Here is a 49,613-nt window from a genome sequence, read left to right as displayed (position 1 = left end):
ATGGCTTTTTTAGGCGACAACGCAGCTTTTTATTGAAAGATAAACAGACCCTAAATACGGATTAATGGTTTCAGCTTGTGATTATATATATTTAAAATAATGGGTTAAAAATTAAACGAATTTATATGTAGTGCGCAATATGATTAGATTAATTCTAAAAATAAGGCGTTAAATTTAAAAAAACACGATCTAAAACAAGAAAAATGCAAATTTTTATTTTTTTATAGATTTCTATTTGCTTTCTTTAACCTGTTTTGGGTATATTGTGACTAGAATTTAAATTTACGGAGAGCAAATATGACACAAGAGCAAGAATACTCAACGATGCGTAGTAATATTAACATGCTTGGGCATTTCTTAGGTGAAACTATTAGTGAAGCACAAGGTAGCGATATTTTGGAATTAATCGAAAAAATTCGCTTACTTTCTCGCGATTCTCGTGGAGGAAATGATCAAGCGCGCAATGAGCTACTATCACTTCTTTCAAATATTTCGACAGAAAATATTATCCCCGTTGCTCGTGCATTTAACCAATTTTTGAACTTAACCAATGTCGCTGAACAGTATCAAACGATCTCTCGTCATCATCAAGATAAAACAGCGGAAGAGCGGTCAATTAAATCACTGTTTAAACGCTTAAAAGCAAAAAATGTATCTCGCGATGAAATTATCAAAACTATCAATAAGCTATTGATTGAGCTTGTTTTAACGGCTCACCCAACAGAAGTGACTCGCCGTTCTCTTGTTCATAAACAAGTGGAAATTAATAAATGTTTAAGCAAATTAGAACACAGTGATTTAACAGAAGACGAACGTCATAACATTGAACGCCGTTTATTACAATTAATTGCACAAGCTTGGCATACTAATGAAATTCGTACCCAACGCCCAACACCATTTGAAGAAGCAAAATGGGGCTTTGCGATGATTGAGAATAGCCTATGGGAAGCGGTTCCGGCTTTCTTACGCCGTTTAAATGATAACGCTGTTGAGCATTTGGGTTATGAGTTACCAATTGATTTATCACCGGTTCGCTTTTCCTCTTGGATGGGCGGCGACCGTGATGGTAACCCATTTGTTACCGCAAAAGTGACCACGCAAGTTTTGCAACTTGCTCGTTGGAAAGCGGCAGATCTTTTCTTAAGCGATATTCAAGCGTTGGTTGATGAGCTTTCTATTTCTGCTTGTACCGACGAATTTAGAAGTAAATACGGCGATCGTGCAGAGCCTTACCGTCAAGTGATGAAAGGATTGCGTACAAAACTGAAAAATACCCTTGATTATTACGATGATTTACTTGCCGGTCGTTTGCCAAAATACACGGCTGCAGAGATTATTACGCAAGATAATGACCTATGGGAACCACTTTACGATACTTATCAATCGCTAATTGCTTGCGGTATGCGCATTATTGCAAATGGCTTATTGCTGGATACTTTACGCCGTATTCGTTGCTTTGGTGTCGCTTTCTCTCGCCTGGATATTCGCCAAGAAAGTACGCGCCATTCTGACGCTATTGGTGAAATCACTCGTTACATTGGATTAGGCGATTACACCAACTGGACAGAAGATGATAAACAAGCTTTCTTAATTCGTGAATTAAGTTCTCGCCGTCCACTTCTTCCGCGTGATTGGACACCTTCTCCGGAAACTCAAGAAGTGTTAGATACTTGTCGTGTTATTGCACAACAGCCTGAAGGCACTTTCTCTTGCTATATTATTTCTATGGCACGAACAGCTTCAGATGTATTAGGTGTTCATTTGTTATTAAAAGAAGCCGGCGTGCCTTATCATTTACCTGTTGTGCCATTGTTTGAAACCCTTGATGACTTAGATGCTTCTGAAGAAGTGATGACACAGTTATTTAATGTCGGTTGGTATCGTGGTGTGATCAACAATAAACAAATGGTGATGATTGGCTATTCAGATAGTGCGAAAGACGCCGGTATGATGGCGGCATCTTGGGCGCAATATCGTGGTCAAGATAATCTTGTCAAACTCTGTGAAAAATTAGGTATCGAATTAACCTTATTCCACGGTCGTGGCGGTACAGTGGGTCGTGGTGGTGCACCTGCGCATGCAGCTTTATTATCTCAACCACCACGTTCATTGAAAAATGGCTTACGTGTTACTGAGCAAGGTGAAATGATCCGTTTCAAATTAGGCTTACCGGCCGTTGCAATGGAAACCCTGGATCTTTATGCGAGCGCAATTTTAGAAGCAAACTTGTTGCCACCACCGGAACCAAAAGCAAGCTGGCGAGCAGTAATGGATGAACTTTCCACTTCATCATGTAAAATTTATCGCGATGTGGTGCGTGGTGATAAAGATTTTGTGCCCTATTTCCGTAGTGCAACACCAGAGCAAGAATTATCAAAATTACCATTAGGCTCACGTCCGGCTAAACGTAATCCAAATGGGGGGGTAGAAAGCTTACGTGCCATTCCGTGGATCTTCGCTTGGATGCAAAACCGTTTGATGTTACCGGCTTGGTTGGGAGCAGGGGCTTCTTTACGTCAAGCAATGGAGAGTAATCCTGAAAATAAAGCCATTATTGAAGAAATGTGTCAAGCCTGGCCATTTTTCAACACACGTATCGGTATGCTTGAAATGGTATTTAGTAAAACCGATGCCTGGTTATCAGAACATTACGATCAACGCTTAGTGAAACAAGAGCTTTGGTATTTAGGTAAATCCCTACGTGAGCAGTTAGCCGAAGATATTAAAACAGTGCTGTCACTTTCAGGTCAAGGTCAACAATTAATGTCTGATTTACCATGGGTGGCGCAATCTATTGCATTACGTAATGTCTATACTGACCCACTTAACTTACTACAAGTCGAGTTGCTCAGCCGTTTACGTCAAGATCCTGAGAACCCAAATCCTGATGTAGAACAAGCATTAATGATTACGATTGCCGGTGTGGCAGCAGGTATGCGTAATACCGGCTAGTTTGATTTAGCTTAGTAAAAAGCCCAAGATATTATTGATTCTATCTTGGGCTTTTATTATAGCTAGGGTTTTTCTTATTGAAGATATGTTCTCCAAATCTCTCCAATAAATGACCGCACTTGTGCAAATTCTTCACTGGTCGTAATTGATGGCTGACCAAGTAAGTTTAAATGATGAATACGGTTACGTAGTGAGGTATAGCACTCTTTTAATTGCTCCGCCGTTTTTTGGGGGATAATTTGATGTTCAGCCATAATATCAAAAATCCGCACATTATCTGACCAATGGGCTAAATCAGGATTCTGAGGCGCGTTAGCAAGGACAAGATATTGCGCGATAAATTCAATATCCGTAATTCCACCACGATCGGTTTTGATATTAAATTGATGTTCATTGTGATTGGCTAAATGTTCATACATTTTTTCACGCATTTCACGCACATCAATTTTGAGTTGAGTGAGATCCCGTGGTGTAGCGAGTACAAGTTGACGAATCGTTTCGTATTGTTGACGCAATTCTGTTGAGCCATACACTGCACGGCTACGGACTAATGCCTGTTTTTCCCATGTCCAGGCTTCATTAAGTTGATAATCTTGAAAGGCAGAGAGTGAACTACAAAGTACACCGGCATCACCAGAAGGACGTAACCGCATATCGACCTCATAAAGTATGCCGGCACTCGTGTTCATGCTAAAAATACTCACAATTTTTTGTGTCAAACGAAGGTAGAATTGGTGACTATCGATCTGTTTTTTACCGCCCACTGTCCAACTGTCTTTGCGATCGTATAAACAAACTAAATCCAAATCAGATTTATAACCTAATTCAATGCCGCCTAATTTCCCATACCCGATCACCAAAAAGCCTTTTTCGTTAGGCTGTAGATGTTCAGGCGTACCAAAACGAGCAGTGACTTGTTGCCACGCTAAATTGACTACTGCGCCAATAATAGCCTCCGCCAAGTACGTCAAATGATCGCTCACTTTCATAACAGGCAACACTCCCATAATATCCGCTGCGGCAACACGTAATAAAATGGTTTGCTTAAATTGACGCAAGGCATTGATATATTGCTCTTCATCCTCCTCAGGTAAGCGTAATAAATACTGGTGCAACTCATCGGCATATTGGGTAAAAGGTGGCGGATTAAGCAAGGTTTGACTATAAATTAACTCATCAAGCAAAATCGGATGACGTGCTACTTGCTCAGCGATCATTTGCGAACGCGCGCAAAGCTCAATGAGCTGGGTCAGCGCCTGAGTATTTTCTTGCAACAGCTCTAAATAGGTCGTGCGTGAAAGAATTTTCTCAATGATATTTAACATTCGCGGCAAAAGGACGCGATATTCTTGATGTTCAAAGACTTGAGCAAATAAATTCGGCATTAACAAGCTTAACACTTCGCGACCTCGAATACCGATTGGGCGGCGTGCAAGACTCGCGCGAAATTGCACTAAAGTATTGTCAATTTCATCAATGACTTCATCAGCGATACCCTTTTTACTTAATACGCTCAGTAAATCATCATGGTTAAAATCTGTCTCTAAAAAATCCGACCATTCATTTTCAATGTCATTTTTTTCCTTTTCGTTATCTTCACCGATTAATACATTAAAAACAGACCGCACTTTTTGGTGATGCATCTGCAAAATCGCGTAAAATTCATCCCAATTTTGAATGGGCGGTTGAATTTTTACAGGTTTTTGATCGGCATCCCATTGGGTATATTCAGACATTGCCGCCACAATGCGTTGACGATTAAGATCCTCTGTGGGTAATTGCTGGGTTTGTTTGTCATCAATGGCTTGCAATATATTTTCTACGCGGCGCAAAAAGAGATAAGCATTTTGTAAATCTTGACGTTGTTCAGGTGTTAATAATTGTAAGCGTTCAATTTCAGGCAATAAATTCAGCAATTCATGCTGTTGTAAGTGAATTTCTCGACCACCACGCATGAGTTGAAACACTTGCACAATAAATTCAATTTCACGAATTCCACCGGCGCCAAGTTTGATATTATCCACTAAACCACGGCGACGAACCTCACGCTCGATTTTATTTTTCATGTCCCGTAAGGATTGAATCACACTAAAATCAATATAACGACGATAAACAAAAGGGCGGAGTAGTTGGCGCAAGGTGTTCACATTCGGATCTTCTGCTTTTGCGCCTAAAATACGCCCCTTTATCATGGCATAGCGTTCCCAATCACGTCCTTGCTCTTGATAATAGGTTTCCATCGCAGAAAAACTGAGGGCAAGTGCGCCGCTATCTCCAAAGGGACGCAAACGCATATCTGTGCGATAAACAAAACCATCAGGGGTGAATTGGTCTAAGGCATTGATTAGACGTTGACCAAGGCGTGTAAAGAATTTCTGATTATCTACACTGCGGCGAGCACCAACAGTTTCACCATGATTTGGATAAGTAAAAATCAAATCAATATCAGAGGAAAAATTAAGTTCAAAACCACCCAATTTCCCCATACCAAGAATATAAAGCTGCTGAGCATTGCCTTTGGCATCCATAGGGGTTCCCATTTCTTGACAGGCTTGTTGATAAAGCCAATCGCGTGCACCTATAATTAAACTCTCTGCCAGTTGTGACAGCCGAATAAAAATCTCTTCCACTGTACCTAAATTGAGTGTTTGGCACATACTCAATTTCGCCATTTCGCGATTACGGAATTGACGTAAAACGCGGTTAAGTTGTTCTTCAGTTTCTATTTTTTCGAGTAACTGAGTGAGTCGTTCATCGTAGTGATGACAATCATGAAGTTGCGGTATATCTTGCCAGCATTGCGCTAAAAACTGTGGTTGTTTTTTAAAAACTTCTACCACAAAGTCAGACATCGCAATACATTGTAAAAGTGTTGGACTATTTGGGTGGGTATGTTGGAAATTAAAAGCAAATTGCGCAGGAAATTGTTCGCAAAGTAAATCTGCCAGTTGATTTAAGGTCCCTTCAAATGGGGTGGTGGAAAGTAACATTTTACGTCCTTGGAAGAGAAAAATTGGTGTACCTATGATACAAAAAAGTGCGGTGAAATTCGACTGGAGTTTTTGTTTTGTGATGTATATTCCAAAATGAAGTAAGCTGGCTTGCAGCGTTCATTTACAAGTGCATAATCTCTTCATATAATAACGAATAGTCAAATTAGATAATGAAAATTGAATTTGATAATACTAAAAATTTACTGATGAAGGTATTCGTGTGATAAGTTTTCGGAAAGCCAATAAAAGGGAGATTAAAACTTATGAATTACAGCAATGATGAAGAATTCAATATTGCTGAGCGTCCTTTAACTCAGCAAGAACTCAATAAATTTCAACCGATTGAAAAGGTATTGCCTGCAGATAAGCTTTCCATTTTGTTAACTCATCAAGCTGAAATGGAAAAAAAGGGTGTTATTAAGCCACATTATAAATCCACGAAACAAACTGTAACACTTCATTTACCCTTAGATGTTGTTGAAAAATTTAAATCTACAGGAAAAAATTGGCAAGCTAAAATGAACGAAGTATTGCGGCAATATTCCGTGAATTTATAGCGTCTGTTCATCTTACTCATTTAAAGTAATAAAGACAGGTATAAGGCCTGTCTCAGACCGTTGATAACCCTATACGAGCCGTATAGGGTTACTTAATCTGAGCCGCTCTGCGGCTCTTTTTTCAGCCCCAGCGGGGCTGGGCTTAATGAACCTAGCACGGCTCGTGCTAGGTTATTGCTCAAATATAACCTTTGTCAGCAATCTGAGACAGGCATAAGGCCTGTCTTCACTATTTTGTTGCCGCTTTCATTTTACGTACAAATTCCGCTAATTCAGCTAAGCACCGCGTATGGTTGTCGAGATTGCCTTCGATAATTTTTACCGTTGCTGAGCCTGAAATCGCACCGCTTGCGCCTAGCATAAGGGCTTCTTTGACTTGCTCCGGTTTAGCAATACCAAAACCTTGCAAAATGGGTGCGCTGTGATGGGTTTTCAGCTGTTCAACAAGGGTATCCAAGTTGGCTGCATGAGATTGATTTTCCGCACTAGTGACGCCGGCACGCGATACCAAATAAGTATAGCCTTCCGTTTTTTCAGCTACGCCTGCAATAGTTTGAGCATCCGCATTCGGTGGGCAGATAAACACAGGTTGGATACCGTGTTTTTGTGCAGCTTGTACATACTGTTCACAAGCCAGTAGTGGAATATCTGCCACTAACACGGCATCAACCCCAACTTCAGCACAGCGTTGATAGAAACCATCAAGGGTTTGCGCATAAATTAAATTGGCACAAAGTAACAAGCTGATAGGAATTTCAGGGTATTTTGACCGCACTTTAGCCAGTAACTGAAAACTTTCTTCTGTGCTACAATTTGCAGCAAGTGCGCGATTATTTGCCGCTTGAATAACCGGTCCATCTAATAGGGGATCGGAAAAGGGAAAACCTAATTCAAGGGCATCAGCACCATTGTCCACAAGGGTGCAAATAATTTCAAAACTGCGGTCAAAATCCGGATCGCAAAGTGTCACAAATGGCACAAATGCGCCTTCATTTTTTGCTTTTAAGTGCGCAAAAGTTTGTTCAAAACGACTCATTAGATGTTCCCCTTCTCCGTTAAAATTTTATCCACTGTGAAAATATCTTTATCTCCACGCCCTGATAAATTGACGACCAATAATTGTTCTTTGTTTGGATTTTCTTTAATCATTTTTAAGGCTTGAGCCAATGCGTGAGAACTCTCAAGGGCTGGAATAATGCCTTCGTGTTTCGCTAAGGCTTGGAAAGCCTCAAGGGCTTCATCATCGGTAATACTCGGATATTCTGCGCGTCCAATAGAATTTAAGTAGGCATGTTGTGGCCCTACAGATGGGAAGTCAAGACCGGCGGAAATACTGTAAGATTCCTCGATTTGACCATCTTTTGTTTGCATAATGGGCGATAACATTCCGAAATAAATGCCGGGATTACCATGTCCTAGCGGTGCACCATGTTCACCTGATTCAATCCCTTTACCTGCAGGCTCCACACCAATGAGACGCACGGATTTTTCGTCAATAAAATCCGCAAACATGCCAATAGCATTAGAGCCACCGCCGACTGCGGCGATTACGGCATCAGGTAAACGCCCTTCTTTTTCTAAAATTTGGCGTTTTGTTTCAATACCAATCATTTTTTGGAATTCGCGCACAATAGTTGGGAACGGATGGGGACCGGCTGCTGTCCCGAGTAGATAATGGGTGGTTTCGTAGTTTGCAGACCAATCACGCATAGCCTCACAACAGGCATCTTTTAAGGAACAAGAACCTTTTTCCACAGGAATAACTTCTGCGCCCATTAAACGCATACGGAAGACATTCGGTGATTGGCGTTCAACGTCTTTTGCCCCCATATAAACGCGACAAGGCATATCCAACATCGCACAAGCGAGTGCCGTTGCTACCCCATGTTGTCCGGCACCTGTTTCAGCAATGATGCGCGTTTTACCCATGCGTTTTGCGAGCAAAATCTGACCTAGAACTTGATTAGTTTTATGGGCACCGCCATGGAGGAGATCTTCGCGTTTTAGGTAAAGCTTAGTTTTAGTGCCTTTGGTTAAATTACGACAAAGGGTTAAGGCGGTTGGGCGACCGGCATAATTCTTTAATAGATCCGCAAATTCTGCTTGGAAAGTGGGATCTTGTTGTGCTTCCACAAAGGCTTTTTCCAGTTGTTTTAGCACAGGAACGAGAATTTCGGGGACGTACATGCCACCGAATTCTCCGAAATAGGGGTTGAGGATAGTATCTGTCATTTTTATATCTCTTTGTTAGGGTGGCATTCACTGGGTTGATTGACGCGTGAGCCACTGTTGCTAGATTATTTTCTGTAGGGGCAAAACATCTTTCGCCCCTAAAACATCGTAAATATTCAGGGCAAAAAATATTTTGCCCCTACAGCCATTATTTTGCTGTTCTAGGAATAATGATAAATGCTGTCAAAAACTGCGGTGAGTTTTTCGGGGTTTTTTATGCCTTTTCCGCTTTCCACGCCTGAGTTAAGATCGACGCCTAAGCAACGTTGCTGTAAGGCAAGTTCGATATTATCAGGGCTGATGCCGCCTGCAAGCATTATTTTATCTTTTAAATCAGCAGGGATTTTTGACCAATCGAAGGTTTTACCTGTACCACCTTGTTGCTTTCCGATTCTGCTGTCTAAAATATAACGGTTAATTTCAGGATGTTGCGGAATTTCTACCGCACTTTCTTGTGTATCAATATCAACTGAAACGGCTTTCCATATTTGGATTTGTTCAGGTAATTTTGCGCGAAGTGCGGTGATAAACTCAGCAGTTTCTGCACCGTGTAACTGAACCGCAAAAAGGTTAAGTTGAGCTGCGATTTTCGTAATAAATTCAATCTGTTGATTTTGGAATACACCCACAAAGCGAAGTGGAGCAGTTGTCACTAATTCTTGTGCTTGGCGTAATGACACTTGACGCGGTGAGCCTTCTGCAAAAATTAATCCACCGTAAAGCGCACCATTTTCGTAAACTGTTTGTACATCTTGTCTTCGGGTTAATCCACAGACTTTATTTTCCCCAAAAATTACTGCACGCACGGCATTATTTAGATCGGCGTTCCCCATGAGACTCGATCCGATTAAAAAGCCGTGGGAAACAGATTTTAATGAGAGTATTTGTTGGTGCGTATAAATACCCGATTCGCTGATAATGCGCACATCTGCAGGAATTTGATCCGCATATTTATGCACCAGATCTTTTACACGATTCAAATCTACGGTTAAATCATGCAGATTACGGTTATTCACACCGATAATTTGGGCTTTTAACGCAAGAGCGCGTTCAAACTCTGCTTCATTACTGGTTTCAGTTAACACTCCCATGCCTAATTGGTGTGCAAGTGCGGCTAGTTTTAAATAAGTTTCATCATCCACCACAGATAACATCAATAAAATAGCATCCGCTTGGTGATAACGAGCCAAGTAAATCTGATATTCATCAATCATAAAATCTTTGCAAAGTACCGGTTGGGTTACAAGATCACGGACGATTTTGATGTAATCAAAATTTCCTTGGAAATATTTTTCATCTGTCAGTACGGAAATTGCTGAGGCGTAATTTTTATAGATCGCTGCAATTTCTGCTAGGTTAAATTCATCGCGAATTAAGCCTTTTGATGGCGAGGCTTTTTTACATTCCAAAATATAAGCAGGGTGTTGATGAGTACCTTGTCCTAAAGCTGCATAAAAACTGCGGTCAGATTTTGTGATGTTTTGCTGAAAGTCGGCAAGGGGAAATTCTGTTTTTTTGTTTTTCACCCATTCGATTTTGTCAGCGACAATTTTTTGTAATATTGTTGGGGTGTGTAGTTTCATGTTTTTTCTTAATTCTTATTCGGTTATTAGGTTATTAATAAAAATCGTATTTCGCCGATGGCGACTTACTTTTTCTTTGCTCGTGCAAAGCAAAAGTAAGCAAAAAGAAAGCACGCCCCGACTTCGCTGCTTTTCCTCGCTTATTTGAAATTTTTTTAACGCAAAATTCCAGAACTCGCTTCGCTCAAACATACTGAATTTTGCTAAAAATTTCAAAACGCTCGGGCAGCTCAGACGGGGATTTTTAATATTTCGTCAGTGCTTCGAGTGTGTTGTATGCTTTGCCTGTGGCGAGGTGTTCTAATACTTCTTGGGCGTTTTCTCGAATATTCTCGTAGCCGAATAACTTCATCAATAGTGCCGTGTTCATCGCAACCGCCTGGTTGTGTTCTGCTTTGCCTTGACCTTTTAATAGTGCGGTTAAGATTTGGGCATTTTCTAAGGGTTCACCGCCACGTAGGCTTTCCAGTGGTCTAGGTTCAAAGCCGAAATCTTTTGGTGACAGATCATAGTATTCAATTTGACCGTCACGTAGTTCTGCAACTTGGGTTTTGCCGTGAATGGCGACTTCGTCTAAACCGCAACCGTGAACGATGATACTGTGTTCATGGTTTAAACGTGCGTTGGTTTCGGCGTAAGGTTTTAATAGCTCAGGAGTGTAAACGCCCAATAATTGACGCTTAGGATCCGCAGGGTTAATTAAAGGGCCTAGGATATTAAAGATTGTCCGTGTTTTTAGGGCTTGGCGCACAGGAACGGCATATTTAAATCCCGTGTGATATTTTTGGGCAAAGATAAAGGCTAAACCGATTTCATCTAAGGCTTTTCGCGCATTTTCTGTGTTCATGTTGATGTTCACGCCTAAGGCGGTAAGCAAATCACTGGCCCCTGTTTTGCTAGAAACACTGCGATTACCGTGTTTCGCTATTTTTAATCCCATACTGGCGCCGACAATGGCAGAGGCAGTGGAAATATTAATGGTGTTGGCACCATCGCCCCCCGTTCCCACAATGTCTGCAATAGGGTAGTCAGGGGTGGGGAATGGCTCAGCTGCGTTTAAAAGTGCGGTCACTGCGCCTGTAATTTCTTCAATGGTTTCACCACGTAGTTTTAAGGCAATCAGTGTGCCGGCGAGTTGTTCGGGTAAGATTTCGCCTTTTACGATAGCCGTGAAAAGAGTTTGAGATTGGGATTGAGTAAGAACTTTTTTATCAAAAAGTGCGGTTAAAATATTGTCGATTTGCATAATGGCTTCCTAATTTCTTATTATTGTTTGTAGGGGCAAAATATTTTTTGCCCTGAAAATTCATGATATTTTGGGGAAAGGGCGAAAAATGTTTCGCCCCTACAACCGCAATGATCACTTACCTATTCAACAACCAATTTATGGATTGTTCTAGCAATTTTGAACCTTGCACGGTGAGGATGCTTTCCGGGTGGAATTGGAATGCACAGATTGGCAAGGTTTTATGACGGATTGCCATGATAATTTTGTGGTATTCTGCGTTTACGATAAATTCTTCAGGTAAATCTTTTCCCATTAAAGAATGATAACGTGCAACGGGCATTGGGTTCTGAATATCTTGGAACATAGCTTGGTTATCATGCGTGATTTTTGACACTTTACCATGCAGCACTTCACCGGCATGAACGACTTTGCCGCCAAAACTTTCGATTAACGCTTGATGACCTAAACAAATTCCTAGAATAGGCACCGCACTTTTTACGCGTTCAATGAGTGCGAGCATATTGCCGGCTTCAGCAGGCGTGCCGGGGCCGGGGGAGAGCGCAAGGATATGGTTTGGTTGTTTGCAAAGATTTTCCAAAAAATCCACATCACAATCATTGCGGTAAATTTTTACTTCATGCCCAAGGCTACGAAACTGATCCACTAAGTTATACGTGAAAGAGTCGAAATTATCTAAAAATACGATGGTTGCCATTTTTTCACCTTATTTTGAATTGTTTATTTGCATAATGGCGTTGAGTACGGCGCGTGCTTTGTGACGTGTTTCGTCTGCTTCCATTTGCGGATCGGAATCTAATACTTCGCCACAGCCTGCTTGCACATAGGCAATGCCGTTTTGTACAAAGGCAGAGCGGATGACGATACAGGTATCAAAATTACCGTCTGAAGATAAATAACCGACTGCGCCGCCGTAGCTGTGTCGTTTTTGTTGTTCAAATTGGTAAATCAGTTGCATGGCTTTGATTTTTGGTGCACCGGTGAGCGTGCCCATATTCATACAGGCTTGATAAGCGTGTAGCGCGTCTAATTCAGGACGAAGTTTGCCCACCACACGAGAAACTAGGTGCATAATGTGAGAATACCGATCCACTTGCATCAAGTCTTTTACTTGGCGCGTGCCGCTGTCACAAACGCGAGCAATGTCATTGCGCGCTAAATCCACTAACATTAAATGCTCTGCCAATTCTTTTTGATCCAAGCGTAACTCTAACTCTAAGCGCGCATCTAATTCAGGATCGATTTGACCATTGGCATCAAAACCGCGCGGACGAGAGCCGGCAATAGGGTAGATTTCTAATTGACGGGTTTGCGTGCTGAATTTCAATGCACTTTCTGGGGACGCACCGAATAGGGTGAAATCCTCGTCTTGCATATAAAACATATAGGGACTTGGGTTATTTTGTTTGAGTTGGCGATAGGTCGCCAGAGAATTCGGGCAAGGAATACTAAAGCGGCGTGACGGCACAATTTGGAACACATCGCCCCGATAAATATGCTGTTTAAGTGCGGTGATAATTTGTTTGAATTTATCGTCATCCAAATTAGGAACAACTTCAGTGCCGGCGCGTTGGATTGGCGGCAACGGTTTGAGATTTTTTAAATCTTCTGCAATTTTCGCCGCACTTTGTTGTAAATTGTCCGCTTCTTTACTGCTAAAACAGAAAGTTTGTAAGGTCGCTTGTTGAGTTTGGTGATTTAACCGTAGCAAATTTTCCGCTAAATAAAAAACATAATCCGGGCAAGTTAAGCCATCGTCTTTGAGTTCAATATTTGCCATGGGGATAAAATTTGCCACTAAATCATAAGCAAATAAACCCCCTAGGAAAATGGGCGTTTGACTATGAGCATACAGATTATTCACTTGGCGTAAACCGTCAAAAATGGTTAAGGCTTGTAATTTGCTGTCTTCATCTAAGTTTTGATCAGGCGAGGAAAATGTGACAGCCAATTCATTGTCTTTAGGTTGTTGCACTTGGCAAGATAATCCCCACAAATTTCCTACTAAATGCTTTAATACCGTACAACCGTTTTCCGTTAATGCTTTAAATGTGACGCGGTTACCTAAGCAGGTGATTTTTAACGCGGCATTAATCAGTAGTAAACTGTTTAAACTATTTTTACTACTAATCTCAGCACTTTCTAATAACAGACTATTTGAATGTTGACGGCAAAGCGTGTGAAATACTTTGGTTAAATCATCATGGTAATCTACAGATTGGTTAAAAACTTGAATGTAGGGCTGAAACATAAGGACCTCTTGTTTCAAATGAATTTTGTACTATTTAACTAGTACATAAAAAGTTTGTCAAGTGGAAATACAAAATAAATTTCTCACTTTGGATTTATTTAATGCGTCGATAGCATAAAAACGGTATTATTCGCTTTCGTTTTATCGTTAACAAGGAACAATTATGTGGTCTGAAATTTTAGTCGGATATGGTATTTTTATTTTAGAAATTCTCACGATTTTATTCGTGATTGCAGGTATTGTGGTGGTGATCTTTGCTTTAAAACAGAAAAAGCATGGGCCACAAGGTGAACTGGAAATCACGAACTTGTCAGAAGAATTTGAAGAAAATCGTAAAAAGTTACAAGATTTTCATTTAACGGAAGATGAGTTAAAAGAGCAGGAAAAGCAAGCTAAAAAAGCGGAAAAAGCTAAGGCGAAAGAAGAAAAGGCGCGCCGTAAAAAAGAGGGTGAGCTTACCAAAGAAGTAAAACCAACCTTGTATGTATTGGATTTTAAAGGCGATATTCAAGCCTCTGCAACAGGCTCTTTGCGCGAGGAGATTACGGCTATCTTGGCTGTGGCAAAGCCTGAGCAAGATGAAGTGTTGTTACGTTTAGAAAGCCCTGGCGGTGTTGTACATGGATATGGTTTTGCTGCATCACAACTTGCTCGCTTAAAACAAAAAGGGATTAAGCTTACTGTCGCGGTAGATAAAGTCGCAGCAAGCGGTGGCTATATGATGGCTTGTGTGGCAGATAAAATTGTTTCTGCACCTTTTGCGATCATTGGCTCAGTGGGCGTGGTGGCACAAGTGCCGAATATTCATCGGTTATTGAAAAAACATGATGTAGATGTGGATGTGATGACAGCTGGCGAGTTTAAACGTACTGTGACGATGCTGGGCGAGAACACGGAAAAGGGGAAACAAAAATTCCAGCAAGAATTAGAAGAAACCCATCAATTATTTAAAGCATTTGTTTCTGAAAATAGACCGCACTTAGATGTGAATCGTATTGCAACGGGGGAGCATTGGTTTGGTACACAAGCTTTAGCATTGAATTTAGTGGATGAAATTAATACCAGCGATGATTTAATTTTACAAGCCATGGAAACTAAATCAGTGGTAAGCGTGCATTACAAACAAAAAAAATCACTGATGCAAAAATTGGGAAAACAAGCGGAAGAAAGTGCGGATAATATTTTGTTTAAATGGATGCAAGGTGTTTCGAAAAATTATTTGTAAAGAAAACTTGAATTCTCTTTACAAAATCTTGACAAAAATCTAGCTTAGAATACGTGCTTTTTCATTTACTTTTTGGTTCGTTGGTATTAATATAGCGTGCTGAATGAAATCTGAGTTTCAGTATTTAAGGGACTAGATTTTATCTAGTGATTAAATTAAATAATTCTAATAGGGAACAACAATGAAATTATCACATTTAGCCTTTACTGCAGCAGCGGCATTTACATTAGCAGCTTGTGGTAACATTAGCAATGTCACAGATGAAGGTACACCTGCAGGAGCAACACCTGAAGAAGCGGTTAAAAATTTAGTATGGCCGGAAATTAAAAGCAATACCCATAACCATGATGGTACACAATACGGTACATGGCCAAACTGGGATAACGTTCGTATGATCGAACGCGGTATGGCGAAAGACCAAATTCGTCATTTAATCGGCGATCCACAAGCAGCAGAAGGTTTATACTTCGTTCGTGAGTGGGACTATACTTTCAACTACCGCGAAAATGGCGAACATAAAATCTGTCAATACAAAGTATTGTTTGACAAAAAAATGCAAGCACAAAGCTTCTTTTGGTATCCAAATGGTTGTAATGGTAATGCAGCTTATAGCTTGAGTGGTGACTTCTTATTTGATTTTGATAAATCAACATTAACGCCGAAAGGCCAACAAGTTGTTGATAATATTGCAGCAGAATTAAAACGCGTGAACTCTAAATCTGTTAAAGTGTCAGGTTTCACAGACCGTTTAGGTTCAGAAGAATACAACTTAAAATTATCACAACGTCGTGCGGATACAGTAAAAGCACGTTTTATTGAGCAAGGTTTAACTGCTGAGATTATCGCCGTAGGTTATGGTAAAGCACAACAAGTTAAAGCTTGTGACGGTATTCCGCATGGTCAAGAGCTAAAAGACTGTTTACGTCCGAACCGTCGTGTAGAAATCAATGCATCAGGCTCATTAGTGCGCGATGAAAAAGAAGTTAAAGTAGGCGGCCCAACAGGTCCAACACCACTTTACCGAAAATAATTGAGTTTATCTCAGTCAAAAGGGCTTCATTGAAGCCCTTTTCTTTTATCTACTAGTAACATTGTATCAAAAATACAAGTTTAAATTTCATCATTTAAAATCAATTGGATTAATTTACGTGTTAATGCAACATAATGCTCTTTAAATCGATGACTAAAATTTAATAAATAATAGAGCTGATAAATGGGTTTACGTTGAATATAACCCTTGTCTAATGGAAAAGTGCGGCAATAACTTTCATAGAATTCCATTGGGAATGGTTCAAATAACTCAGTGAAAGCCAGATCGCATTCTCTGTCTCCCCAATAAACAGCCGGATCATAGGTTGCGATTTTACCATTGACGGAACCGCAATTTTCAATCCAAAGATTACCATGCAATAGGGAAGGTTGCGGTTTGTGTTTGAGCAATCGCCCTGCACATTTTTCTACAATAGTTTTGATGTTACCAAAATCAATGCCTTTCTCTTTGCAAATTTCTAATTGCCAACCGATGCGCTGATCGGAAAAGAATTTTGCCCAATTATCACGCCATTCATTCGGTTGATAAACAGGGCCCAACCAAGTATCAATGTCCAAACCATAACGTTCAGGTCCTTGAATTTGATGTAATTGTGCCAGTTTTATTCCAAATGCTGAAAATTCTTCATTTGTTGGTTTTTGAAGTGCAAGATATTCCAACAATAAAAAACTATGGCTAGAAGAGCAACCTACACCGTACACTCTAGGCACAAAGAGCGTATTGGTTTTGGCAATTAACGCCAATTGATCCGCTTCTGCACGAAACATCGAGCGATAAGATTTTTCATTGGTTTTCGCAAAGACAGGTTGCACACCATCATCAATCACCCAAGCTTCATGCATTTCACCGGTATGCACTTTTTCTTTGGATTTAATGTTGTAATAAGCGCCGAATTGATCAGCCAATACTTGAGAAACTGATTTCCACATAATCGCCTCCTGAAATTACATGCAATGAAATTTTTTTCCATAATAAAAGAAAATTTTTCAATAATCTGTGACGTAGTTCAAACTTTTAATGAAAAAATAGGAATACAAGGTGTTTAGGCGCAAGAACTGCTAGAAAATATAAAAAACTATGCTAGAATCAATTTCAACTATCAATGGTTTGTTGTTTGAACCATGCAAAAAGTGCAGTAGGATGTTGCACTTTTTTCTCCAATTAGGTCATTTATAAAATATGACATGGATTTTGTTTAATTTAGTTGTTTAGGATGTACAATGAGCAGTAGAGAAGTCTTAGAGCAAGCCGCCCAACGCGTAGGCATTGCGCCCTCCCATTATGATATTGATGGTCATCTTATTTATGCAAGCGATGAAAGCTTAGCCTATTTTACTGGGCTATTACAGCCGCCAAGCTTAGAGAATAAAGATGGCATATTTGATGACGTGATAGTGATCAAAGAAAGCGAACCGATTTCTTATTTCCCAAATTCGCTTCATTCCGTGTCAAATGAGACACAAAGCGCGGTCTTTTCAGCGCAACTTTTCGATGAAAACGGACAGTCCTTGTCTGAGCAAACAGTTTCTTTTGATAAACCTTTTTCTTTTCCTTCTTTGCCTTTCGGCTATTACACCTTGCATTTTTCATCTGCTAATTTAGCTTATCGCGTTCGTTTGTTGGTTCGTCCACAAACCGCCTATCAGCCACCATTATTCAATGAGAAAAAAGCTTGGGGATTAAATGTACAACTTTATTCTGTCCGTTCTCAGAAAAACTGGGGTATGGGGGATTTTGCCGATTTAAGAACCTTAATTGAACAAGGTGTGCGTTATGGTGCGGATTTTGTGGGCGTTAACCCGTTACATTTACATTACGGAACCGCGCCACAATATGCCAGCCCATACAGTTCAGCCTCTCGCCGTTGGCTCAATTACTTATATATTGCGGTAGAGCAATTACCTGAATTTAGCCTTTGTAAAAGTGTTCAAAATTGGTTTAACCAAGATGAGATTCAAAAAGAAGTTGCGCATTTACGTGCCGGCGATCTTGTGGATTATCCTGCGGTAAATCGTCTCAAAAACACCGCACTTGAACAACTTTTCGCTTATTTCCAACGTGCGAAGTCAGCACAAATTGTAGAACGCCGTAAGGAATTTGCGGATTTTGTGAAGAAAGAAGGTGAAGCCTTACAACAATTGGGCTTATTCTGCGTATTGGATCAAGAAGCACACACACAATCGCCTGATGAAAATAAAGTGGGTTGGTTAGGTTGGTGTGAAGAGTGGCAAAGCATGACGGCTAAAACGCGCCAAGCCATGATCAAAAAATACCAAAGCAAAATTAGTTTCTATGCTTGGTTGCAATGGGTTGCACAAACGCAATTAGCCGAATTGCAACAATTATGCCGCGATTCGGGGATGAAATTAGGGATTTACGGTGATTTAGCGGTAAGTAGCTCACGTGGTAGTGCCGATGTTTGGACAGATCCAGAATTATTCTGTCTCAAAGCTTCAGTGGGCGCGCCACCTGATCCATTAGGCCCTGTCGGACAAAACTGGAATATTCCGCCTTACAATCCGTCTGTCTTAAAAGCGCGCGGCTTCCAACCATTTATTGATTTACTTCGCGCTAATATGCAATTTTTCGGCGTATTACGCATTGACCACATCATGGGATTATTCCGTTTATGGTTAATTCCAGAAGGCAAAACCGCCGCTGATGGTGTTTATGTGCATTACCCATTTGACGCATTAATGAGTATTCTTGCCATTGAAAGTCAACGCAATCAATGCTTAGTGGTCGGCGAAGATTTGGGCACGGTGCCGGATGAAGTGCGGTGGAAATTAGACGAGTTTTCTGTTTTCTCTTACTTTGTGTTGTATTTTGAACAAAAACATCATCAATTCCCACAAGGTAAAGACTTCCCGCGCAAAGCCTTTGCCACCATTGGAACGCATGATGTGCCGTCCCTACAAAGTTTCTGGCATTGTCGTGACTTAGAACTATTTGGTGCTTTAGGCGTATTACAAGGTGATGCGTTGAAAGCAAAATATGATCAACGCGTGATTGATAAACAGGCATTATTAAATACCTTGCACCGCGATCATTATTTGCCACCGGATTATTGGGGTGATGCCCTTTCTATGGCGATGCATGGGCATCTAAACTGGGTATTACATCAATATTTGGCAAACAGCAACAGCAGTTTAATTGGTGTTCAGTTAGAAAATTTATTAAGCCAAGAAGTGTCTTTCAACTTACCGGGCACTTCGCAGGAATACCCAAATTGGCAACATAAATTAGCCTGGGATTTAGATGAAATGTTCAAAAATGATCATATTCAAGCATTCTTGAACCACATTAACCATGCAAGAAAATAATAAGGATTGATTATGAGCAAATACGTTTCTCAAGGAACTATCAACGCCTTTTTTGATGGTCAACATGCAGATCCTTTTTCTGTTCTCGGGATGCATGAAACCGAAAACGGCATTGAAATTCGAGCATTACTTCCTGATGCTTCAACGGTTGTGGTATTAGACAAAGAAACACAAAGTGCGGTCTGTCAATTAGAAAAAATTGATGAGCGTGGTTTTTTTGCCGCGGTAGTACCACAAATCCGCAGTTTTTTTGCTTACCAATTGCAAGTTTTCTGGGGAAATGAATCGCAAATCATTGAAGATCCTTACCGTTTTCACCCCATGATCAGTGACTTGGATAATTGGTTGTTAGCGGAAGGTTCGCATTTACGTCCTTATGAAGTGCTAGGCGCACATTTTATGGAGTGTGACGGTGTATCGGGCGTGAATTTCCGTCTTTGGGCACCGAATGCGAAACGCGTTTCTGTTGTGGGCGACTTTAACTATTGGGATGGTCGCCGTCATCCAATGCGTTTTCATGCGAGCAGTGGCGTATGGGAATTATTTTTGCCCAAAGTTTCCCTTGGGCAATTATATAAATTTGAATTAATCGATTGTTATGGTCAACTGCGTTTAAAAGCAGACCCTTATGCGTTTAGCTCTCAATTGCGCCCGGATACGGCATCGCAAGTGAGTGCCTTGCCTGAGACCGTGCCAATGACAGAACAACGCCGTAAGGCAAATCGCAGTGATCAACCGATTTCTATTTATGAAGTGCATTTGGGATCGTGGCGCCGTAACTTAGCCAATAATTTCTGGTTAAATTATGACGAAATTGCCGATGAGTTGATTCCTTACGTGAAAGAAATGGGCTTTACTCATATTGAATTTTTACCGCTTTCCGAATTCCCATTTGATGGCTCTTGGGGTTATCAACCTATTGGCTTGTATTCCCCAACCAGTCGTTTTGGTTCACCGGAAGCCTTTAAACGCTTAGTGGAACGCGCTCATGCGGAAGGCATTAACGTGATTTTAGACTGGGTTCCCGGTCATTTCCCAAGCGATACCCACGGTTTAGTCGCCTTTGACGGCACAGCGTTGTATGAACACGCGGATCCGCGCGAAGGCTATCATCAAGACTGGAATACCTTGATTTATAACTATGGACGTCACGAAGTGAAAAACTTCTTGGCAAGCAACGCGCTTTACTGGTTAGAGCATTTTGGTGTGGACGGTATTCGTGTGGATGCGGTGGCATCAATGATTTATCGTGATTACAGCCGCGCAGACGGTCAATGGATTCCAAATCAATACGGCGGACGTGAAAATTTAGAAGCCATCGATTTCCTTAAACAAACGAACCACATTATCCAACAGGAAATCCCAGGGGCGATTTCTATTGCGGAAGAATCCACCTCTTTTGCCGGCGTAACCCATGATTTAAACAACAACGGATTGGGCTTTAATTTCAAATGGAATATGGGCTGGATGAATGACACCCTGTCTTATATGAAAAAAGATCCTATTTATCGCCAATATCATCACAACCAAATGACTTTTGGCATGATGTACCAATATAGCGAAAATTTCGTCTTGCCACTTTCTCATGATGAAGTGGTACATGGTAAATGTTCGTTGTTAGACAAAATGCCGGGCGACACATGGCAAAAATTCGCTAACTTGCGTGCTTATTACGGCTATATGTGGGGACACCCGGGTAAGAAATTGCTATTTATGGGGAACGAATTTGCCCAAGGTCGCGAATGGAATTACCAAGAAAGCCTAGACTGGTTCTTATTGGATGAAGGCATTGGCGGTGGTTGGCATAAAGGCGTGCAGAATTTTGTGAAAGATTTGAACCGCACTTATCGCGAAAATGCCCCATTATTTGAATTAGATAATGATCCACAAGGCTTTGAATGGTTAGTGGTGGACGATTATCAAAACTCGGTATTTGTCTTTGAACGCCGTAGCCGTAAAGGTGAGCGCATTGTTGTAGTAAGCAACTTTACCCCGGTTCCCCATTATGACTATCGTATTGGTGTGAATGTAGCGGGCGAATATACCGAAATTCTCAATTCCGACACCGCACTTTATCAAGGCTCAGATCTTGGTAATAAAGCCGTTGTTGTCAGCGAAGCGGTAGAAAGTCACGGCAAAGCGCAATCTATTAGTATTGTCATTCCACCATTGGCAACGCTTTTCTTCCGTGTCAAAGAAGCAAAAAAACCAAGAGCGCGTAAAGCAGCGACAACCGAAAAAACAGCGGAAAAAGAGGCTACCAAATCAGCGGCTAAAACTGCGGTGAAAACAACTGCTAAAACGATAGCTAAAGCAACAACTAAAGCGAAAAAGGCTGAGATTGTTGCTGAAACCGTAGAAACTGTGGCGAAAGTAGCAACTAAAAAAGCAACGAAAGCGACAGCGAAAACCACCACCAAACGTACCGCTAAAAGTGCGGAGAAAGTGGTGAAAGAAAAAGCGTAAAATGTCGTGATAGGTGACTGCACAAGTTGAAATATCGTTTGGTGAATGTCTCGAAACGTAAGTCTTGTGCAACAGCTGAAATACCTAATGGTTCGACAAGCTCACCAAACGGTATTTCAGCACATCACAAACAATGACGAAATAATCACATAGCATTGTCATCTCAAAAACAAAAGGAAAACCATGATCACAAAACAACCCATCCCACTTTCTTTAGGCTGCACGCCTTGTCGTATTTCAGGAAAACAGGGCTTTCAGTTTGCGTTGTATTCTTCGCAAGCGGCTACGGTGGAGTTGTGTTTGTTTGATGAACAGGGGCAAAACGAGCAACGTATTTCGATGAGTGCGCAAGATCATATTTGGTCAGTACAGACCACAAAAGCGCAAGTCGGTATGCAATATGGTTTTCGCCTTTATCCTAAATCCGATGACAGTTTGCTCAACCCACAAAAGCTGATGTTAGATCCTTATGCAAAAGCGGTGGTGGGCAAACCTGATTTAAGTGCGGTGGAAAAATGGGCTATTTTTCTGCCACACAATGAACAAGATAACGCCGCTTTTGCGCCGAAAGCGGTGATTATTGATGACGCCTTTGACTGGCAAGATGATGAGCCGTTACAAACGCCTTGGGCGGAGACTATTCTTTATGAATTACACGTGAAAGGTTTCAGTCAATTAAATGAACGCTTGCCTGAATCCATCCGTGGCACTTACGCCGCGTTGGCGCACCCTGAAAGTTTGGCGTATTTGCGCGAATTGGGGGTGACAGCGGTAGAGTTGTTGCCGGTTAATTATTTTTTAGACGAACCGCACTTACAACAAAAAGGCTTGCAAAATTATTGGGGCTACAACCCGTTAGCAATGTTTGCCGTTGAGCCACGTTACGCCACTAACCCTGAAGGTGGCGCGCCTTTGCGTGAGTTTAAGGCAATGGTTAAAGCCTTGCACCAAGCGGGTATCGAAGTGATTTTAGACGTGGTGTTTAACCATTCGGCAGAATCGGAAAAAACCTTCCCAACTTTTAGCCAACGAGGAATTGATGATCGGACTTATTATTGGCAATGGGACAATGGCGAGTATGTGAATTATACAGGTTGTGGAAACACCTTGAATTTAGCCAATGATGTAACGCGCCGTTGGGTGGTGGATTGCTTGCGTTATTGGGTAGAAGAATGTCATGTGGATGGCTTCCGTTTTGATTTAGCTACGGCGTTAGGACGTGAAACGCCTGCTTATAACCCACAAGCGTTATTGTTTGAAGACATTCGCCGCGTGCCGTCTTTGCAACGGTGCAAAATGATTGCAGAACCTTGGGATATTGGTGATTTTGGTTATCAAGTGGGAAATTTCCCTACGGATTTTGCGGAATGGAATGATCGTTTCCGCGATGATATGTGCCGTTTTTGGCTGTGGAAAGACGGAAAGTGCGGTGCTTTTGCCCAGCGTTTTGCCGGTTCTGATGATATTTTCCGTGACGGCAATAATGACAATAAATTGCCCCACCGTTCGGTGAATTTTATTACCGCACATGATGGTTTTACCTTAAGGGATTTGGTGAGTTACAACCAAAAACACAATGAAGCCAATGGCGAAGAAAATCGCGATGGGCGCAATGAAAATTACAGCTATAACCACGGTATCGAAGGGATTGAACCGATGATACCCGAAGTAGAACAACAACGCTTTTTCAGTCGCTGCGGTTTGATTTTTTCCTTGCTGTTATCTAACGGTACGCCCATGTTATTGGCCGGCGATGAATTTGGTAACAGTCAATTTGGCAATAATAATGCCTATTGCCAAAATAACGAAATCACTTGGCTGAAATGGGCAGATTTCGATAAACATTTATTTAAGGCGGTGAAAACCGTTATTGGATTACGCAAACAGATTCCAAGTTTAGGTTCAGATCGTTGGTGGGACAACGAGAATGTGCAATGGCTTAACCCACAAGGAAACATGATGTCCTTAGATGATTGGCACAATCATGATGTGAAAGCGATGCAGATTGTACTGGATAAAAATTGGCTGTTGGTGCTGAATGCCAAAGCTGCATCACAATATTTTACTTTGCCGCAAGGCAATTGGAAACTTGCTTACAGTGCTGCTGAGATTTCTTTACAAGATGCCCAGTTAAATACAGAAAACCTGAATTTCTGTATTTTGCACCAAGGAGCGTTATTTTATTAATCACATGGAGGCATACTATGAATAGTCGCATTACTCAATTACCAAGCAAATTTGAGTTGGTGAAAGAAACTCTTGTACTTATTCTCGCGGGTGGTCGTGGCTCTCGACTTCACGAATTAACGGATAAGCGTGCAAAACCGGCTTTATATTTTGGGGGGAATAGACGTATTATCGATTTCGCTTTATCGAACTGTATTAACTCAGGCTTAAATCGAATTGGTGTGATCACTCAATATGCGGCTCATTCATTGTTGCGCCATTTACAAACCGGTTGGTCATTCTTACCACAAGAACGTGGTGAATTTGTGGATATGTTACCGGCACGTCAACAAATTGATGATTCTACATGGTATCGTGGCACAGCGGATGCGGTATATCAAAATATGGCGATTATCCGCGATCACTATCGTCCAAAATATGTGCTCATTCTTGCAGGCGACCATATTTATAAACAAGACTATAGCCAAATGTTGCTCGATCATGTTTCAAGTGGGGCAAAATGTACCGTGGGTTGTATCGAAGTACCACGTGAAGAAGCCTCTGCCTTTGGTGTGATGGCGGTGGATGAAAACTTAAAAGTGAAAGCTTTCGTGGAAAAACCAAAAGATCCTCCGGCAATGTTAGGCAAACCTGAAGTTTCCTTAGCTTCCATGGGGATTTATATCTTTAATGCCGATTATCTCTATGATGTTTTAGAGCGTGAAGTCCATACACCTTGTACATCGCATGACTTTGGTAAAGACATTATGCCAAAAGCCCTTGAAGAAGGCGTGCTTTATGCCCATCCATTTAGCCGTTCTTGCATGGGACGCAACACCGAAGGGGAAATCTACTGGCGTGATGTAGGGACATTGGATAGTTTCTGGCAATCTAATATCGATTTAGTGTCAGAAAATCCACAATTGGATATTTACGATCAACGTTGGCCGATTCGTGGTAACCCGGTACAAACCTATCCGTCAAAATTCTTTTATAAAAATTCCAATGTAAGACCGGTGGATAACTCGCTTATCTCCGGCGGCTGTGTGATTACCGATGCGTCTATCAGTAATTCCGTCTTATTTGATCGTGTAAAAGTCAATGAAGGATCTTCGGTAGATTATTCCGTTGTCTTACCACAAGTGACCGTAGGTAAAAACTGTGTGTTAAGAAACTGTATTATTGATCGCCACGTTGTTATTCCTGACGGAATGCAAATCGGTGTGGATATTAACGAAGACCGCAGACGTTTCCGTGTCAGCAGCACGGGCAAAGTGGTGTTAGTTACTGAAGCTATGATTAAAAAATTAAATGGCGAAACGGTCGAATCTGAAGCACATTTAGATTAAAATAACGCCTAAAGTGCGGTGGTTTTTGTTATCAAATTTAATATTTAGCACTGATAAAGGAACCCTATACAGCTTGTATGGGGTTTATCAACGTTACTGATAGTAATTTCCACCGTATTTCTTCTTTTTATAGGAAAATTTCATGAAAGTATTACATGTTTGTTCGGAGTTATATCCGTTATTAAAAACCGGTGGATTGGCGGATGTAATGGGTGCATTGCCTTTTGCTCAAAAAGACATTGGTATGGATGTTCGTATTGTTGTGCCGGCTTATCCGGCCATGTTACGTGGTATTCCTGAAACGGTAGTGGTGAATGAATTCCATCACTTCTTTGCCGGCTACATTCGATTGCTTTATGGCAAATATAAAGGCATTGGCGTGTATTTAATTGATGCGCCACAACTTTATGCCCGCGAGGGAAATCCGTATCACGATCCTTGGTATAACGATTATGGCGATAACTACAAACGTTTCGCCTTACTCAGCTGGGTAGGGGCGGAATTGGCAACCGGCTTAGATCCTTGGTGGCACGCAGAAGTGGTACATGCTCACGACTGGCACGCGGGTTTAACGGCCGCTTATTTGGAAAACAAGGGGCGTCCGGCCAAATCAGTGTTTACCGTACATAACCTTGCTTATGCCGGCTTTTTCTCTTATCACCATTTATTTGAAATTGGCTTGCCAACGTCAATGTTTAATGTCAATGGCTTAGAGTTTTATGGCCAAATTTCCTACTTAAAAGCAGGGCTATATTATTCTGATGCCGTCACCGCAGTAAGCCCAACCTATGCGAAAGAAATTACCACCCCAGAGTTTGCTTATGGCTTACAAGGGTTATTGGGCACCTTAAAAGCACAAAATCGTCTATTTGGTATTTTAAATGGTGTAGATGATGTGATTTGGAACCCCACTTGTGATAGCTATATTGAAAATCACTATGACAAAACAGATCTCACAGGCAAAGGGAAAAATAAAGCTGCATTACAAGCTGCCTTTAATTTACCGCAAGATCCGACCGCACTTTTATTTGTGATGGTGACACGTTTAACGGAACAAAAAGGGGTCGATTTATTATTAGAGTGCGCACAGCACATTGTTGCGCAAGGCGGACAATTAATCGTACTGGGTTCAGGCGCACCGCATTTTGAAGAAGGCTTACGCCAGTTAACCCATTATTACCCGCAACATGTTGGCGTGCGCATTGGATATGATGAAGCCTTATCTCATTTAATGATCGCAGGCGGCGATGTCATTTTAGTGCCAAGCCGTTTCGAGCCTTGTGGTTTAACACAATTATACGGGTTGAAATACGGCACATTGCCATTGGTTCGTTCAACGGGTGGTTTAGCGGATACCGTTGTGAATAGCACCGCAGAAAACATTGAACAAAATTGCGCCACCGGTTTTGTGTTCTATGATGCCGTGCCGCACGGCTTACAAGGCTCTATTCAACATGCCTTCGCCCTTTGGCAACAACCAAAACTTTGGCAAAAAGTTCGCACTCAAGCTATGACACAAGATTTCAGCTGGCGAATTTCTGCGGAACATTACCAAGATTTATATCGTTCTTTGTTCTCGAGATAAGTAGGGTGGGCATCCCTGCCCACCATTAAAACTTTGTTATCGAAATAAGTAGGGTGAGCATTCCTGCCCACCATTAAAAACATTGTTATCGAGATAAGCGTTTTCGTGTTTACCAAGGCAACTTGGCAAACCGATAAGTTTTAGCGTTTAAGGATAGTCGCTCATATTTTCGTGATGAAAATCACCACTATTGGCGTATTTTAAATTAAGGATGAGTAAAAATGCGCCGTTTAAAATCAACGAGGAGTTCAACATATCATGACATTTGATAAAATCGATGCGCCGTTCCCTTATAGAGCGCCGGAGCACACGACTGCATCACTCAAAGAAACTATTATTTATAAATTAATTTTCTTAATCGGTCGTTCACCACAAGAAGCGAGTCAACGCGACTGGTTAAACGCGACACTTTATGCCGTGCGCGATTTAGTGACAGAAGGCTGGATTAACACAGCACGTCAATCACGTGATGAAAAAACACGCCGTGTTTACTATCTTTCAATGGAATTCTTAATGGGTCGTACCTTGTCGAATGCCTTAATCGCAGAGGGCGTGTACGAATTAGCGAGCGAAGCTTTAAAAGAATTAAATGTCGATTTAGAAGAGGTTTTAGAAAAAGAAGTGGATCCCGGTTTAGGTAACGGCGGTTTAGGTCGTTTAGCCGCTTGCTTTATGGATTCAATTGCCACTTTAGGGATTCCGGCTATGGGTTACGGTATCCGTTATGAATACGGTATGTTCCAACAACATATCGAAGACGGTCGCCAAGTGGAAAAACCGGATGCTTGGTTAGAAAAAGGCTCTTGCTGGGAATTTATTCGTCCATCAAAACGTTTCAACATTCGTTTTGGCGGTCATATTTATTTTGAAGGCAAAAAATGTGTGTGGGAAAATGACGAAGAAATCACCGCACTTGCTTACGACCAAATGATCCCGGGTTATGACAATGATTCCGCGGCAACCTTGCGTTTATGGAGCGCGCACGCGGGCGATATGTTTAACCTACAAGACTTCAACCGCGGTGATTATTTCAGTGCCATTGAAAATCGCGCGTCAACGGAAAACGTGTCTCGTGTGTTATACCCTGATGATTCAACGGTAGCCGGTCGTGAGTTACGTTTACGCCAAGAATATTTCTTAGTTTCTGCTTCGTTACAAGATATCGTACGCCGTCATAAACGCACACACGGCACGGTAAAAAATCTTGCAGACAAAGTGGCAATTCATTTAAACGATACCCACCCGGCTTTAGCGATTCCTGAGTTAATGCACATTTTAGTGGATCAAGAAGGTTACGAATGGCAAACCGCTTGGGATATGTGCCGTCAAATCTTCTCTTACACCTGTCATACTTTAATGTCTGAAGCCTTAGAAACATGGCCGGTAGAAATGATGGCGAAAATCTTACCACGTCATTTACAAATTATCTTTGAAATCAATGATTACTTCTTAGAATATGTCCGCACTTATGTGACCACCGATGATCACTTTATTCGCCGTGTGTCTTTAATTGAAGAAGGTGATGCGCGCAAAGTGCGTATGGGTTGGTTATCTGTGGTAGGTTCACATAAAGTCAACGGCGTTGCGGCGATTCACTCAGACTTAATGGTCACTTCAACCTTTGCAGATTTTGCCCGTATTTATCCGGAACGCTTCACTAACGTCACAAACGGTATTACACCACGCCGTTGGATTGCCGTAGCGAACCCGGATTTATCTGCCTTATTTGACCGTTATATCGGCACAGAATGGCGCCGCGATTTAAGCCGTTTACAAGAATTAAAAGCGCACATTCAAGAACCTGAATTCAAAGCGGCAATTCCACAAATTAAACGTGCAAACAAAGTGCGTTTAGCGGACTATGTCAAACGCGAATTAGGCATTGAATTAAACCCGGATGCCTTATTTGACGTTCAAGTTAAACGTATCCATGAATACAAACGCCAAATTCTTAACGTTTTACACATCGTGGCACGTTATAACGAAATGATTGCGAACCCTGAAAAAGATTGGACACCACGCGTCTTTATCTTAGCCGGGAAAGCGGCATCGGCTTATTATGCGGCAAAACAAACCATTAATTTAATTAATGATGTAGCGCATATTATTAACCACGATGAACGCTTGAAAGGTCGCTTGAAAGTAGTATTTATCCCTAACTACAGCGTAAGCCTTGCGCAAATCATCATTCCTGCGGCAGATATTTCTGAGCAAATTTCCTTAGCAGGAACGGAAGCCTCAGGGACAAGTAATATGAAATTTGCCCTTAACGGCGCGTTGACCTTAGGTACGCTAGACGGTGCGAACGTAGAAATCTTAGAAAACGTAGGCGAAGACAACATCTTTATTTTCGGTAATACCGTAGAACAAGTGGAAGCCTTACGCCGCGAAGGTTACTATCCGTTTAACTATTACCAACAAGATGAACAACTTCGTACGGTGATTGATCAAATCAGTGCAGGACGTTTCTCGCCGAAAGATCCGAACCGCTATCAAGATTTGCTCAATAGCTTACGTTCCCACGACTACTACCAAGCCTTTGCGGATTTCCGTAGCTATGTAGAAGCGCAAAAAGCGGTAGATGAAAAATATCGCGACCAAGACGCTTGGGTAGAAAGTGCAGTGCAAAATATCGTGAATATGAGTTTCTTCTCATCAGACCGTACCATTGCGGAATATGCAGAGAAAATTTGGAAAATTAAACCATTAAATCTGGCATAAGCTAAAGCGGTCATCTAATGCGGTGAACATTCACCGCGTTTTTTATGCCAAGCAAATAGAGTCGAGAAATCATCCTGATTTAACAGATTCTTACCGCTTCTTTTGCACAATTGCTACATAATAAAAGGAAATTGTGCTAGAATTCACCGCACTTTTTGATAGTTCATTGTAGGAACTAGTCAAAAGTGCGGTGTTTTTTAACACCTATATTTTGATTATTTATTTGTAGGGGCGAAATATTTTTCGCCCTGTTCCTATTTCATAACAAAATGGAAATAAGGCGAAATAGATTCCCCTGCATAATCGTATAAACCAACAAGTAACCTTTCGTATGGGTTACCACTGTATAAGGATTAACAATGCCAATTATTACTTTACCTGATGGCTCACAACGCCAATTCGACAACCCAGTTTCTGTGATGGAAGTCGCTCAAAGTATCGGTGCAGGTCTTGCGAAAGCAACAATCGCAGGGCGTGTAAACGGCGAACGCCGTGATGCTTCTGACATGATCAGCGAAGATGCTACCCTTGAAATTATTACCGCAAAAGATGAAGACGGTTTAGAGATTATCCGTCACTCAACGGCACACTTATTGGGTCACGCAATCAAACAACTTTTCCCGAACGTGAAAATGGCGATTGGTCCAACAATCGACAACGGTTTCTATTATGACATTGATTTAGACCGCTCTTTAACCCAAGAAGATATTGATGCGTTAGAAAAACGTATGTTAGAGCTGGCGAAGACCAATTACGATGTAGTGAAAAAACGTGTGAGCTGGCAGGAAGCAAGAGATACGTTTGAAAGCCGTGGCGAGCCGTACAAAATGGCGATTTTGGACGAAAATATCAGTAAAGATGACCACCCGGCACTTTATCATCACGAAGAATATATTGATATGTGTCGTGGTCCGCACGTGCCGAATATGCGTTTCTGCCATCACTTCAAATTACAAAAAGTGGCAGGGGCATACTGGCGTGGCGACAGCAAAAATAAAATGTTGCAACGTATTTACGGTACGGCATGGGCAGATAAGAAACAACTTGCCGACTATTTACAACGCTTAGAAGAAGCGGCAAAACGTGACCACCGTAAAATCGGTAAAGCATTAGATTTATACCATATGCAAGAAGAGGCACCGGGTATGGTGTTCTGGCACAATGATGGCTGGACGATTTTCCGCGAGCTTGAAACCTTTGTGCGTACTAAATTAAAAGAATACGATTACCAAGAGGTAAAAGGTCCGTTTATGATGGACAGAGTGCTTTGGGAGCGTACAGGTCACTGGCAAAACTATGCGGATTTAATGTTCACCACCCAATCAGAAAACCGTGAGTATGCGATTAAACCAATGAACTGCCCAGGGCACGTTCAGATTTTCAATCAAGGCTTAAAATCTTACCGTGATTTACCAATTCGTATGGCGGAATTTGGTTCTTGCCACCGTAACGAGCCATCGGGTTCATTGCACGGTTTAATGCGTGTACGTGGCTTTACTCAAGACGATGCGCATATTTTCTGTACAGAAGAGCAAATCGAGAGTGAAGTAACCAGTTGTATCAAAATGGTTTACGACATTTACAGCACCTTCGGTTTTGAAAACATTGCCGTAAAACTTTCAACACGTCCGGAAAACCGTATCGGCGATGATGCTATGTGGGATCGTGCCGAAGAAGGGCTTGCAAACGCATTACGCAATAACGGCTTGGAATATGAAATTCAAGAAGGCGAAGGCGCATTCTATGGTCCAAAAATTGAGTTCGCATTACGTGACTGTTTAGACCGTGAATGGCAATGTGGTACGGTGCAATTAGACTTTGCTTTACCGGGTCGCTTAGATGCTTCTTATGTGGCAGAAGACAATGGTCGCCGTACGCCTGTGATGATCCACCGTGCGATTTTAGGCTCAATCGAGCGTTTCATCGGGATTATTACCGAAGAATACGCAGGTTTCTTCCCAGCGTGGTTAGCACCGGTTCAAGCAGTGGTAATGAACATTACCGACAGCCAAGCGGAATACGTGCAAAAAGTAGTGAAACAACTTTCTGACGCAGGCTTGCGTGTGAAAGCGGATTTACGCAACGAAAAAGTGGGCTTTAAAGTGCGTGAACACACCTTACGCCGTGTGCCTTATATGCTTGTTTGCGGCGATAAAGAAATCGCTGAAGGCAAAGTCTCTGTGCGTACCCGTAAAGGCGCAGACTTAGGCACTTACAAAGTGGAAGAGTTTGTTGAAATCTTAAAATCACAAGTACGTGGACGTGAGTTGAAATTACTTGGGGAAGAGTAGTTTTTTCGTAAACTATCATTGAAATAACACCGCTTGTAAGGGCGGTGTTTTTTTACGTTTATGAAATCAGTGCTTTTATAACGGTAGGTTGAGTTGGGGTATTTGTATCATCATAATGTTTATTTTTAGCAATATTTATAAATTTTTCAGGCGTTAATGACATCATTTGATATATAGGGTCAAAGATATTCAGTTTAGACTCTTCAAGATTTTCAATGAGATCTAATTGTATTTCGATAGATTTTTTAAGATATTCTCTAGCTTTATTTATATCTTTGATAGAACTTTCTGTCCTATATAAATAGGATAATGTCATATATATCAAGACGGTATATTCATTCACATCTTCATTTAATATTTCTTCATAAATGTTAATTGCCTCTTCCACATTTTTCTTTATACCTAAGCCATTGGTATAAGCATATGCTAAGTTTAATTTACCTTCTAGATTCCCTTGTTCGCTTGACTTTTCTATGTATTTAAAGAAGTCATCTAGGCTCTTAGAAACTCCTTTTCCTTCATAGTAACAATAAGCCAGCTTATTTAAAGCAAGGGCAAAGTTTGAGTTAGATAATCTTTGATAGTAATTAAAAGCTTTATTTTCATCAGCCGGAATGTTTTCACTACCGTACTCATAAATAATACCAAGCTGATATAGAGCGATTTCATCATTTTCAGAAGCCGTTTTTTCATAAAACTCACGAGCTTTAGTAGGATTCCTAATTCCATTTTTTCCACAATAGTAATAATAATGAGCAAGTGCGGTTATTGCTTCTTTTTTATTTCTTTCAGCATAATATTCAACTTCTTTTAAAGCCTTTTCTTCAAACCAACTCCATCGTTCTCTAGTTGGAGTAATAATCGTATCTTTATTGAATCTGAGGTAAGCATCAACATCATATTCAGGAATATCTCCGATATAAGTGATTTCTTTTGGTATGTCAATGTTAAGTATTTCACAGATTTTTTTTACAGATATTTTTATCTTATCTGTAGAAAGAGATTTGTGAATAGTGATTTTATCCTGTTCTTTTCTCTGCATTGCTTTGTTAATGTTGTCTGTAAAATTTTTGATGTGTTCCTTTTCATCACTTTCATTTTTACACTCTTCAACATCTATATACTTATTGTATATTTCCTTTGCTAAATCTGAGTATGACCAACCTTGTTTCTTAAGGTATTCATATATAGCTTCAAAATATTTTTCACAATTGTTTGTTTTTTCAACAATGTCCCCGTTTGAGTCCCTGGATGTCTTTTTCATATTGTTATCCTATAAAAAGTATAGATAGGTCATCTATATGGGGTCTTATAGAAAAAATTCAACAATCGGAGAAAAATTATGTGTGCAAAATACAGCTCGAACAAGGATATAAACCAACTAATCAAAGAGCTAGTTAAAGTAGGATGGTTGTTTCATCGGAGATCGAAACATAGTGAACTGTGGTCTCCTGATAGATTACAGCGCATTTTTCTTTCAGTTAGCCCCAGCGATAAGAGAGCTTATATGAAGTTGAAAAGCAATTTAAAAAGAATAGGATTTGTGGTTGAGCGTCAGTTTGGAGAGTAGGGATGAAAGAGTTAGTTATTAACTGGCATATTACAGAAGCTTGTAATTTTAAATGTCAATATTGCTTTGCTAAGTGGGATAAACCTTGTAAAAAAGAGTTATTTCATAATTCTTTACAAGTGTCTAATTTGTTAGATCAGATATTATTGTTATCAAATAGATTTAAGGGCTTTGATTCTATTAGATTAAATTTAGTTGGTGGAGAAATATTTTTATATCGTGATGCAATAATTAATATTATTGCAGAAGCAAAAAAGAGAGATATTAAATTATCTACTATAACTAATGGAAGTTTATTGGACTATAATCTAAACAAAATTATAGCTAATAATTTTGATATTATTGGATTTAGTATAGATTCTATAAAAGATCCAACTAATATAGCAATAGGCAGAACAACATCTAAAGAGCCTATAAGTATTGAGAAAACCATTAATAATATTAATATGATAAGAAGTTTAAATCCAAATATAGTAATAAAGATTAATACAGTTGTGAATAAGTTTAATTCTCATGAGAATATGAGTGAATTTATTGCATCCATATCTCCTCAAAAATGGAAAGTTTTTAAAGTATTACCTATTATTAATAGAAAACTGGATATAACAAACGAAGAGTTTTCCATGTTTTTAGAAACCCATAAATCTTTTCATTCGATAATTAGTTCGGAAAATAATGATGAAATGGTACATTCATATTTAATGATTGATCCTTTAGGGCGGTTCTTTCAAAATGAACCAAATAACTTGGGTTATAAATATAGCCAATCAATATTAGATGTAGGAGTAGTAGAAGCGTTAAAAGAAATTTCCTTTGATATAGCAAAATTTAATGCTAGATATAAAAAGGTATAATAGACAAGCGGTCAAATATTATGGATTTCTTACTTTAATTAAAACGAATGAAATCACTTCATAAATTTATCAACGCAAATATCAGCCGCTTTCTTGTCTAAACCACTTTTATCATTTTCACATTCCTGATAAATAGCGTGAATAAGCTTGGTGTAGTGATCACTACAAACCAGATTGCTTGTAAATTAAGTGGGTTTGCAATTGGAGGAGGGGATCTGCCAGGAAATATTGTAAAGTGCTTAAAATACCTTTGAATCTATCTTCCACTCTAAAGTGGCTGCCTAAACGGTAAAAAAATAACCGCTTGTTTGTGTTTTACATTTGTTTTACACTATACTTAAACATAGGGGGAAACAATGTCAAACTTAAATATCCGTATTGATGATATGGTAAAACAACAAGCATTTAAGGCTTTTGATAACTTGGGGATCAGCCCGTCAGATGCCATACGAGCATTCTTAGCGTATGTAGCGGAAACAGGTAAAATGCCAATCAAGCAAATTATCGTATCTGATGAAGACGCGGATTTATATGCGTTGATAAAACAGCGTTTAAATGAACCTGAAAAAATCAAAAACACAACCCTTGATGAATTATTCTCATAGGTTGTTATATGACGTATTCAATTAAAGTTCACGATGATTTTGTCAAAGAGTTGAATAAACGCGATACCGCAATTAAAACACAGTTGCGTAAAAAACTCGACAAAGTGGTTGAAAATTCGCATATTCCAAAGAACCGATTGGAGCTGTTGTATTGTTGGAACTTGTTCTAGCAAGTAAAATTCATTGCTGACAATCAATTATACATATCACAAATTATGAGCAACCTACCCGAGCAACTTTTCCCGTCAAGTATCCAGTTAAGGGCGAGGTATCTCGCCCTTATTTTTTGCCTAGGAACAAATCACATTTGCCCCAAATTGACCTCTTCACTTTGTTATGCTGTCAGAAAAATGGCACAGAATTCTGTTGTATTTTGATGTAAAAAATTAGCAGTTCTTTCTTCGATTTGATAAAATCCTTAAGCTTTTAATCAGAGGAACTTTTACATGGCATCTCAATCATTCTTATCTCGTTTTTTTAAATTCGCAGAAAATCGAACCAACACGAAAACTGAAATCGTGGCTGGGATTACGACTTTCTTTACCATGGTTTATATTGTATTTGTTAACCCATCTATTCTTGGTGATGCCGGGATGGATAAACAAGTGGTTTTTGTGACGACTTGTCTAATTGCCGGTTTTGGCACTATGGCAATGGGGTTGTTTAGCAATTTACCCATTGCTTTAGCACCTGCTATGGGGTTGAACGCCTTTTTTGCTTATGTTGTGGTAAATAAACTTGGCTATTCTTGGCAAGTGGGGATGGGCGCAATTTTTTGGGGCTCAGTGGGGTTATTCCTCTTAACGTTGTTTCAAATTCGCTATTGGTTAATGGCCTCTATTCCTTTGGGGTTACGCGTGGGGATTGGTGCCGGAATCGGCTTTTTTATTGCGCTTATCGGCTTTAAAAATATGGGCGTAGTTGTCGCGAATCCTGCCACTTTAGTCGCATTAGGGGATTTACATGATCCGAAAGTGCTATTAGGGATTTTAGGCTTTTTTATTATTACCATTTTAGCTGCGCGCAATATTTATTCAGGCGTTTTAGTGTCGATTGTTGTGGTTACGGGGTTAGCTTTAGTAGTGGATCCTGCTGTTCAATTTAATGGTTTTATCTCTATGCCGCCGAGCCTTGATGCGGTTGTGGGGAAAGTCGATATCGCCGGTGCATTAGATACGGCATTATTAGGCATTATTTTCTCGTTCTTATTAGTGAACCTTTTTGACTCATCAGGCACGCTATTAGGCGTGACCGAAAAAGCAGGGATTACCGATGAAAAAGGTCGTTTCCCAAATATGCGTCAGGCGTTATTTGTAGACAGTACGAGTGCCGTTGTCGGTTCCTATATTGGGACTTCTGCGATTTCCACTTATGTGGAAAGCGGTTCCGGTGTGTCAGTGGGGGGACGTACAGGCTTAGTAGCCGTTGTGGTTGGTTTGTTATTCTTGTTAACCATTTTCTTCTCACCATTAGCCGGTTTAGTGCCGGCTTACGCCACAGCAGGAGCGTTGGTGTATGTCGGTATTCTTATGGCATCAAGTTTAATTAAAGTGCAATGGGATGATTTAACAGAAGCAACACCCGCCTTTATTACCGCAGCGATGATGCCATTTACCTATTCCATTACAGAAGGGATCGCCTTTGGGTTTATCAGTTATTGTGTCATGAAAGCTTGTACCAGTCGAATTCGAGAAGTGAATGCGCCTGTTTGGGTGGTTTCCATCCTATTCTTAATTAAATTTGTCTGGGTGGGATAATTCAAAAAATAGGGACGAGATTGTCCCTATTCTGTTATGTTAGGAGGTCAACATGCAAAAATTACTGTTTATTTTTAATGAATCACCATACGGCACGGAAAAAACCTTTAATGGTTTACGCTATGCCGTTAATCTTTTAGAAGAGCATAGTAACGAAGTAGAACTAAAAGCCTTCTTTTTTTCCGATGCGGTATTAGCCGGTCTTGCAGGGCAACAGCCTAATGATGGCTACAATGTCCAACAAATTTTAGAAATTCTCACCGGTCTAGGGGCAGAAGCTAAACTCTGTACTAGTTGTACCAAAGCTCGCGGCATTACTCATTTGCCTTTAGTGCAAGGTGTAAGTGTCGGTACTTTAGATGATGTTTCTGCGTGGACATTATGGGCAGATAAAGTGATTAATTTCTAATTCGTCTTTTTAAACGTCTTTTTTAATTAAATTATGTCAAAAACACAGGTAAAAACTACCGCACTTTCAGCGATTTCAACCCCGTTAACATCAACGACATTAATCGAAGCGTCAGCAGGAACAGGGAAAACCTTTACCATGGCGTCTTTATACCTTCGTCTATTGATTGGCGTAGGGGAAAATAATTTTTCTCGCCCATTAACGGTGGATGAAATTCTTGTGGTGACTTTTACGGATGCCTCAACACAAGAATTGAAAGCGCGTATTCGTCAGCGAATTCAACAAGCCAAGGCTCAGTTTATCGCTTATCAAGAAAATCGAGATTTAGCCATTTTCCGTCATACCGATAATGCTTTTTTGCTCGCCCAAAATGAACAAGAAACATCCGTGTATTTAGACAAGTTAGATTTAAAAGAGACGATTCAACGCCTACAATTCGCGGAACAAAATATGGATCTGGCGGCAATTTATACCATTCACGGTTTTTGTCGCCGTATGTTGATGCAATACGCGGTGAATTCGGGGATTCATTTCAATCTTGAGTTAGTAAAAGATGAAAAATCATTATTGACTAAGTTGACGAATGAATTTTGGCGTGAGTATTTTTATTCCCGGTCTTTACTTGTAACACAATTTATAGCCAAACATCTTCAATCGCCTGCAAATTTATTAGCGCGAGTGCAGTCTTATTTAACTGGAAAAAATTTAAAAGTTGACCAAAATCAACCGCATTTACTCAATATTTCGTTAACAGAATTTTTGGAAACGAATATAGCCTCCAATCAAGAAAAATTAGCCTCGTTTCTGCAAGCACTGAAAGAACAATGGCAAGTCAATTTTCCTGAATTTTCCCCATTATTTCTCAATGAGTTTGAAAAAGGGAACGCAATGGGATTAAACGGGGGTAAGTTCAGGAAAGAATTTTATGAAAGCCGAGTAGCTCAAATTGAAAATTGGGTGAATGATCTTCAATTAAATATGCCACCAGACGCCTTATGGTTTTTTACACAAAGTTATCTGAATGGTTCGTTTAAAAAAGGCAATGAACCTTTCCAACATAGTTTTTTTCATTGGTTAGATGAACAAAAAGCACTTGTATCTGAAGTTTCAGAGCAAGACTTACTATATCAAAATGTACTTTTATATCATTGCGTAAGAGAACTTAATCGACGCTTAATTGAATATAAACAAAATCACCCCGAGAAAGGCTTTAATGACCTATTGCGCTTGCTAAATGAAGCCTTACATGCCGTTCATGGAGAGCAATTAGCAGAATTTATTCGCCAGCAATATCCTTTTGCTATGATTGATGAATTCCAAGATACAGACGAAGAACAATATCAAATTTTCTCAAGGATTTATGTGAATCAGCCTGATTGCGGCTTTATGATGATCGGGGATCCAAAACAAGCGATTTATCAATTCCGTGGTGCAGATATTTTTACTTACTTAAAAGCCGCTGAAGATGCGAAAGAACAACGCTTTACCCTCAATAAAAATTATCGTTCAACCCCTGAGTTAATTCATGCGATTAATCAATTATTAGATTTTGATCAGGCATTTATTAATGAAAAAATTCAATTTGAAACCGTAGAAGCCGGGCGAAATCAACCGCGCTTTGAACTCAATGGCAAGGTACAAGCGCCTTTACAGTTCTACATTAATCGAGAAGAAAATGTCACCATCGATGACATGGCGGAATGTTGTGCTAATAGTATTTTGCATTGGTTGCAAAGTGCGGAGAAAAATCAGGCTGTTTTTGTGAAAGATGAAGAGGTTCGTGCGGTACAAAGTGATGATATTGCTGTATTGGTGCGTAAAGGGGCGCAAGCGGAAAAAATACAAAATGCTTTGCGTAAAAAGGGGATTGCTTCGGTTTATTTATCAGACAGAAGCAATGTGTTTGATACTACCGAAGCCCGAGAGTTAGCCATCGTTTTAACCGCTTGTTTGTATCCTACCAATGAACGTTATATTTTAAATGCGATTTCAACGGGTTTATTTGCTTTAACCGCAGCAGAAATTCAGCAAGTAAAACAGTCTGAGGCTTTGTTAGAACAATGGGTGAGCCGTTTTGACTATTATCACCAATTATGGCAACGTCAAGGCGTATTGCCGATGATTTATCAATGTTTATTAGCGCAAGATAGTGCGCTAGAAAAACAAAACTTGCCTGAGAAAATGCTTGCTTTACCAAAAGGGGAGCGCCGTTTAACGGACGTACTTCATTTGGCGGAATTATTACAGCAAGCCGCGGCGTTACAAGAAAGTGAAAGTGCCTTATTGCGTTGGTTCGAGCGTCAAATTAAAGGGGCGAATATTGATGATGAGATTGATGGCACGCAAGTGCGGTTAGAATCGGAACAGAAATTAGTGAAGATTGTCACTGTCCATAAATCTAAAGGATTGGAATATGGTTTGGTGTGGCTACCTTTTTTAGGCTATAACGGCAAAGATCATGCCCGAGAAGTGACCACCTATCATAATGAACAGGGGGATAAATATTGGGATTTAGACGGTGAGCATGGTGTTGAAGCGGATAAAGAAGAATTTGCGGAGGAGATGCGCTTACTTTATGTGGCATTAACGCGTGCAAAATATCAGCTTTCTTTTGTGGTGCCAACGGAATTTGATGATCGTTGGAATCCTTTGCTTTATAGCTTAACCCAAGGGCAAATTGGAACCTTGAAAAAAATTGGGGGAAAACAAAAAGGATGCGCATTAGTTGATGAACTAAAAGCGCGTTTGGGCGATGCCTATTGTCAACTTGCCGAGTTCAACGTGGAGAATAGCGAAAATAAATGGGGCGATTCAAATCAACAACCAACTTATTTTGCCGCTGAATTTTCAGGGCAGATTGAACAAAATTGGGGAATGACCAGCTTTTCGGGGCTTACTCAAATGCATGAACGTCAGCTTTATCGTTTGCGTGAACAAGCGACTGCGAACTCGGGATTTATTGATGAGGCTCGAGATTATGACCGTGATAGTGCGATAATAACGGATGCTGAATTATGTTCTTCGTTGCATTGGCAAGACTTCCCGGTAGAACGTACCCCTTTTCATTTTCCTGCAGGGGCGAAGTTTGGGGTCATGATACATGGCTTTTTTGAGAAAAACGATTTTCGCCAAGGGGTTTCTGATGAAAGTGCGGTGCAAATTTGTCACGCTTTACAGCTAGATGAAAGTTGGCAAGAGCCACTAAAAAATTGGTTGCAACAAGTATTGAATGCACCTTTAGGGTTAGGTTTTTGTCTGGGAGATTTATCGCCACAGGATTGTTTAAAAGAATGGCAATTCTTCTTAAAATTTCACCGCACTTTTGATGTGAAAGCCTTTAATCATGCCTTGCGCGAATTTCATCCTTTATTTGAACAACCTTATCTGTTTGATGAGATTCAAGGTATGCTACGAGGTTTTGTGGATTTGGTCTTCCGCCATCAGGGTAAATATTATCTGCTGGATTATAAAACCAATCATCTTGGTGAACAGATAGAAAATTATCAGTCCAAAGCCTTGGCGCAGACGATGAAACTACAGCATTATGATTTGCAATATTTGTTTTACACCTTGGCGTTACATCATTATTTGCAATTACGGGATCCGGATTATGATTATGAAACCCATTTTGGTGGTGTGATTTATACCTTTATTCGAGGGATGAATGGTCAGGCAGAAAACGGGGTTTATTTTGACCGTCCGGATGTGCGTTTAATTCAGGCGTTGGGGGCATTATTCCATGCTTAATATTTTACGGAAATTACAAGAACACAATGTGATAACTGCCGCAGATTATTATTTTGCGCAATTTATTCATAGCAAATCCTCACAACAATCCAAGATAACGCTGCAACAGGATTTTGTCTTATTGGTATCCGCACAGTGTCATCATGCCTATTTGCAAGGCGATACTTGTATTCGTCTAAAGGAAAAATTATGGCAAAACCCCTTTGACTTGGCGGAACGTTATTCTGAGGAATTACGTATAATTTTGGCAGAAATCCAGAAAAAATTAGCCGGCCTAACCCTTGCACAAAGCAAGTTATTTTTACTTGAACATATTGCTTTTACTGATCAACCCACGCAAAAAGAAGCGCCTTTTGTGATTCAAGGGGATGGAATTTATCTTTATCGTGCTTGGCAAGATGAGCAAACGGTGGTGAGTTATCTGAAAAGTGCGGTAAAAAAATCGTCATTTTCTGTGCCGACTGATAAGGCGAAAAAGATTTTAGACCGCTATTTTCCTAAGAAAACAATGCCGAACGGCGAACCAGACTGGCAAAAAATTGCGGTAGCAACGGCGTTGATTCAGCCTTTTACCTTGATTGCTGGAGGGCCAGGTACGGGCAAAACCTATACGGTGGCACGAGTACTGGCGGCATTGCAAGAATTACAGTTAGAACAAAAATTGCCCCCCTTACGTATTCGTCTTGCTGCGCCAACCGGAAAGGCTTCTGCGCGATTAAAAGAGAGTATTCAAGATAGTTTGGCTAAAATGGAACTATCGGAAAAGGCTCGCCAAACTATAGAGCCCCAAAGCGACACCTTGCATAGCGTATTAGGGGTAAAACCCTTTGAGGATGCAGTGAAATATCATGAGCAAAATCCTTTGCCCTTGGATTTATTAATTGTGGATGAAGCCTCTATGATCGATTTATCTTTAATGGCAAAAGTATTGCGCGCATTGCCTAAACAGGCGCGCCTAATTTTGTTAGGTGATAAAGACCAATTAGCCGCGGTAGAAGCCGGGGCGATTTTAGCGGAATTAAGTCGCTTTTTAGAACAGAACTATCCACAAGATTTTGCTGAAAAACTGGCGTTAATGACAGGGGAGCAAGTGCCTGTTTCAGCGCAATCTTCTATCATTCGTCAGTCTTTAGTGGAATTGACGATTAGCACGCGTTTTGATGATAAATCGCCAGTTGGGCGTGTTGCCAAAGCCATTAATCATATGAAGGGAGCAGAAAGTTGGGATATTTTATCCAAAGAAATTTCTCTCGTAGAATATGCGCCAACTTCTTTAGACGAGGCATCTTATCGTCAGCATTATCTGCAAAAAATATGGCAAAGTGCGGTGGAGCATTACGCGAAATATTTAGCAGAAATTCCCAACGGCTCGCCAACGGATGCACAACTTCAGAAAATCTTTGCCGCCTTTAATTCTGTGCGTTATTTAGCCGCACTTCGAGCCGGAGACTTTGGGGTAGAAAGTTTAAATGAAAAAATCGCGGAAGCCTTGCGTGCGAAAGGCTATGTGCAATTTAAGCATAGCCGCGATTGGTTTGTGGGCAAGCCAATTATGGTGACAAAAAATGATGTGAATGTGGGATTGTTTAATGGGGATGTAGGGCTTTATCTAGGTGATCGCGTTTATTTTGAAGATGAAGAGGGTTATAAAAGTTTCTCTATCAATCGTATTCCTGCTCATGAAATGGGTTTTGTGATGACAATCCATAAATCCCAAGGTTCTGAATTTGGATTGACGGTGGTAGTTTTACCGCCTGAACCCTCTCCAATTTTGACAAAAGAATTGCTTTATACTGCAGTGACAAGGTCAAAACCAAATTTAATGGTGTTTACTCGTCAGAGTATCTGGGAAAATGCAGTGAGAAATCCAATTCAACGGATGAGCGGGATATTTGAAGGATTGAGTGAGTAATAGAAGAGGGGAAAATATTAATTTCCCCCTCTCCCTCCGAAAATCCTGTGGATTTTCTCCACCCTCTCCCATAAACGGGCGAGGGGAAGATACCGTTCTGAGGCTATTTTTTCAGCTCCAGTTGGGCTCAGATCAAGTAATCTCTATACGGATCGTATAAGGTTTATTTACAGCACAATTGTTTTGTTTTGATAGACAAATAAACGATCATGTAAAGCAAGATCGAGCGCGCGACTTAATACGGTTTTTTCCACATCTCGGCCGGCTTTCATCATCATTTCTGCAGAATAGGTATGATCCACATCAATGACTTTTTGCATAATGATTGGGCCTTCATCCAGTTCATTATTAATAAAATGGGCGGTTGCACCAATAATTTTTACACCTCGTTCGTAAGCGCGTTTATAAGGATTTGCACCAATAAAAGCAGGTAAAAATGAATGGTGAATATTGATCACACGGTTAGGGTAGCGTGCTACGAATTCAGGATTGAGTACGCGCATATATTTTGCTAAGACGATGAAATCCGGCGCATATTGGTCAATGGTTTGCGCTAATAAAGCGTCATGCTCTACACGGGTTAATCCTTCGTGGCTAACATGATGATAAGGCAAATCAAAGCGTTCAACTAAAGAGCGTAAATTATCATGATTACCGATTACCGCCGCAATTTCTACATCTAAACCACCGTAATAGGTTTTCATTAAAATATCACCTAAACAATGGGCTTCTTTCGTTACTAAAATAACAATACGTTTTTTACGATCAGCATCGATTAAACGATAATTCGCGCCTTCCGGTAAACTAAATCTTAAATCTTCCAATAAGGTTTCTTCATTAAAAATACCTTGTAATTCTGTACGCATGAAGAAATGTTTTGTTTCAAAATCAACAAATTCATTATTATGCAAAATATTTAATTGATGCTTATAACAAATATTCGTGACTTTAGCGATCAAGCCTTTATCATCGGGGCAATCAGTGAGTAAGATCTTATTTTGTAACATAATATTAACCGAGAAAAATTGCAAATAAAAACCCATAACTAAAATTATGGGTTCAATGGAAATGGTTGATTAGATTGCAAATGAATCAAGTGATTTACCTGCATTTAATGCAGCTTGGATGGCACGCGGTGTACGTCCTTGTCCGGTCCATGTTTTGGTTTCACCATTTTCATCAGTATATTTATATTTAGGGGCTAAAGGTTGACGTGGTTTACGTACTTTAATTTCTTTCTCTGCGCCTAAATCACTTAATGAAATACCATTCGCCTTTAATTCTTCTTTATATTTAGCAATTAATTCTTGGCGAGCTTTTTCTTCTGCAATAGCAACTGCATCAGCTTCACGTTTTTCTGCAATAGCCTGTTGTAATTTTTCTAATGCTTGCTCAGCAAGTTCTAAACCTAATTCATTTACGGCAGCGCGTAAAGAGCGAAGATTATTTAAATTTTTAGCTAAAGACATATTTGTTCTCCTGTAATTAAAAATGAGTTATTAGAATTAAGCAGGACAATAATAGAAGAAATAAGAATTAATGTAAATTAATAATTTAATAAAATAAGAAATAAATGACACAAGGATTTTGTCGTTTTTCAAGAGAATGACGCATTTTTTAGTTGGAAAAATGACGATCTTATTGTAATCTTCTTAACCTATTTAAATTTAATTAGGTGAACCAATGGAATTATTTGATTTCTCGACATCAGCTTGGTCGATTTTGCCGCCACTATTAGCACTTGGGTTGGCAATTATTACGCGTAAAGTGTTATTGTCATTAAGTGTTGGTATTGTAGTCGGCGCATTAATGTTAGGTGATGGGAGTATTGGTACGGCATTAAGCTATTTAGCGGATCGTATCCTTTCTCTCGTTTATAGCGTGGAAGATCAGGCTATCAATGATAGTAATATTAATATTATTATTTTCTTATTATTGCTTGGTATTTTGACCGCGCTTTTAAGTGTTTCCGGCAGTAATCAAGCCTTTGCAGAATGGGCGCAAAAGCGTATTAAAGATCGTCGCGGTGCAAAATTCATGGCGGCTTGTCTCGTTTTTGTGACCTTTATTGATGACTATTTTCATAGTTTAGCCGTGGGCGCAATTGCACGTCCTGTCACAGATAAATTTAAAGTATCACGTGCCAAATTAGCTTATATTCTTGATTCTACGGCTGCACCGATGTGCGTTATGATGCCGGTTTCCAGCTGGGGGGCTTACATTATGACGTTGATTGCGGGATTATTGGCAGAACATGCCATTGAAGGTTATTCGCCATTTACGGCATTTATGACCATGAGCGCGCTGAACTTTTATGCCATTTTCTCAATGATTATGGTATTTGCAGTGGCTTATTTCACTATTGATATTGGCCCAATGGCGCGTCATGAAAAATTGGCCTTAGAGCAACCGGATCATAGTGAAAATGTGGAAGCAGGAAAAGGCCATGTTCGCAATCTAATTTTGCCGATTATCGCTTTAATTGTGGCGACTGTGGCGATGATGATGTACACAGGAAACCAAGCGTTAGCGGCGGACGGTAAAGCATTTAGCGTATTGGGTGCTTTTGAAAATACAACTGTAGGTATTTCTTTGGTTGTAGGGGGATTAAGTGCGGTCGCTGTTTCAACGATTTTAATCCTATTAGCGGGTAATGTTTCCGTATCCGAATACGTTAAATCTTATGGCGTTGGTATGAAATCCATGTTAGGCGCGATTGCGATTTTATTTTTTGCATGGACAATTAATAAAGTCGTGGGGGATATGCAAACCGGTAAATATCTTTCAACGCTCATTTCAGGCAATATGAATGCGGCATTTTTACCGGCGTTGTTATTTATGTTAGGTGCGGCTATGGCGTTCTCTACGGGGACAAGTTGGGGCACCTTTGGGATTATGTTACCGATTGCCGCCTCTATTGCAGTAAATGCAGCACCGGATTTATTAATTCCATGCTTGTCTGCAGTGATGGCGGGTGCGGTATGTGGTGACCATTGTTCCCCGGTATCGGATACGACTATTTTGTCATCGACAGGGGCGAAATGTAATCATATGGATCACGTGACAACACAATTGCCTTATGCGTTAGTAGTCGCAACAGCTACGACCCTAGGCTATTTAACCGTTGGCTTTAGCCATTCGGGATTGTTAGGTTTTGTTGTGACAGCAGTAGTGATGATTGGGGCGATTTTTATGACTAAAAAGCGTCAATAACCTGATTTAGATCACATATTTAAATAAAAAATTTTATTTTGTGAAATTTATAAAATGCGGCATAAAGTCGCATTTTTTTTATTTTTTATGATTATGGTTTTATATAAAACTAAAAAATTGGGTTATTTTAGAATTTATATCTTTAAAACAACAGTTTTTAGTCAAAAAAAGAAATAGACAAGACAGTTGAATTGAGTAAACTACATCTCAATACGCGGATGGTTCAAAATGAGTTAAGGCATTTTGTTCACTCTGCGTCATCTTAGTCAGATTTAACGGAGAACAGTATGAAAAAACTATCAGGTGCAGAAATGGTTGTGCAGTCCTTGCGTGATCAAGGAGTGAAATATTTGTTTGGTTACCCGGGTGGTTCCGTATTGGATATTTATGATGCCATCCATACATTGGGCGGTATTGAACATGTTTTAGTCCGTCATGAACAAGCGGCAATTCATATGGCAGATGGTTATGCACGCTCAACAGGCGAAGTTGGCTGTGCGTTGGTGACATCCGGTCCTGGTGCGACGAATGCTTTAACAGGGATTTTTACCGCTTATACTGATTCTGTTCCCTTAGTCGTTATTACAGGGCAAGTGATGTCGCATTTAATCGGTACGGATGCCTTCCAAGAATGTGACACCATTGGCTTAACCCGTCCAATTGTTAAACATAGTTTTATTGTTCAACGTACGGAAGATATTCCAACAATTATCAAAAAAGCCTTTTATATCGCTTCAACAGGTCGCCCCGGCCCTGTTGTGATTGATATTCCGAAAGATATGGTAAATCCGGCTAATAAATTCCCTTATGCCTATCCAACGGACGTCTCAATGCGTTCTTACAATCCAACAGTACAAGGACACAAAGGACAAATTAAGAAAGCCTTAAAAGCCTTGCTTGTGGCGAAAAAACCGATGTTATTTATTGGTGGCGGTGTGGTTATTGGTAACAGTAGCGAAAAATTGACGCAATTGGCAAAACAACTCAATCTTCCTGTGACGTCATCACTTATGGGATTAGGCGGTTATCCGGGCACAGACAGACAATTCCTTGGAATGCTTGGTATGCACGGTACTTATGAAGCCAATACGGCGATGCATAATGCAGATTTGATTTTAGGGATTGGTGTTCGTTTTGATGATCGCACAACTAATAACCTTGAAAAATATTGTCCGCATGCCAAAGTGATTCATGTGGATATTGATCCAACCTCCATTTCAAAAAATGTTAAAGCGGATATTCCAATTGTAGGTAGCGTAGATAATGTTTTAACGGAATTTTTATCTTTATTAGAAGACGAAAACTTGGCGAAATCTCAATCGGATTTAACGGAGTGGTGGAAACAAATCGACGAATGGAAAGCGAAAAAATGCTTGGAATTTGACCGCACTTCAAAAGAAATCAAACCACAAGCAGTTATCGAAACCATTTATCGTTTAACTAACGGCGATGCCTATATTGCATCTGATGTCGGACAACATCAAATGTTTGCGGCATTACATCATCCATTTGATAAACCACGCCGTTGGATTAACTCAGGGGGCGCAGGCACCATGGGCTTTGGTTTTCCGGCCGCATTAGGTGTGAAGTTTGCCCACCCTGATAGCACTGTTGTATGCGTAACGGGGGATGGTTCTATTCAAATGAATATTCAAGAACTTTCAACGGCAACCCAATATAACACGCCTATTGTCATTGTCAGCCTAAATAACCGTTTCTTAGGCATGGTAAAACAATGGCAAGATTTGATTTATTCAGGTCGTCATTCGCAAGTTTATATGAATTCCTTACCAAACTTCGCGAAATTAGCTGAAGCTTATGGGCATGTGGGTATTCAAATTGATAGTGCGGATGAACTTGAAGAAAAATTAGCACAAGCCTTTGCTATCAAAGACAAATTAGTCTTTGTTGATGTCCGTATTGACGCTACAGAAAATGTCTATCCAATGCAAATCCGCGGTGGAGCAATGGATGAAATGTTATTAGGTAAACCAGAATAAGGAGCAACAAAATGCGTAGAATTTTATCTGTCTTATTAGAGAACGAATCAGGTGCATTGTCTCGTGTCGTTGCCTTATTCTCTCAACGTGCGTTTAATATTGAAAGCTTAACAGTCGCACCAACGGATGACCCGACGTTGTCTCGCATGACGATTGAAGCATCAGGCGATGAACAAGTGTTAGAACAAATTGAAAAGCAATTACATAAACTAGTCGATGTCTTTAAAGTGATCAGTTTAAGTGATTGTGAACATGTTGAGCGCGAAGTGATGTTATTAAAAGTTCGTGCAACGGGGACGGGGCGCGATGAAATCAAGCGTTTAGCGGATATTTATCGTGGTCAGATCGTGGATGTCACACCAAAATCTTATACTGTCCAGTTAACCGGAGCGAAAGATAAACTTGATGCATTTATTCACGCAGTCAAAGAAGAAACCAGTATTCTTGAAATCGTGCGTTCAGGCTTAATTAGCTTATCGCGCGGCGAGAAGAATATGTTGTAATAGGGTGACATTAAATAAGTGCGGTTAAAATAAATAAGTTTTTTAACCGCACTTTTTTTATATTCTATTTTCTGTGGCACGAAAAAAGAAAAAGGGCAAATTTTTATTTGCCCCGAAATTTGATTGAATTTATTCCGCTTTTGGTGGTTTAATTGCTAGTAGATTACATTTTAATTTGCTAATAACATGTTCCGCTGTGTTGCCGAGTAATGCGGCGGATAAACCTGTTCGGCCGACTGTGCCCAGTACTACTAATTCTGCACCTAGCTCTTCTGCTACTTCCGGAATCACATCTTCAGGGAATCCTTCACGGACATGAGTATGATCTTCATCAATGCCAAATTTTTGGCGCAAGGCTTTCATATTAAGCAAGTGTTGACCGCGAATACTGTTAACATATTCTTTGGTATGGAATTCAGGCAAATCAATGGCCATGTTGATTGGGGTTGGTGGGTAAGCTCCGACTAAATGAATATTACCGCGTTCAAATGAGTCGGCAAGACTGGTGCTAAGTTCGACTAAATATTGGTTAAACTCATCATGATATTCTTCATCACCGGATACATTCACTGCCACAAGAATACGGCGTTGGTGTTTCCAGTCTGCATCGCGCACCATCAGCATAGGCACCGGGCATTTACGAAGTAATTGCCAGTCCATTGGTGTGAAGAATAATGAGCTTAAGGTTTCTTCTTCTTTGGTGTATTTCACCACCAAATCATAATCTTGTTTAACAAATTCTTCCACAATGGCTTCTGCTTCATTGCTATTCCAAACAACAACAGAAGTGAATTCGATATTAGGATCGGCATATTTATCTAGATAAGGCGCAATCTCTTGTTTACGTTGTTCAATGACACTTTTGTGCATTTCTTCGCGCTCTTCAGAAGAGAGCAGCGCAGACATTTCATAGGATAAATCATAAGCGGCAAGAAATAGTGTAATTTTAACTTTTGTATCGCTTTTTTGTTCTTTGGCTAAACGAACAGCACGCGCTAGCGCATATTGTTTTTCATTTTCAGGATTTAAAACAACGAGAATATTATTAAACT

At 40.3% G+C, this 49,613-nt stretch carries 33 protein-coding genes; 21 read left to right on the top strand and 12 right to left on the bottom strand.

Going from position 1 to position 49,613, the window contains the following annotated elements; translation table 11 throughout:
- Positions 1 to 297 precede the first annotated feature (297 nt).
- A complete protein-coding gene (gene ppc / locus Q0O89_RS04890; protein WP_293730567.1) occupies positions 298 to 2,952 on the top strand; it encodes a phosphoenolpyruvate carboxylase in 2,655 nt (884 codons plus the stop codon).
- Between the two features lie 74 nt (positions 2,953 to 3,026).
- On the opposite strand, the gene glnE is transcribed toward ppc, so the two are convergent.
- The gene (gene glnE, locus Q0O89_RS04885) at positions 3,027 to 5,942 is read right to left on the bottom strand and encodes a bifunctional [glutamate--ammonia ligase]-adenylyl-L-tyrosine phosphorylase/[glutamate--ammonia-ligase] adenylyltransferase (RefSeq protein ID WP_293730565.1); all 2,916 of its coding nucleotides are present in this window, start codon (positions 5,940 to 5,942) and stop codon (positions 3,027 to 3,029) included.
- 266 nt (positions 5,943 to 6,208) lie between these two features.
- On the opposite strand from glnE, the gene Q0O89_RS04880 reads away from it, so the two are divergent.
- Positions 6,209 to 6,502 carry a BrnA antitoxin family protein gene (locus Q0O89_RS04880; protein ID WP_135709623.1) on the top strand — a complete coding sequence of 98 codons (294 nt, stop codon included), beginning with the start codon at positions 6,209 to 6,211 and terminating at the stop codon, positions 6,500 to 6,502.
- 229 nt (positions 6,503 to 6,731) lie between these two features.
- Here the strand turns inward: Q0O89_RS04880 and trpA are convergent, their stop codons facing one another.
- From trpA to trpE, 6 genes are all read right to left on the bottom strand, one after another.
- On the bottom strand, positions 6,732 to 7,538 hold the full coding sequence (trpA, locus tag Q0O89_RS04875; RefSeq protein WP_293730563.1) for a tryptophan synthase subunit alpha: 807 nt from the start codon (positions 7,536 to 7,538) through the stop codon (positions 6,732 to 6,734).
- Positions 7,538 to 8,734, bottom strand: a complete 1,197-nt coding sequence (gene trpB / locus Q0O89_RS04870; RefSeq protein ID WP_293730562.1) for a tryptophan synthase subunit beta — start codon at positions 8,732 to 8,734, stop codon at positions 7,538 to 7,540. Before trpB ends, trpA begins: the two co-directional genes overlap by 1 nt.
- 161 nt (positions 8,735 to 8,895) lie before the next feature.
- A complete protein-coding gene (gene trpCF, locus Q0O89_RS04865; protein ID WP_293730561.1) occupies positions 8,896 to 10,317 on the bottom strand; it encodes a bifunctional indole-3-glycerol-phosphate synthase TrpC/phosphoribosylanthranilate isomerase TrpF in 1,422 nt (473 codons plus the stop codon).
- Positions 10,318 to 10,561: 244 nt separating this feature from the next.
- Positions 10,562 to 11,563 carry an anthranilate phosphoribosyltransferase gene (gene trpD / locus Q0O89_RS04860; protein WP_293730560.1) on the bottom strand — a complete coding sequence of 334 codons (1,002 nt, stop codon included), beginning with the start codon at positions 11,561 to 11,563 and terminating at the stop codon, positions 10,562 to 10,564.
- 118 nt (positions 11,564 to 11,681) lie between these two features.
- Entirely contained in the window at positions 11,682 to 12,260 is a 579-nt protein-coding gene (locus Q0O89_RS04855) for an aminodeoxychorismate/anthranilate synthase component II (RefSeq protein WP_293730559.1), read from the bottom strand.
- A gap of 9 nt (positions 12,261 to 12,269) precedes the next feature.
- Positions 12,270 to 13,814, bottom strand: coding sequence for an anthranilate synthase component I (gene trpE / locus Q0O89_RS04850; RefSeq protein WP_293730558.1), 1,545 nt, complete (start codon positions 13,812 to 13,814; stop codon positions 12,270 to 12,272).
- Positions 13,815 to 13,977: 163 nt separating this feature from the next.
- On the opposite strand from trpE, the gene sohB reads away from it, so the two are divergent.
- Together sohB and Q0O89_RS04840 are read left to right on the top strand one after the other, a co-directional pair.
- Entirely contained in the window at positions 13,978 to 15,039 is a 1,062-nt protein-coding gene (gene sohB, locus Q0O89_RS04845) for a protease SohB (protein ID WP_293730557.1), read from the top strand.
- Positions 15,040 to 15,220: 181 nt separating this feature from the next.
- Positions 15,221 to 16,069, top strand: coding sequence for an OmpA family protein (locus Q0O89_RS04840; protein WP_293730556.1), 849 nt, complete (start codon positions 15,221 to 15,223; stop codon positions 16,067 to 16,069).
- A gap of 80 nt (positions 16,070 to 16,149) precedes the next feature.
- On the opposite strand, the gene Q0O89_RS04835 is transcribed toward Q0O89_RS04840, so the two are convergent.
- Positions 16,150 to 17,019, bottom strand: a complete 870-nt coding sequence (locus Q0O89_RS04835; RefSeq protein WP_293730555.1) for a fructosamine kinase family protein — start codon at positions 17,017 to 17,019, stop codon at positions 16,150 to 16,152.
- Between the two features lie 291 nt (positions 17,020 to 17,310).
- Between Q0O89_RS04835 and malQ the strand changes: the two genes are divergently transcribed.
- From malQ to thrS, 7 genes are all read left to right on the top strand, one after another.
- A complete protein-coding gene (malQ, locus tag Q0O89_RS04830) occupies positions 17,311 to 19,413 on the top strand; it encodes a 4-alpha-glucanotransferase (protein WP_293730554.1) in 2,103 nt (700 codons plus the stop codon).
- Between the two features lie 12 nt (positions 19,414 to 19,425).
- Complete coding sequence (gene glgB, locus Q0O89_RS04825; protein ID WP_293730553.1) at positions 19,426 to 21,879, top strand: 1,4-alpha-glucan branching protein GlgB; 2,454 nt, start codon at positions 19,426 to 19,428, stop codon at positions 21,877 to 21,879.
- 183 nt (positions 21,880 to 22,062) lie between these two features.
- Positions 22,063 to 24,066: a glycogen debranching protein GlgX gene (glgX, locus tag Q0O89_RS04820; protein WP_293730552.1), complete on the top strand. Its 2,004-nt coding sequence runs from the start codon at positions 22,063 to 22,065 to the stop codon at positions 24,064 to 24,066.
- 17 nt (positions 24,067 to 24,083) lie between these two features.
- Entirely contained in the window at positions 24,084 to 25,394 is a 1,311-nt protein-coding gene (gene glgC / locus Q0O89_RS04815; protein WP_293730551.1) for a glucose-1-phosphate adenylyltransferase, read from the top strand.
- Positions 25,395 to 25,536: 142 nt separating this feature from the next.
- A complete protein-coding gene (gene glgA / locus Q0O89_RS04810) occupies positions 25,537 to 26,979 on the top strand; it encodes a glycogen synthase GlgA (protein ID WP_293730550.1) in 1,443 nt (480 codons plus the stop codon).
- A gap of 258 nt (positions 26,980 to 27,237) precedes the next feature.
- The gene (locus Q0O89_RS04805) at positions 27,238 to 29,700 is read left to right on the top strand and encodes a glycogen/starch/alpha-glucan phosphorylase (protein WP_273317363.1); all 2,463 of its coding nucleotides are present in this window, start codon (positions 27,238 to 27,240) and stop codon (positions 29,698 to 29,700) included.
- A 359-nt stretch (positions 29,701 to 30,059) separates the two neighbouring features.
- Positions 30,060 to 31,991 carry a threonine--tRNA ligase gene (gene thrS, locus Q0O89_RS04800; protein WP_273402499.1) on the top strand — a complete coding sequence of 644 codons (1,932 nt, stop codon included), beginning with the start codon at positions 30,060 to 30,062 and terminating at the stop codon, positions 31,989 to 31,991.
- 58 nt (positions 31,992 to 32,049) lie between these two features.
- Here thrS and Q0O89_RS04795 read toward each other — a convergent pair whose 3' ends face one another.
- Positions 32,050 to 33,255 (bottom strand): tetratricopeptide repeat protein, encoded by a 1,206-nt coding sequence (locus Q0O89_RS04795; protein ID WP_293730549.1) that lies wholly within the window; start codon positions 33,253 to 33,255, stop codon positions 32,050 to 32,052.
- Positions 33,256 to 33,563: 308 nt separating this feature from the next.
- On the opposite strand from Q0O89_RS04795, the gene Q0O89_RS04790 reads away from it, so the two are divergent.
- From Q0O89_RS04790 to recD, 7 genes are all read left to right on the top strand, one after another.
- Entirely contained in the window at positions 33,564 to 34,415 is an 852-nt protein-coding gene (locus tag Q0O89_RS04790) for a viperin family antiviral radical SAM protein (RefSeq protein ID WP_293730548.1), read from the top strand.
- Positions 34,416 to 34,771: 356 nt separating this feature from the next.
- Positions 34,772 to 35,020, top strand: a complete 249-nt coding sequence (locus tag Q0O89_RS04785; protein WP_293730547.1) for a type II toxin-antitoxin system RelB/DinJ family antitoxin — start codon at positions 34,772 to 34,774, stop codon at positions 35,018 to 35,020.
- A gap of 8 nt (positions 35,021 to 35,028) precedes the next feature.
- Entirely contained in the window at positions 35,029 to 35,190 is a 162-nt protein-coding gene (locus tag Q0O89_RS04780; protein WP_293730546.1) for a hypothetical protein, read from the top strand.
- 276 nt (positions 35,191 to 35,466) lie between these two features.
- A complete protein-coding gene (locus Q0O89_RS04775; protein WP_293730545.1) occupies positions 35,467 to 36,777 on the top strand; it encodes an NCS2 family permease in 1,311 nt (436 codons plus the stop codon).
- A 52-nt stretch (positions 36,778 to 36,829) separates the two neighbouring features.
- Complete coding sequence (locus tag Q0O89_RS04770) at positions 36,830 to 37,186, top strand: DsrE family protein (protein WP_273315425.1); 357 nt, start codon at positions 36,830 to 36,832, stop codon at positions 37,184 to 37,186.
- A 33-nt stretch (positions 37,187 to 37,219) separates the two neighbouring features.
- Positions 37,220 to 40,933 (top strand): exodeoxyribonuclease V subunit beta, encoded by a 3,714-nt coding sequence (gene recB, locus Q0O89_RS04765; protein WP_293730544.1) that lies wholly within the window; start codon positions 37,220 to 37,222, stop codon positions 40,931 to 40,933.
- A complete protein-coding gene (gene recD / locus Q0O89_RS04760) occupies positions 40,926 to 42,845 on the top strand; it encodes an exodeoxyribonuclease V subunit alpha (RefSeq protein ID WP_293730543.1) in 1,920 nt (639 codons plus the stop codon). The genes recB and recD overlap by 8 nt, the downstream gene beginning before the upstream one ends.
- Before the next feature lie 167 nt (positions 42,846 to 43,012).
- Here recD and purU read toward each other — a convergent pair whose 3' ends face one another.
- On the bottom strand, positions 43,013 to 43,852 hold the full coding sequence (gene purU, locus Q0O89_RS04755; protein ID WP_293730542.1) for a formyltetrahydrofolate deformylase: 840 nt from the start codon (positions 43,850 to 43,852) through the stop codon (positions 43,013 to 43,015).
- Positions 43,853 to 43,921: 69 nt separating this feature from the next.
- Positions 43,922 to 44,314: an H-NS family nucleoid-associated regulatory protein gene (locus tag Q0O89_RS04750; RefSeq protein ID WP_293730541.1), complete on the bottom strand. Its 393-nt coding sequence runs from the start codon at positions 44,312 to 44,314 to the stop codon at positions 43,922 to 43,924.
- 214 nt (positions 44,315 to 44,528) lie between these two features.
- On the opposite strand from Q0O89_RS04750, the gene Q0O89_RS04745 reads away from it, so the two are divergent.
- From Q0O89_RS04745 to ilvN, 3 genes are all read left to right on the top strand, one after another.
- Positions 44,529 to 46,058, top strand: a complete 1,530-nt coding sequence (locus tag Q0O89_RS04745; RefSeq protein WP_293730540.1) for a Na+/H+ antiporter NhaC family protein — start codon at positions 44,529 to 44,531, stop codon at positions 46,056 to 46,058.
- A 287-nt stretch (positions 46,059 to 46,345) separates the two neighbouring features.
- Positions 46,346 to 48,058 carry an acetolactate synthase 3 large subunit gene (locus Q0O89_RS04740; protein ID WP_293730539.1) on the top strand — a complete coding sequence of 571 codons (1,713 nt, stop codon included), beginning with the start codon at positions 46,346 to 46,348 and terminating at the stop codon, positions 48,056 to 48,058.
- 11 nt (positions 48,059 to 48,069) lie between these two features.
- The gene (gene ilvN, locus Q0O89_RS04735; RefSeq protein WP_293730538.1) at positions 48,070 to 48,561 is read left to right on the top strand and encodes an acetolactate synthase small subunit; all 492 of its coding nucleotides are present in this window, start codon (positions 48,070 to 48,072) and stop codon (positions 48,559 to 48,561) included.
- 129 nt (positions 48,562 to 48,690) lie between these two features.
- Here ilvN and uspE read toward each other — a convergent pair whose 3' ends face one another.
- Positions 48,691 to 49,602, bottom strand: a complete 912-nt coding sequence (gene uspE / locus Q0O89_RS04730; RefSeq protein WP_293730568.1) for a universal stress protein UspE — start codon at positions 49,600 to 49,602, stop codon at positions 48,691 to 48,693.
- Between the last annotated feature and the right edge of the window lie 11 nt (positions 49,603 to 49,613).

It is taken from the genome of uncultured Actinobacillus sp., from assembly GCF_945915845.1.
Lineage (GTDB): Bacteria > Pseudomonadota > Gammaproteobacteria > Enterobacterales > Pasteurellaceae > Exercitatus.
Note: the sequence above shows the minus strand (reverse complement) of the source record. Positions and strands in the feature narration are given on the sequence as shown.

Coding starts and splice junctions, on each gene's coding strand:
- ppc (WP_293730567.1), top strand. CDS start 298: ATGACACAAGAGCAAGAATACTCAACGATGCGTAGTAATATTAACATG.
- glnE (WP_293730565.1), bottom strand. CDS start 5,942: ATGTTACTTTCCACCACCCCATTTGAAGGGACCTTAAATCAACTGGCA.
- Q0O89_RS04880 (WP_135709623.1), top strand. CDS start 6,209: ATGAATTACAGCAATGATGAAGAATTCAATATTGCTGAGCGTCCTTTA.
- trpA (WP_293730563.1), bottom strand. CDS start 7,538: ATGAGTCGTTTTGAACAAACTTTTGCGCACTTAAAAGCAAAAAATGAA.
- trpB (WP_293730562.1), bottom strand. CDS start 8,734: ATGACAGATACTATCCTCAACCCCTATTTCGGAGAATTCGGTGGCATG.
- trpCF (WP_293730561.1), bottom strand. CDS start 10,317: ATGAAACTACACACCCCAACAATATTACAAAAAATTGTCGCTGACAAA.
- trpD (WP_293730560.1), bottom strand. CDS start 11,563: ATGCAAATCGACAATATTTTAACCGCACTTTTTGATAAAAAAGTTCTT.
- Q0O89_RS04855 (WP_293730559.1), bottom strand. CDS start 12,260: ATGGCAACCATCGTATTTTTAGATAATTTCGACTCTTTCACGTATAAC.
- trpE (WP_293730558.1), bottom strand. CDS start 13,814: ATGTTTCAGCCCTACATTCAAGTTTTTAACCAATCTGTAGATTACCAT.
- sohB (WP_293730557.1), top strand. CDS start 13,978: ATGTGGTCTGAAATTTTAGTCGGATATGGTATTTTTATTTTAGAAATT.
- Q0O89_RS04840 (WP_293730556.1), top strand. CDS start 15,221: ATGAAATTATCACATTTAGCCTTTACTGCAGCAGCGGCATTTACATTA.
- Q0O89_RS04835 (WP_293730555.1), bottom strand. CDS start 17,019: ATGTGGAAATCAGTTTCTCAAGTATTGGCTGATCAATTCGGCGCTTAT.
- malQ (WP_293730554.1), top strand. CDS start 17,311: ATGAGCAGTAGAGAAGTCTTAGAGCAAGCCGCCCAACGCGTAGGCATT.
- glgB (WP_293730553.1), top strand. CDS start 19,426: ATGAGCAAATACGTTTCTCAAGGAACTATCAACGCCTTTTTTGATGGT.
- glgX (WP_293730552.1), top strand. CDS start 22,063: ATGATCACAAAACAACCCATCCCACTTTCTTTAGGCTGCACGCCTTGT.
- glgC (WP_293730551.1), top strand. CDS start 24,084: ATGAATAGTCGCATTACTCAATTACCAAGCAAATTTGAGTTGGTGAAA.
- glgA (WP_293730550.1), top strand. CDS start 25,537: ATGAAAGTATTACATGTTTGTTCGGAGTTATATCCGTTATTAAAAACC.
- Q0O89_RS04805 (WP_273317363.1), top strand. CDS start 27,238: ATGACATTTGATAAAATCGATGCGCCGTTCCCTTATAGAGCGCCGGAG.
- thrS (WP_273402499.1), top strand. CDS start 30,060: ATGCCAATTATTACTTTACCTGATGGCTCACAACGCCAATTCGACAAC.
- Q0O89_RS04795 (WP_293730549.1), bottom strand. CDS start 33,255: ATGAAAAAGACATCCAGGGACTCAAACGGGGACATTGTTGAAAAAACA.
- Q0O89_RS04790 (WP_293730548.1), top strand. CDS start 33,564: ATGAAAGAGTTAGTTATTAACTGGCATATTACAGAAGCTTGTAATTTT.
- Q0O89_RS04785 (WP_293730547.1), top strand. CDS start 34,772: ATGTCAAACTTAAATATCCGTATTGATGATATGGTAAAACAACAAGCA.
- Q0O89_RS04780 (WP_293730546.1), top strand. CDS start 35,029: ATGACGTATTCAATTAAAGTTCACGATGATTTTGTCAAAGAGTTGAAT.
- Q0O89_RS04775 (WP_293730545.1), top strand. CDS start 35,467: ATGGCATCTCAATCATTCTTATCTCGTTTTTTTAAATTCGCAGAAAAT.
- Q0O89_RS04770 (WP_273315425.1), top strand. CDS start 36,830: ATGCAAAAATTACTGTTTATTTTTAATGAATCACCATACGGCACGGAA.
- recB (WP_293730544.1), top strand. CDS start 37,220: ATGTCAAAAACACAGGTAAAAACTACCGCACTTTCAGCGATTTCAACC.
- recD (WP_293730543.1), top strand. CDS start 40,926: ATGCTTAATATTTTACGGAAATTACAAGAACACAATGTGATAACTGCC.
- purU (WP_293730542.1), bottom strand. CDS start 43,852: ATGTTACAAAATAAGATCTTACTCACTGATTGCCCCGATGATAAAGGC.
- Q0O89_RS04750 (WP_293730541.1), bottom strand. CDS start 44,314: ATGTCTTTAGCTAAAAATTTAAATAATCTTCGCTCTTTACGCGCTGCC.
- Q0O89_RS04745 (WP_293730540.1), top strand. CDS start 44,529: ATGGAATTATTTGATTTCTCGACATCAGCTTGGTCGATTTTGCCGCCA.
- Q0O89_RS04740 (WP_293730539.1), top strand. CDS start 46,346: ATGAAAAAACTATCAGGTGCAGAAATGGTTGTGCAGTCCTTGCGTGAT.
- ilvN (WP_293730538.1), top strand. CDS start 48,070: ATGCGTAGAATTTTATCTGTCTTATTAGAGAACGAATCAGGTGCATTG.